The organism is Vulcanisaeta distributa JCM 11216, from assembly GCF_001315985.1.
GTDB classification, from domain to species: domain Archaea; phylum Thermoproteota; class Thermoprotei; order Thermoproteales; family Thermocladiaceae; genus Vulcanisaeta; species Vulcanisaeta distributa_E.
Genome location: NZ_BBBI01000004.1, coordinates 110,867 through 165,391, shown reverse-complemented (window position 1 = coordinate 165,391; position 54,525 = coordinate 110,867). Strand labels below are relative to the sequence as shown.

Below are 54,525 nucleotides of genomic sequence, written 5' to 3'. Positions count from 1 at the left end.
GCCGTTAAGGTGCTTGGTGGTTTATACAGGTCGTTCGTAACCTCAACCCTCTCGCCCACGCAATCCCTAAGTGCGGAGGTGCTTATTGGTAAGTCGGCCAACGCGAGGATTGAGCCATTGCCCAGTAGGTACATTGATATCGTCCTTGGGGGGGTCTTGGTGAGGAGTATCGGTGAGTTTGGGGATATTATTACCGTGCCCACTGCCTTAATCACCCTGCCCAGGGCACTGTAGGCATAGACATCACTAATGCCCAATGCACTACCGTACCTATTGTGCAGGTCCAACACAAGCCCTATGAACCTTGAGGAATCCATTAACCGAGTAAGGCTTAATGCACCGTTATTTTTAACTTAACCCCCCCGATAATTACCCTAGGCTAGGTTTATTAGTTATGGAACCAAACCGGCTTTTCCCTAGGTATATACGCCGATATATTGCCAAATGCCGGGTATCCGCATTGTGGGTAATACTCAAAATTCGTGATTAAAACGGCGACGGCAGGCCTTAACAATTTTACAGTTAATATCTTACCCGTCTGATTTGTACCGTATACCGCAATTACGAATGCGTATGCCCCAGGCCCTAACGTTACGTTAAGCCATGTTGGTCCATTACCCGTTACGCACTTTATATAGCCGTAGCCATTCTTAGGGATGAAGTTCTCATTTGTGGCGCCGAGAAATAATATATCGGCCGCGGCCCTGGGGGGGGCTATGCACACGTATATGCCGGGTTCAAGGTAAAACTCACTGGTTACATAGTAAGTACCGTTGAGGACAAATACACTCATGTCAGAAATACCGAGACCAGCCACACTGCGGGATAACCAATCCTCATTACCCGGTATTGGGTAAAAGGTAATACTTTCTGGAAGTGATGGAGCCTTACAAGGCATATAACCAAGCATCTTCACTATATCATCCATGTAGTACGTATTCACAACATAAATTAGTAGGCCGGCAATAATAAGGACGCCAAATAAAACGACGAGAAAGAGATCAAGACTAACTTCGATTTTAATCGTACGTGGCATGATCACTCACCCCCCCTAACCATTGCAGGCTGAGTCTCAAAGGCGTATGCTGGCCCCCCCTGACCGCCTGCCTTAGATATCGTGTATATATAACCTGGCTCCAATGTGTAGGTCCAGGCATTTGTTGTGGTTGTCTGTATTGTGGCAGAACCGCTACTGCTATAGCCATTTATCGAAACACCCACGCCAGTGGTTAGTAACGTTGTTGATGTACTCGAAACAAACAAAGTCATAAGCGTATTAGCGCTGCACATATCGTATGTCCCCACTAAATTATTGCTAAAGCCATTATTAAAGGTTACGGAGTAGTAACCAGTCCCATTGTAAATCGTTGCATACACTTGATTAGGTTCGTTTTGGTCCGTGGTCGTCCCCCCCGGTGGTAATATCTGTATGACCTTATAATACGGTGCGTTGTTCACCAACGCTGGACCTAGATCTTGGGCCACGTATGACTGAGTGCACGGCTCATAGGCCGGGTAAGGAACTGCGACCATCTCTGTGCTGTAAATCGCCCAAACATCGAGCCTAAAGAGACCGACTGCCTGACCGTTGTTTGCATAGATAGTTTGAGATAACTGTGTTGAGACCTGGCTTGTCAAAGTGACCGGGCCTGAAGTGAACGTGTAAGTTGCCGTGTAAGTGAGACCCTGGGTGGCACTCGCATTTCCAGCATATGGAGAATTGAGTAGTATTATCGGTGTCCATAAAACGCCCTCAGCAACCATGGGTCCCTGCTCACATACCCACCCAAAATCAGTGGGCTGTATTGCAAAGGCGTAATTCACATGGGCTAGTGTTAGTATGGTAATAACTAGTATTGCTATGGGTAACAATCGATGCATTTCTATCAATTTCATACGTTAACAAGTCTCTGTTCTAGGCTTTTTTACTTCGAATGTTCTTAATAATGCGACGAGCAGAATTGATCATGGTTGTCTACTAATTTTATTTTTCTTGATACTATCTTGAAAAATATTAATCAATAACCCCCCCAAAAAATGTTTTATGCCCTTAATTTCATTACTTAAATTACTTAATAACGCAAGGTGAGTTTTTTATTTGACCGCATAGAACTTAACCTGTGGAGGATTCGATTGAGGATTTGTTGGTTGGTGTTGAGGATGGTGATGTGGAGTCTTTCATGAAGTTGATTAGGTTTGTTGAGGATAATTATAGGAAGGCTCTCTACACAATGGGTTATGTAGAGCTTGGTGATTACATACTCATTAAGTCCTGCACATACGTGCTATTGAGCAGTGATGGCGTGGCTTACGCATTGCTTGGTGGTGATAAGCCTGAGGTTATTGACTTTGAGACTAATGGTGACATTAATGAGGTGATTGATGAGATCTGTGGTTCGGAGGAGGATTGATATGTTGGTTTTCGTATTACGAATTTAATATTACGAAAAATTTATATTATAGTATTCGGTATTACATACGTGGGCTCTACCGTGATTCTCACCGTTAGGGTTAGGAGGGAGTTGAAGGAGAGGGCTGAGAGACTTGGTATAAATATTAGGGAAGTTGTCGAGAGGGCGCTCGAGGAGGCGATTGAGGAGAAGGAGAGGGAGAGGTTGAGGAGGATGGCTGATGAGCTTAGGGAACTGCTTAGTGGTGTTAGTGAGGAGGAGGTTGTTAGGTTAATAAGGGAGGATAGGGATGCAAGGTAAGTACCTACTCGATGCCTCAGCCCTATTCCTATTGGTTCAACGGGGCGATATTATTTCTCAGGGAAGGATCATTAAGAACATTCACATACTGCACCTAACAATATATGAAATAGGTAATGTGTTATGGAAGGAGGCATATATATTCAAGCGTATTAAGGACCTTGACAGAGCCGCCGAGTTGATTCAGGAGATTTTAAGGCAGATTAACATACTCGCTGACCCGCCTATTGCCGAGGTGTTAAGGTTGTCGGTAAGTAGGGGGGGTTTGACTTTTTACGATGCGAGTTATGTATATGCCGCGGAGAGCATGGGCTTCGTGTTGGTGACTGAGGATAGGCAAATGCTCAAGTCAACGAGTAACGCCATTAGCTTTGGGGGGGAATTCGTTGATGCCATAATACGTGGTAACGCGTGATCCCAGCTAGAAATGGATATAAATGCTGCGGTGCTATATGCCGTGTGAAGATGACCGCCATGACTGATGGCGAGTGATGAGGAACTTGGGTTCTTGATGCCTCACCCATTGAGCGATTTCGTGAATTCCGCGTAAAGGCTTTCTAGGGCCCTTACAGTGTCATCATTTAGGTAATTGCCGTCGGCGGCGCCCACGTACTTCGTCAATTCCTCAATGCTTGTTGCTGTAATCATTACCGTGCTTACTGGGTAGGAAAGCACGTACTTAATAGCTAGGGTCTCCAGGTCCATACCCAGGGACTGGGCTATGGGCTTAATCCTCGTATTCGTGAAATCCAAGGCCTTAATTAACCAATCCCTATCCCTTAGGTTCCTGTGGTCATTTGGCCTAAAGTTTATGTCCTGCCTACTCGTTAATACGTTTGAGGCATGCGGAACCCTGGTTATCAAGCCAATAGACCTCTCAGCACCACGCCTCATCAATGTCCTGCCGGGTTCCTGCTCTAGAATGTTGAATACGAACATTATTGATTCGTAACCCTCATCAATAGCTGCCAAGCCTTCATTGAGTATGTTCGTTTCAGGGCCGAGGGCGACGCCCACGTGCTCAACGTACCCATCCTCCACAAGCTTTAGCAAAGCCCTATGCAACTCCCTGTCCCTAATTACGTTGATCGGTGGGTTATGGAGTTGAAGGAGTGTTATCCTCCTACCCAGCCTATTGAAGGATTCCCTGGCGGCATTAATGATGTGATTAACGCTGAAGTTCTGGATATGCCTACCATTAATTATTTTACCAACCTCATAACCAACCTTTGTGAATACATTAACGTCATAACCCCCCCTAAGAGCCTCACCAAGTATCTTCTCGCTAAGTCCATCACCGTACATGTCCGCGGTATCAAAGGTATTGATGCCGAGGTCTAAGGCCATCCTTATTAGGGCCATGTCATGATCGCGGTCATGCACTCCATACATGCCCGTACCAATAACCCAAGCGCCAAAGCTAACCTCCGAAACCTTAATGCCGGTACTACCCAGGACTCTATAGTGCATTACTCACGGCTTCTACGGACCTGGTTATAAACACGGATTGAGTGATCAGACACTATAACTGGTGCTAGCTATTGCCGGCATTGCATAGAGTTTATTAGCTCATGAAGCCAATTAATGCCTAGCCATGGAGCTTCCAAAGCCCTGGTTTGACATTGATGGTTATAGGAGGACGAGACTTCTTGAGGCTAGGTACGAGGCTGAGCTGGCTAGGAGGTTCCTGGATGAGGGGGGGTTGACTAGAAACGCCGCCGGTAAGGCATTTCAAGCATGGAAATCATTCCTCGCGGCAATATCCGCAGGCGAAATTAATGAATTGAGCAAGGTGTATAGGCGTAGGGTTAAGGTTAGGGGGGGATTGAGGGAAAGGATTAATGAGGCGCTGTATATTATTGCCTTCATGCCAGTGACTAGGATGTTTGAGGTATCAAAGATACTCAGTGCCCTCAATCCCATGATGCCGTACCTAACCCTGGCGTCCCTTGAATTACATAGGTATCAGTATAATGGGCCTGATAGGGAGGGCGTATTCAGCGTATTTAGAAGCGATGATGATGCCGAGGAATTCATCTGTAAATTTCTAAGTGACATGGCAACCATATACCGGGAACTAGTTAAGGAGGAATTCATAGACCTAACACAGTGCAAATCGAATGCTTAGGCCTAAGGATTCATAATTACCAAGTTTATTGACCTTACTTACCCTGCCGCCAATGCCCTTAACACCTCTCTCCTTCTCAAGTCTCGCTGCCCAGCCAATCCAAGCTACTGCGTACCAGTAAATCTTCCACACGTCAGGAAATCTATACCTATACTCCCTGACCAATTTCCAAGCAAGCTCCTTAAACCTATACGCCTCCTCAAGCGTCAACTCCTCCTTCTGAATATACTTCCTAATCTCCTCGAGCTCCTCCTTAGTCAAGGGATTACCACCAATCCTACTGACCAGAGACTCAAAGAGCCTACCCAACTCACCCCTAATGACAGAAGCAGCTTCAGGCCTCAACGTGCCCTCGTAAGTCAGCATCTCTATCACGAACTCCTGGGAATTACGTATGGTTGTTGCAAAGTCAAGAATGGACCTCCTAAGCCGTGAAACCTTACCCTCAACCCTATCCAACCTAGCCTCAACATCACTTAATTCAGCCTTTATACCACTCAACTCAGGCTCAATACCACCTAATCTCCTCCATAACTCATTAAGCCTATCTTCAATGCCCCCCCTGAATTTACCGCCCAACCAATACGCCGTAGATACTGCCGATACCACTACCGTAATCACCACACCGACAAACCCAATTAGCACCTCATCCATACCTAAGCACTTGCATAGTTAACAAAAATAAAACCATATAAGCCTTCCCAAGAAGTTAAATACGTGAGTCAGAAATACGGACTATATAGAACATAAAATCACGTTTCAGGCTCTTGAGCAATTAATTAATAAATAAATTATTTATTTAATCAATATTTATAAATATAGTATTTATGCCATAGCCCAATGCGCGCGCCCGCACCTACTCACACAGGTCTTTATTTCAATTACATATAGATGGGACTACGCGCAATCTCGATTAGGCATAGCTATTATTGTCATATTTTAATTACTTAGCATTTCATGTATTTTTAGCCCTTATCAATATATGATTAGTGCATTGCTTAAATAATGGCTTAAATAATGGCTTGCTGCATCATTATTAGCCATGGACTTGGGTAGTGCCAGGGTTATGACAGGAGTTGGCGCAATACTCGCTGGTGTTGGTTTTCTTGGCTATGGCGTGTTGGGTGTTGTTGGTATGGTTATATTCCTGATGGGAATTATTGAGATCGCCAATAATCTTCATGATAATTCATTGAGGAACGATGCGATTACCTGGTTCATATTAACCGTTGTGGCATTCGCCATATTCATAATTAGCTTTTTCCTGCTCTTCCTCATTCATAACCCCCCCACCTTCTCCATGCTTGTTATGATTATAACCCACGCCATTGGCATGCCTGGCGTGTATTATGGGCGTAATGGCGTGTCCGGGTTTGTGTATACTCCGTTCACCGAGCTTCTACAGTTTATGGAGTTGATAATGGCCGCGGGCATCTTCGCGTCTATACCACTAATCGCCTCGTCAGTATTCATGTACCGCATTGCCAGGAGGACCTATACATATACGGGTAGTGATTACGTTAGGATTGGCGGTTTACTCTATATAGTGGGTTCCGTACTGACGCCGATAATCATTGGGCTAGTACTGCTACTAATTGCCTGGTTAATGATTGGCATCGCCTTATTAACCACCGAGGTTAAACACCCGTGATTACTGCCCCCCCTGCCCTGCCATGCCCTCGGGCGTTATTACCTTTATCCCCCCCATCCTCTCTGCCATGACCCTTACGTAGTCGGGGGTTCTTATCGCCTATGTATGGCGTTATCGCCAGTACCTTATCAACTGTTCTGCCTGTAGCCTTCATGTAGAGCTCGGCCTTGCGCTTAATGATGATTAAGTCGCTCCTCCTTATTGCTGATGATATTTCCACAATCATGGTGATATGATCCTTAATGATTACGTCTAGCTCTATTTCGCTTGGGTATCCGTAGACGTAGCCGTCCGCGTCGTAGTACAGCCACTTCTCAACTGTGTAACCTGCGTCCTTAAGGATCTCCCTCACGCCATTTCTAAAGGCATCTTCATTAACCACGCCCCAACGGGCACCAAGGGCATCAAGTTTAATGGATAATAACTTAATCTGATTATCAACATACCTCCTTAGTTCCTCGACATCCCTTTTAGTAGCCATCGTGTCCCTAATCATCTGTATCTCCTTCCTTAATTCTTCGAATTTATCATCTACGTACTTCCTCAGTTCCCCCCCTACATCGTGCTTCGTGGCTAGGTTTTGCCATGGCGTTAATTTAGCGAGGGCTTGGTAAATAATCTCGGGCCTGGAAACGAGAACCTCAACTAGGATATTTGGGTTCTCCAGTAAAACCCTCTTGATCTCCTCGGCCAGTGACACTTACGGGTTATGCTTCACATCCTTAAATTTAAATCTATGGTTTCACCTAGCCGTGATGCGATTAGGAATTGCATTTAATACTTATTAGTTCCACGTTACCCAGTCCATTAATCATTATTGCGGTGTTCGTGGAGCTTATGAACCTGTCTATCCACGAACCTGTGTTGGCTATGCGTAGTCCATTATTTATGTTGGGTACATGCGTGTGCCCAATCACGACCCAATCATCCCTCCCAGCCCTCAGTATGAACCTAATTAACCTGTCGTATGAACCATTAAGTAATTTATTCATTAGTGATGCAATTAATCCGTTCTTAACAACGTAATCACCATGCAGGAACCAGAAGGTCCTACCGCCTATGACCAGCTTCATTACTCCACGAATAACCCTAACGCTAACACCATTAATACTGTACCTAGCCTCCTCATGATCAACCCTTGGATCATGATCATACATAGCCATCACGTAGATCACCTCCCTCAACCCATTGATGCCCGCCAGGTTTAGGCGGTGTATTAATTCATGAATATGGTTCTGGCTCAGTACTTGCCCGTGCGCCTTATCAAATAGGTCCCCCCCATTAATAACCAGGTAAATGCCATCCTTACCTAAGCTCCTTAGATAATTACCAATGCAGCCCAGGTCTCTCCTATTTGATTCTAGGTGTAGGTCTGATATGGCGATTATTAATGGGTCATCACCTAACTCCATCGTTGCCACATAAGCATTGCTGTACGTGAATGGCATTTCGTAAATCATCAATGCAATGATTAGTCCCAGCGTTAGTAATGCCGTAATTGCCACTTGGTTCATGATGCATTGATTTAACGTGCATTATTTAATATTTAATGGTCAGTACTCCGCCGTTTATCCTCATCGCTCGTGGCCCTTGAACCTCATCACCAATAATTGTTTAAAGTGGGTTTTGGTTTTAAGGCTTTAGTGATGAGATCCTAGCCGTTGGATGCGATGACGTGGATCACCGGGCTGATCAATCTATATTATCTATAATCCACGTAATGCTTATAAATAGGTGATTCATTGCAATGCGTTGGGTGGTTTTATTGCCAGGTACGCAATAATCGGGCTTGGTAAAATAGGGACTGCCATAGCCAAGTCCCTAATAAGTCTGGCGTTGATCCTGCTAATATAAGCGGTAGTGTTAGGAGGGTTGAGAGCGTTAGTAGGGTTAGGCGTGAATTACCCGGCGTGTTTGTGACCACGAATAACGTGGAGGTTGTTAAGGATGCAGACATGGTGATACTGGCCGTTAAGCGTATCAAGTCCCTGATGCCTTGATGCCAATACGTGATGTCCTTAGTAGTGATCAGTTACTCATTTCCGTGGTTGCAGGGGGGGTTACCACCAGCGTTATTGAGGGTATTGTGCCTTCTAAGGTGATTAGGGCCATGCCTAATATAGGCATTGTTATTGAGAGGGGGGGTGTGACTGCCATTGCGCCTGGCTCGAGAACGTCCAATGATGATGTTAAGAGGGCATGCGACATATTTGGTTCCATGGGTAGGTGCATTGTCGTTAATGAGCGTTATATGGATGCGATAACCGCCATTAGTGGCTCGGGGGGGCCTGCCTTCATGGCGTTGATACTCGAGGCTCTCTGGGAGGCTGGGCTACTGCTTGGCGTACCGACCGACATCTCCTGGGAGTTAGCCGTGGGTACCCTGGAAACCAGTACCGAGTTACTTAAGTTTAGAAGACCGTGGGAGGTTGTTGAGGAGGTTACGACACCCGGCGGCGTCACCATTAGGGGTATCAGGGTTGCCGAGGAGGGTGGTCTTAGGGGGGGCTTGATTATGAGGATGATTGAGGAGACCGCGAGGAGGGGCGTGAGATTAGTCAGGAGATTGAAATTAACATTAGGTCAAAAATCAGTGATTAGGTACGCAATACTTAATACCTCTGTCAAAATCGTGAATTTCGTGGGCAAGGGTACAAAGAGCGTGCGTGGAGGTGTAAGGCATGTTAATGATGATGTTGGCTCCATTATTGAACCCATTTACCAAACCTCACTCTTCGATTATAGGGAGCCCGAGCAAAGGCCGTCCTTACACGGCGTGGTACCGCTTAAGTATAGTAGGGAGGATAATCCGACGGTTCATGCCGTGGAGAGTAAGATGGCTGAGCTTGAGCACGGCGTGGATGCCCTCGGCACATCCAGCGGTATGGCCGCAATAACCACGTTAATGATGGCACTACTCTCAAGGGACTCCACCGTGCTCATGCCCCCCCTTGACGTCTATGGCTCAACACTTGTCCTTATGGAGAGGCTGGGCAGGTTTGGCGTTAAGACGGTAATTACAGACCCGGGTACTAACAACGTCATTAACTCCTTAAGGAATGGCGTCAATGTGGTATTTATTGAGTCCGTATCAAACCCACTCCTTAGGGTTTACGATATCCCCGAGATAGTTAAGGCATCCCACGAGGTTGGCGCCGTAGTCATTGTCGACAATACTCTAGCCACGCCAATGGGCAGCACGCCGATTAGTCACGGTGCGGATTTCGTGATTCACAGCGCCACCAAGTACCTCAGTGGGCATAATGATGCTGTGGCTGGGTTCATAATTGGGAGTGATGATAGGATTAAGGGCGTTTGGGAGTGGAGGAGATTCCTCGGTACGATTATGGAGCCCTTCACTGCATTTCTAGTTGATAGAGGGTTAAAGACACTCCATATCAGGATGAGGACTCACGAGGAGAACGCTAAAGCCGTAGCCGAATTCCTAATGGACCACCCAAAGGTCGAGAGGGTTTACTACCCATGCCTCGATAGTCACGAAACCTACGAAATAGCCAAGAAATTACTCAGTAACTGCGGTGGTATTGTAAGTTTTGAGGTAAAGGGTGGCCTGAGGGAGGCAATGGCCGTCTATAAGCACGTGAAGATGATAATACCGAGCGTAAGCTTCGGGGGGGCACTGAGAGCATAATAACGCACCCAGCGAGCACAACACACGCACACTGGAGCTCCGAGGATAGGGCCAGGGCAGGCATTAAGGACAACCTACTTAGACTAAGCGTAGGTCTCGAGGACCCCCCCGAGGACATAATTAACGACCTTAACCAGGCACTTAATTATGCATAAAAATTTGTTTATTAATAAACCATAAATATTAAAAATAATATACTATATATTTAGAAATAAATGGAAATAAAATTAAAAGAGAAAATCATGTAAAATGAAAAGAAAAGGATTTTTAATGTTAAAGAATTTATTTTATCGTGAATTTTCATGATTAAGACAATAAGTAAAAAACACAGTATAATAATTATGATTTATTTACTATCGTTTTTAAGTAGGTTTTTGTTTACGTACGTGTTTCTATGGGCGTTGTTCACCTCAGGTACTAGTGGGTTTAGGTTATTTCTGGTTACCATTGCCTACTCACTATCGAGTCTCGCCACCTTCGTGTTGGTTAGGGTCAAGATTACCAGGGCTCTTTATTCCTTTACGTCCCTATTCCTTCTCATTAACCTTCTTGATATACGCCTATTCATTGCCGCGCTACTCATGGGCATGTTAAGCGTCCACGTATCCTCAATACTGCCAAGCTTAGTCGGTAAGGAGGGACTTGGTCGTGTGAACTCGGAGAGGGTTATCATGGGTTCGCTGGGTGACTTAGTGGGTGTTGCAATGGCTCTATTTGTTAAGCCTACCTGGCTCTACCTAGCAATACCCCCCCTTTACCTGCTGGCATTATTACTTCCACGGTTTGAGTATAAAGGGGGGGCGAGAGGCTGATCTTTTCCGAGGCCAGGCTGATTTACCTTAACTCGTTCCTGCTGGGCATAGCCTATAGCTTAACCCCAACACTGATGGTCATGTGGTCCAGGGGGGGTAGCACTTACGAATTAGCCCTAGTATATTCAGCACCACCCTTAAGTAGTGTAATCAGTGGCTTCCTTGGCCGTAGGTTATTAAGACTAGGGCGTGAGTTGGTAATCGCCATTATCTCCGTGGCTGTTATGGCCGTGGCCACCGGCCTAATGGGTGTCGTTGGTAGTCCCGTAATTGCCTGGACCCTTGCCTTAACCCGCTGGCTCTTCATGGCTCTGTTTGGGATAGCCATAACGACTTTCGTACAACTCAAGTGGAGAAGTGATGTACTGCCTGGAGTATTTTCCACAAGCACCGTTGTGGGAGAGACTGGGAGACTTACAGGAGCCTTTCTAGTATTGCCTATAACGTCGATGACCGTGCAGTGGGCCTTCACAACCGCAGCCCTAATAACCTTAACAGCGGCATTCGTATTACTGCCATATAAACGTAAATATTACTAAATTAAACTATTGCACTAAGTTGTTATATTCAGGGGGGGCCAATTTTACTTTACACTTTAATGATTACAAATCTTATACCTTTGGCGAAACTTGATATTCAATATTAAGTTAATAAGTTATAAATAAATGATTACGTCTATGGATATACCGAATTACTTAAAAGCTAATTAATGTATTATCAATAATGCAGGCACAGAGATTGCAGAAGCTTTCAGACAATGTGTATGTGGTGCTTGGTAGGACTAATGCCGGCGTGCTTGTGATTGATAATAGTGAGTGCGTGATAGTTGATACGGGGATTGATGAGGACTCAGGGCGTAGAATACTCAACGCAATTAAGCCCCCCCTAAACCTGAGGGTTCGAGCCATAATCAATACACACCACCACGCAGACCACATTGGCGGTAATGCATTAATCGTTAAGAGGAGCGGCGCCGCGGTCTACGCAACGCCTGAGGATAAACCATTCATAGAGAGGCCCGTGCTTGAGCCGCTCTACCTCTTCGGTTCGTTCCCACCCAAGTTACTTAGGACCAAGCTCCTCGAGGCTGAGGGTGTGCCGGTTAGGGATTTGGATGACCTACGTAGGGAGGTGGGGGGGTTTGAGGCAATACCGCTGCCTGGACATACGATGGGTATGGTCGGTATATCCTATGGTAATGTATTGTTCACGGCCGACTCCTTCTTTCCAGTAGACATTATTCGAAAGTATGGAGCGCCATATCACTTAAATGCGGGGCTTGCGCTTGAAAGCCTTAGGAAGCTCTCCGAGGATGTGAGTAGGTATAGGTACGTCGTGCCTGCCCACGGCGATGTACTAAAACCTCCTGATGCCATTAACGTTATTAACGAGAATGTAAACGCAATAAATAGGCTGAGGGGGGCTCGTCCTAAATAGCATTAATGATTCTGTGGTGCTTGAGGACCTAATTGTGAAGGTATTCTCGTTGTTAGGCATAAGCATTGATTCACCGCATAATTACCTACTCAACCGCTCCGCGCTGCTATCTTTCATTTCCTGGCTTATTGACGATGGCTTACTAACCATTGATGCCGTGGATAATAAACTGATTGTGTCAAGACTGAGGAAGTGATATTTTAACTGAACTGGGTATTCCTTCCTAAATACCATTGACTTAGGGCGTTGTTTTATATTCACGTGGCTTAACCAAGCCCTGATGGGTATGTCCCGTAAAAAGGTAGTCATTGTCGGTGGTGGGATTGCTGGGTTAACAATCGCAAACACGCTGATTGAAAAGGCCAAGGACCTGGTTGAGGTCACCGTGATAACTAGGGATAGGCACTACATGGGTGGACCCACGAGACCATTACTACTAACTAATGAGGAGGAGTATGGAAGGATTATCAGGGGGGGTTATGAGGAGGTTGGTTTGAGGGGCGTTAATGTGGTTACTGGTGACGTGGTTAGTATTGACCCGGGTAATAGGGTTGTTAATTACACCGAGACACTACTCGGTAATAAAGTAAGAAGCCTAGGCTATGACTACCTGGTGCTGGCGCCTGGCGTGGTTTTTGATGGCTCGTCAATAAACGGCTATGAGAAGTACTGGTACATGAATGCGAATGTTTACGACCCAGGTAGGGTTCATGTGCTTAAGAATAGGGTGTGGAGCATGAATGAGGGCACTGTGATTGTGTACGCACCAAAGGCACCTTATAGATGCGCCCCCCCTGCACCAACCGAGACGGCACTGCTCATTCACACAATCCTTAAGTATAGGGGGGGTGTTAGGGATAAGGTCAGGATAATACACATTGATGCGAATGATAAGACGCAGCCGCCCGTAATCGCTGATGTTGTTAAGACGATTTATGATAAGGCGGGCATTGAGTTAGTCACTAACCAGGAAGTAATTGAGATGAGCGATAGGGAAGTCGTGACGAAGAGTGGCGAGAGGTATAGGTATGACCTACTGGCGATGCTTGAACCTAACAGGGTCCCGTCATTCGTAAGGGATGCTGGCCTTGGCACTGATTGGGTTGAGGTTAGGTCACCAACAGACCTGAGAAGTCCTAGGTTTGATGATGTGCTGGCTGCTGGCGATGCGGCGAAACTGCCATATCCAAAGAATCAGGAGATTGCGTTTGAAAGTGCATTATTCGCCACTAATAAGATCCTAGAGGACCTGGGCAGCAATGAGAGGGTGTCCGTGCAGTACGCATTCGTTGGTTGGGCCTATGTCGGCAATATTGAGGGTAGGTTGGAGACTATAAGTGTTCAATTCGGCTTTGACTACACGCAACAGCCACCAAAGCCGAGTAAGGACTGAGCCTAAGAGGGACTACACGGTACAGAAGGATCGTTGGATGCAGACGTACCTAAGGAGGCTGTTTGGCTACTGAGCAGCATTTACTTATTAATGCCTCAAACTTATCATCCTCAAGTATCATTAGGTACGCATCCTCACCATCATTGTAGTAACTCCTTAATACACCATTCACATCGAAGCCAAGCTTTCTGTAAAGTGTTATGGCTGGCGTGTTTGACACCCTAACCTCAAGTATCACGTGGTCAATTCCCCCCCTCTCGGCCATTGAGCATATTGACCTGCACATGAGTGCACCGCCAATGCCCATCCTCCTATAGTCCCTAAGGACCCCCCCGATGGATATCACGTGACCCCTGCCAAGGCCCTCTATGCATGATATTATGTAGCCCACGGGCTTACCACCCATGAACGCTATGTAGGAGTAATTAGTGCAGTTTCTACATAACCAATTAATGAAGCCTAGGGTGTACTGCTCACTTGGCTTGAATATCTCCCTCTCGAGACCCACTACTATGTCCATATCACTGTCTGGGTCGCACCTTCGTAATTCAAAGCCGCTATTCATTTACCATAGACCCAAAAAAGTAATTTAATAATATGCTTTATCACTTATTAAATGGTCGCTAGGATACTCGCCACGGCAGACATTCACTCGCCAAAGTACTTCCCAAGGTTTAGGGAGGCTGTTAAGGGCCTTGGTAGGTTCGATGCCATATTCATAGCTGGTGACCTAATGAAGGAGGGGAAGATTGAGGGATTGAAAATACTAATCAACGAACTAAAGAAACTAAGTGACACAATAATTGCTGTACCAGGCAATGAGGAATACGATGAGGTCATGCCAAGGGCCAGGGAACTCGATGTCATTAAGTGGCTTGATGACGATGTGATTAAATTAACGATAAATGACGTGACACTCAGGATAATCGGTTCAAAGGGATCCCTGGAGAGACCAACAACGTGGCAATTAAAGCACATACCTCACATAACTGATACGTATAGACGCAGGGTTGAGTGGCTTAAGAAAACCATTAACTCCTCGAGGGAATTAACAATCCTGCTAATGCACTATACACCAACGTTTAAGACCCTCCAGGGTGAGGACCAAGGATTTGGCCGAGTCTTGGGGGGGTTAGGGATTTAGAGGATGTAATCTTTAGTAATAATGTTATCGCAATACATGGTCACGCCCATAACTCGGTGGTTAGGTGCGTTAAGTCTGGTAATTCCTACATAATCAATGCCGCCTTCACAAATATTTGGAAGCCAATAATACTTGAAGTCGGTAGTGAGGGGGGGTTAAGGTCAATAAGCATTAATTGCCAGGAAATTAAGCATGAGAGGAGCGGTGGGCCATCAATACTGGACTTTATGAGGTAATTACTTAATAATTCCTTAACCATGTCCTCAGTGAATGCGGAGACTAGTTAGTGCTAGTGGTCTGGTGGTTTACCTCGGTGTTGCAGCATATATTGTGCTAATGTCATACTATACATTATTGAAATACCTAACCTTCCACACCCACGCCGCGGACCTCGGAATCTTTGCCCAGGCATTGGCGTCGACACTGTATTACCATAGGCTGCTTTATGAGAGTGTGGATGTGGCGATAATACCCAAGCCAGGGCCTATAGGCTATAGCTTCCTGGATGTTCACTTCTCACCAACGCTATTCCTATTCCTGCCTATATACGCTGTGTACCCAAGCCCAGCCACGCTGCTTGTGGTTCAGACAGTACTCATAGCCCTTGGGGGGGCATTACCGATTTATTGGTTGGGTAAGTACCTGGGCAGGGATTGGTTAGGGGGGGCGTTCTTCGCGATTATTTACCTCATGAACCCGCTGGTCCAGGGCGTTAACTCCTTTGACTTCCACATGGAGCTATATTCATGCCCCCCCTAGCCCTATATTCAACGTACTTCCTAATAACGAGGAGGTGGAGGATTTACTACCCAACACTGCTACTTACACTTGGCACCATTGAGTTCGCACCAATACCCATGGCACTACTTGGCCTGTACTACGTTATTACAAACACCAGGAGGAAGCGTGAACTAACGCATGGTGTATTAACAATGGTGATATCAATAGCTGTTCTCCTGATTGCCCTATGGGTTAAGTCCTTACTTAATCCGCTGGGCCCAACAACCGCTTCGCCATTATCGGGCTTGCCTGAGCAGTACGCATCATCATTTGGCTTCGGCATATTAATATCGGTTATCAAGGACCCATTACTAATACCGAGGCTATACTCCGTATATGGCACGGAGAAATTCCTATACTTCCTCGAGCTCTACGCGCCCACGGCATTCACAGCCTTCCTAGACCCACTGGTCCTCCCATCGCTTGCATGGCCCCCCCTTGCATCCTTCCTGACCAGCGACGTCATTTACTATAGCCCATTCTTTCAGTATAGTTCATTCTCGATACCGTTCATAGTAATGGCATCGCTAATTGCCGCGTCAAAAATACCCACCGAGCAACAGAAGAAATTTGCTGTGCTGGTCCTAATATCAACACTGATAGTGTTCCTCGGCGTTAGCCCGCTAATTCACTTCCAGTATCAATTGGTTAAGTCTGATTACGAGGTTTGGACTGCACTAAAGTTAATACCAAATAACGCCACAGTGCTTGTCCAGAACAACCTATACCCACCATTCTCAAACAACATAAACGCCTACACGCAGTGGTACCCATGGTTAAGGCCCGAGTACATAGTGGCTCAGCCGGATAGTCCCTGGTTCACCTGGTGGGGGGGTACGCCGTATAATGAGTATGTTAATGCGGCATTAATGGAGGGCTATGGTGTCTACATGGTGATTGGAAATACATTATTGGTCTTAAAGGCTAATTACACGGGTAAGCCAATAATATGTGAACCAATAATTCTAAATATAACGCCAAGCGTGGTTTCCATAATCAATGGGCAGGTAATGAACGGGGGGGAAATAGCTCACACGCCCAATGAAGCATCGGGGGGGTTTGGTTCACGGTAAATGCAACGTTATTGCCAGGGCAATACAACATGACAATAACATACTCGTGGGTAGGTCCCGAATACCTAAGGCAACTAAATGCCACATTGGCATATCTACAAATTAATGGACACACGATAGACCTAACAACGAACAAGGACCAGGTATCAATTACTATGTATAACAGGTATTACGGGAACGTTTTTATAACGATGTATGCCAATTATGTCGTAAACACGACAGTATTAATTAGACAATTCATAATAAACGGGCCGCTCTGTGGTTAGGAGAACTTGAAGGGCTTTATGTCTATTATCTCAACCTCATCACCAGGCCTTATGCCATAGGCCTCCCTGACGTCCCTCGGTATTGTGAACTGCCTGGAGTCCGTGTGCTTAGTCCTCAGTAACTTAACGCCCTTAATCGTGATTGGTACGCCATTGTAGGAAATGGTGACGACCGCGTACTTAAGCCCAGAAATACCCAGAACTCTAACCAAACTTGCAGGGATCAAGACCTGATTATTCAGGTAAACCTTAACCCTGTACGGCAACCTGGTCACACGGTAGCCCGGCGAGCCCCGTCTCTGCCTCAATCCCTGCGCATTCATCACAGTAAAAATCAACATTAGGAAATATAAAAAGTTATTGTTTAATTGAAAAAGAGACCAAGAACCATTTAACAAAGAACACATGATATCTTGAATAAATGACTATGCATCGTAACGTACCGCAAGGAAATGAAGATACAAGTCAATAAAACTCAAAGAAGAGTATGTGATACAAGGACCTCTCATTTTTGCCAGGTAACCCTAGAATTATTTTTACAGAACATATGAAGGAATTGGAAAAATAACTGGAGCCCCCCCGGCCGGGATTCGAACCCGGGACCTCTCGCTTACCAAGCGACGCTCCACCAGGCTGAGCTACCGGGGCATGGTCTCTGTTTATTGTGGGGGTTTTAAGTTTTTAGTGGTTTTTGTTTTCAGTTATTGTGACCACTGATTCATTAGTTCTGCGGCGAAGGCCAGGGCCCAGATTAGGTTTGGGTATACTATCATTCTTTCCATTCCGCCTGGGCCTAGGCCTAGGTACATGTGCATTATGTATAGTATTAGGCGATTAGGCCATGGTGCCTAGTATTGGCCATAGTACTGCCTGGGGGGGTTTTGAGAGTTTTATTGTTGGGTATGATGATACTGATGCGAATAGGAAGGCTATTAGTGCGAAGATTAGGTGGAATGGGTGTACGGTCTCTGGGGCGAAGCTACCCCCCCCGCGGCTCCAATGCCCGTTAGGGCTATTGTTATTGCGAATACCTTATTGAACCTATAGAGGAGTACCGCGGCTATTATTAGTAGGAGTCCCATTACTATTATTGATGTGTTGAATATTATTGCGGTAGGGCCTACACCCAAGTCGCTTATGTAGTTCCGCGATACTGAGTACCCTGGGTAAATGGCTTCAGCAGCTAGCATTGATAGTAGGAACTCTGCAATACCTATGTCTATTAGTAAACCCGCTATTTTCACTTGGTTTATCTTGTTGTTCATCAAGTTTTCGTAGCTATTTTTAATTAATAATGACTATCTCTATGTAAATTCTATATATTACCTCACTAACGTTTATTAAGGGGGGGATACTTTTATTGATGCTGGTCGTTAACGTGATTAGGGCACCTCATGTACCGACTAGTGAGGAGTTGTGGAATGCCGTGGTTGGTGTATACTTTAGCCTTCAGGCCAGGAACCCAAGCATTGAACCTGGCATTGATAGGTTGAGGAGGCTTGAGTTGAGGAGGGTTAGGGAGGTTAGGAAGTACCTGAGCGATGCCTTTCGCGATGTAGCCCTCGGGATGCCCTTTCTCGACTCCCTGCACCCATTCTATAGGGAGTTGATTGAGTTGATGATTGATAGGGCCATGTACAAGCACTCCCTGGCAAAGGTTGGCCATGCCACGAAGGCCCTCTCATCGATTTATAAGGATGCCGTGATTGCCATTAGGTCCGCCACGACAGGTAACGACATCGTTAGGGCTAGGAGGAACTTCCTGGCCAGGATTAAGGACCTACTCACGGACTTAAAGCCGGAGCTTGACTTCCTAAAGGCTGCTGCGGCTAAGCTCGATAAGTTACCGAACATAGACCCAAGCCTGTTCACGATCGTGGTCTCTGGAATGCCCAATGTTGGGAAGAGTAGCTTCGTTAGGTGCGTGAGTAGCGGTAGGCCTAAGGTTGCTGAGTACCCATTCACAACTAAGGAGCTCCATGTTGGCCACTTCACTGTTCTCAATGACGTGAAGGTCCAGGTAATAGATACGCCTGGCCTCCTTGATAGGCCGTTAAGTGAGCGCAATAAGATCGAGCTCCAGGCAATACTTGCGTTGAAGTACTTGGCGAGGGTTATAATCTTCATACTAGACCCAACAAGCCACAGTGGTTACTCATTAACAGAGCAGTTAAACTTGTTGAGGGAGGTGCGAAACAGCTTTGGCGGTACGCCGCTGCTCCTGCTTGTGAATAAGGTTGATATTGCCACGGAGGATGAAGTAAATACGGCATTAAGTGGTGTGGCGGTTATTGATGGGTCAATACCCACGTTTAGGGTGTCAACCATTAATTGTAATGGTTGTAGGGAAGTGATTAACTACATAGTTGATAATTACGTAATACCAATGCTCAGGGAGTCATTAAATAGTCGATGAGGATTAAGCATTATAAGTGCCTAGTTCAGCGTAACAGCGATGCAGATTGCCATAGCGGCCCATTCAAGCCCCGTGGATCCTAAGACCGAGACCATGGCCAGGGAATTCCTCAAGGAACTTCATTCCCAATGCCCAACAGCCACACTACTACTTGGTGGTTATTGGGGGGGATTCATGAAGACCATAGTTGATGAGGCACTGAAGCTTGGCTTTAGGATTGTCATGATTTTACCAATCGAGAGAAGCGTTGAGCCACCAAGTGGTGTTATTAGGATTGATAGCGGGTGTGAGTTTAGGTGTAGGTCTGTCATAATGGTTAGGTCGAGTGACGCCCTCGTGGCGTTGGGCGGCGGCGCTGGGACTATGATTGAGGTATTACTGGCTTACGCCATGGGTAAGCCCGCGTATGTATTAGTTGGTACCAACCTAAGCAGTGATGCTTTGCCTAAGGCATTTCCTGAGTATGTTGATGATAGGAAAGTCGTCAGGATTAGGTACTTTGACGACCCGATTAAGTTGGCGAGGGAGGTTTGCCACGAGAGGATTACACCCGTGAGAACAGCGTTTGGTTAGTCATGAGTAAGGATTTAAAAACCCATTAATTAATCATGAACCGATGTCGTCATTACTGGACAAGATTAAGCCCATGAGCATTGGGCAGGAGAGACTCCTAAACGCACTCAAGGACTCAAGGAACGAGATAGTGGGTGTCTTTGGGCCGACGGGTACTGGCAAGAGCTTAATATCGGCTGTATACGGCATATCCTCAGTACTGGCTGGGACCTATAAGCGATTCATAATTGCTAGGCCCGTGGTTGACGTGAGCACGGGTAAGTCATTAACGCCCGAGGAACTTGGTGACCTATACTATAAAGTTGCCTCTGCCTATCTTGAGGATATTCTCGAGGGTTTAATGGATAGGGAGGAGATAACTAAGCTCCTCCAGGAGGGTAAGGTAATGGTTACCGATGTATCCTACTTAAGGGGGGGTAGGACTTTTGATGACTCATTGATATTCCTGGATGATGCCCAAAACACGCAACCAGAGAACGCAGCCGAGATACTCATGAGGATTGGTAGGAATTCGCGATTGATAATTGCAGGTGATCCAGTGCTTCAGAGACCGCTCGGTGTTGAGAAGGATGGCGCAACACTGCTCAGGGAGGTGCTTCTTAATGAGGAGAATGCAGTGGTTGTGGACCTGGGCCTTAAGGACATTGTTAGGCCAGGCGCCAAGAGGGGTGTTAAGGTTTCCTTTGAGTTAAGGATGAGAAGGAGGGAACTAAGCAATATGGAGAGGCAGATATTGGACTTGATAAGGGTTCACGCGCCGGATGCCGATGTGGTTACGGTGATTGAGTTTAAGCAGGAGAAGGAGAACCTAGGCATTAAGAGCGAGGGCGTGCCTGACGCATTAATAATAGCCAAGGAGGGCCACCTCGGCAGGGTGGTTGGTAAGGGTGGTGAGAGGATTAAGGCTATTGAGGGTGAGAGTAACCTGAGGGTTAGGACCGTGGAGATGAACCTAAACTTCAAGGAGTGGATTAGGGCGCTTCACCCAGTGGGTTGGATTGGTAAGCACATCGTTGATGTGGATTTTGCAGGCCCTGAACTTATGATCACAGTTAGGAAGAATGCCTTTGGGGGGCCTTTGTGGGGGGGCAGAAGGGCGTTTACGTTAGGCTTATTGATAGGGTATTTAAGCGTCTCATAAACGTTGGTATCAGGGCGATGGAAAGCGAGGAATAAGGCCTAGGGTACTTCTATATTTGCATGTCTCGTCTTTATCTCATCCTCGGTCTTATTAAGCCTATGCATTAACTCCGCAATTACCGCGTCTAAGAGGACCATTGCAGTATCCTCGAAGAGAGTCCCCCCCAGGGGGGGTGCTAATGGCTCATGAAGACCGAGTATCTGTCTCGCGAAATAATCATCCATCTTGGCCACCTTAGTCCTACCTGGGACTTGGACAATTAAGTCGGCATAGCTGGCCAGTGGCGAGTCCTTATAACTCGTTATTGCCACCACCATGGCCTTCATCTTCTTAGCTGCCTCCGCAGCGGCCACTACCATAGTCGTCGTACCACTACCCGAAATGCCACAACCAAATCACCCTCGCCAACACTGGGCGTTATGGTTTCGCCAAGTACGTAGGACCTAAAACCAAGGTGCATAAGCCTCATCGCGAATGCCCTACCCACAAGACCTGACCTACCCGCGCCAACAACGAGGACCTTCCTTTCACTCTTATAAACATTTATTAAAGAATCTATGAATAGCTCGATATCATTAATATCAATAACATTGAGGGCATTCAAAATAAAATTTCCAATCTCCACATACGCACTCTTAAAATAATTAAGCTTCTCCATTCCAACAAAAGAATGCACCTAAAAGTATTTAACACTTATCCCCCCCGCCGATTCTGCACCATGCATGTTATTATTTATTCAAGGTATTACCGCTAGTTTTCAAGGGGGGGATATGTTTATATATGGGTTGGGTACGCATTACTCAAAAAACGTCCAATATTGGGGGAAAATGACGACCCAAACCCTAATAGAACTGGGGGGGGCAGGGAGAGGAATGCATTAGTGTATGGGGTACACGTATATGGAAATTTGTATGGTTGCAGCAGGGAATTACTTAAGGATGAGGTATATCTATTAAAGGTTGTTAAGGAGGCGGCAGATGTTGCTGGCGCGTTGGTTGTTTCAACGTTTTATTACAAGTTTGGGGGTTAATGGTGGGATATCCGTAGTTGCCATAGTCGCCGAGAGCCACATATCAATCCACACCTGGCCCGAGCATGAGTATGCCACGGTAGACGTATACACCTGCGGTAGCCATACAAACCCAATGGCTGCCTTCGAGTACATAGCCAAGAGCTTAAATGCCAAGAAGGTCGAGGTCTTCATGTCAGATCGGTCATACTACACCGATATTAAGGTTAGCAATGAAGATAAAGGTGATAACGTGAGTTGAATACTACTTATTGGCATTTCCCCTCAAAATTATTCATCGTTTTTCCATTATTAACTCCCTAGGAACAAAGAGTTGAAATAATTTAATCGGCCTAGGTAATCCTTGGCGTAGAACCAAGGCCCTATACTGCCCACTCAATAACCACATTACGTCATCATCATCCATGCCACTAATACTCGATGCAACATGAGACGCATATTGCGAATTCCCAGACAGTATAATCGTTGTACCCACATTCCCCCCCAGGATACCCTCATTAAGGGCAGTAAGTGGTGGTTGCATCAATGCGAATAAAGCCACACCGAACTTCCTCAATTCCCTGAACACCCTCTCCACCGGATCATCAATACCAAATACCTTGTATTCACCCTGTAGTTTAAGTACGTTGTGCGCCTCATCAATAATCACTAAGTACCTCAATGGACACGGTAGATTACGGCATTCGGATATTGCCTTCTTAGCAATAGATAGCAATATGAGCATCGATAAATACCTAATTAATTCATCACTGAGTATTGACCTCATGACGAAGACAACATCATCATTAAGTAAATCATACACATTAAACATTACATTGCTTGTTAAGCCACCGTAGTAGTTGATTATGGGCGTAAGTATATTATACAGGTTATAATACGCCTCCTTTAATATTAAATTATTCGAAAGCCCCCCCTCAAGTCGCTTTATTAAATCATCGATGCTTGAAACACTATTAACGCCAATACTCGCCATACGCAGTAAAGCACCTTCAGTACCTAGTAATAGTAGTGGATTAATCATTTGTATCGCCTCAATTAACATGGGCAGTTCTCTCGTTATGACCTTGACCTTGCTTAAGTCGACAACCCTCACATTAATTAATCTACTGAGGAGCTCGGTATGCCCATGTGGATCAATCACCACCAACTTAACGTTGCTACCCAACCTCCGCTTAACCTGATAGGCAATACTCATGGCCAGTGTAGTCTTCCCCCCCGCGCCCGTCGGCCCTATTACCAATACATGAGGACTCAACCCACCAAATGACCAGTAAATCTCCCTATTATTAACATCCTTTCCTATTACGGCAAGGCCACGTCTTTCATACACTGATGGGTATGTAAACGGCGTAAACACCACCAAGTTTAACTCCATAGACCACGCAGGGCCATCATCACCATTTAACAACTTCGATATGGGTAATGCCGGTGCCCATCCCCCCCACTTGAATGAGGAATCGAACTTAGCCGTACTGGCGAGGTAAAGTGAGTATATGTCCTCACCCTGCTGAATCCTCTTTAATACGGCTTCAAAATCCTTATAATTAAGGAAGTACTTAATATGCCTGAGCATCAGGAATTTACCATAAACCCTACTGGCGGTACCCTTAACCCAATCCCTCAACCTATCACTACTAGATATCACCACCAATACACTTGCACGTGACTGAGCAATCCTACTCCTAAGGCTTAATGCGTCGGCCCTAACCATAGTATTATCCATAATTACGGTAGTCCTCAAATCGTAAATGACCTCATTATTAAACCCCACATTAACCACGAACCTCCTCCTCGAGAAATCACTAACAGAGTAAGCAATGTATAGTATAGGAGGCACTAGTAATGCGTAGGCTGAGACCGTGACCAATGCAGGAATTACTAACAGAAGTAATGGGAGCCTGCTTAATGACCTTCGTCTAATACGCATCCTAAGAGCATTAGCTAATTCAAAGCCACTAATCCTAGTAGCCCTAATACCAAGTCTCTCAAGCTCGGATGTGAACTCATGGTAAGAATCCCTATCAACGCCAATCACGTATTCATCCGCCGACATCAAGACAATAACCCTATACCTAGAGAATAGCTTAATCAATGCGCGCGCCTGGTCAGGGCCTCCTCAAACGAGGAATCAAATGTATACGGCGTACTTAATACCCTAAGACCCACAATCTCCCTACCATTTACTTCAATACCCTCCAACCCAACCCTCACAGACTCCACAGGGTCTCCATTATTAATGAACAACCTAACCCGTTCCCTAAGGCCGATTAAGTCCTTAATCAAAATGAGGGGTATTAGAGTATTGATAACGATTAAGTAAGCCCTATGGTCAATGACGTAGGTAGCAATTGCAATAACAATAGCGATAATTAACCTAATCCTCACCAATAACCACCCTCGAAAGCAACCTGTAATACTCAGGATCCTTCCTCGCAGCCAATTGAATAATGGACCTAACATCATAACCCAACTTCCTACCCAACTCAATTACCTGAGGAACAAGTACAGGGTTCAACGAACGCCCAAACCTCCTAATCATGGCACCAACGTAGTCCCGATCATCGATCCTCTCGAGCATTTTCCTATAAATAATGTCCGAAGTGATTGGGTAGTTACCTCCTTGATTACCCATTATGTACGCCTTAACGGTAATGCCATCACCATGATAGTAAAACTCAAGTGGCCTCAACCTAATGATACCCTCCTCATCAACACCAAGCAAATCCGCAGCCTCAATAGCCGACCTACCATTAAGCTTAAAGATAGCGTAGTGACCAACAATGTCAAGCACATTCCTCTTAACATCGAGTGGGTCCTGAGTCACGAGGATAAGCGTAGCACCGTCATGCCTACCCTCCTAATCAACCTCTCAATAATCGACTCACCAACCACATACCTATTGAGAATTCTATGAGCCTCATCAACAATAATGAGGGAGTTACTCAACAAACCACTAAGCACCTCAAGAAACGTTAGTGTGAATATCACAGCGGCGAGTTGGGATACGTAGTATAACGGTGCCATGTTTATGACCAATAACCTAGACCGAACAGCACTATTACTTAGTGTATTCCTCATGAGCGCTGTTATCATCAACTTCCTCAACCTACGCCTCACCGCGGAAATAGCGTTTAAGTAATCATTCCTCCTCATCTCCTGCTCAAGACTATTTAACACCACGTACAGATCCCTCAGGGTATTCCTATCGCCTAATCGATCAAGAGCCTTCTCAAGGACTTCAAGTTGAATGAATGAGAAACCACCATTATCGCTCTCGCCATACATGAGAGCTGCAGCTTGAATCGCCATTGAGAGTAATTCACTGGCTCTATGCCTGGGCAACGTTAGTGGGTTTACGGCGATGTCTACCCCGGGTATAGCCACGTAGCCGCGACCTGCCAGGTATAACGAGTATTCACCCGTTGGGTCGAAGATTACGATTCTGTTAAGCGTATTTCTTTGGAGCACATCGTTTATTAGCAACCTCACGAGCGTGGTCTTTCCAGAGCCCGTGGCGCCAAGTATTATTAAGTGTCTCGCTAGGTCTATGTCTATTGGGTAGTAATTGCTCATGAACATGCGGCCCGGCCTTGGCGATGGTTTAAGGGTTAGGTCCATGTTATCCCTGAGTCGTGGTAGAAATGCCTTATTGCTGCATGTGAGTATGTCGGTTTTTCCGTGGGTGCTTCCTCTTAGGAATAATGAGTACCTCACTTGATCATCGCCTAGCTTACACATTGTTACTATAGTGGGTGTGGAGACCTGGACCTCTGGTATTGCCTTTACCTTAACTTCCGAGAAATTCATTGATACATTATCGATTATGCTAAGCGTTATTCCTGATGGTAGTGGTTCCACGTAATCAACCCACTTATTGAGTAAGTGCCTTATCCTATCCCTATGTATGGCTGTGAATAGCGGGATGTGGGCCGGTGTATGCAGTATTATGAGCCCCCCCACTTCATCCCTTATAACCGTGATCCTCAGCCCATCAAGGGCTTGAGCCAGGTCCCAAGCATTTACTTCCTTCTTTATGCGGAGTCCAATGATTAGTTTACTGCCCATCTTCAGTAGGCTCGAGTTCAAGTTCGACATTTATTACCACCTCTTCCATACTTTGTTTTAATGTTCTTACGTTGGTAATCGTTGTGTTACTTCTTTCATTATTACTAATACTTAGTAGTAATAACCAGTTTAGGACCTTAATGCCCATGGTATTTACCTCATTTATACCATTATTTTTACTAAATTATTCGTGCCGGCGGTGATGCACTTAATCTGGTGCTTTGATGTGGGTATTGCTAGTCGTAAAAATGGTCGTGTCTTTCAACGTGGCGTAGCTATAATGTTGGTTGAAATTTAGGGAAGCTATTAAATTCGAGGGTTTTTTCTAGGGAAGTGAGGGGGGGGTTGGGTGAGGAGGCCTTGTACTTAGTTGATGAGCAGTATGAGATTCAGAGTACCGTGGATAGGAAGGGTACTTCGTCGTATTACACTAGTCGTGATGGCTTAGCCGTAATTAGGAGTTTCCTTAAGGGGGGGTTGGGTGAGGAGTATAGGAGGGATGTGGTGGTTATGGATCCATTTGCGGGTCGGGGGTTACATTATCGGCCGTAAATGACCTTGTTAGGCCTAGGAGGGTGATAGCGATAGAGATTAATGAGGGACCTTGCGAGCTAGCCCGTAGAATTCTGTCCTCATTATATAGTGATGTTGAGGTGATATGCGGCGATGCCTTTAGGGTTGCATGGAGTTATAGGGCTGACCTCGTTATTACAAACCCGCCCTTCGTTAGGTGGCACTTAGTTCGTAATAGGGGGGGTGAATTGTTAAGTTTGGTGGAATCGATGGGTTATGGGAGGTTCATAGTAAGGAGGGACCTGGTCTTCATGTTCTCTCGTTTTTCCTAATAGACCACATACTCAGGGATGGTGCTATGCCATTCTCGTGATGCCAGCGTCCACGTTTTACACGGAGCAGGGTGAGGGTGTGAAGAGGTTATTGAAGTTGAGGTATGACGTGATTGGGCTTGTTGAGAATAGGGTTGGTCCGTCGTTTAGTGATGGTAGTGGTTTTAAGGAGTTGATAATCTTCGCCAGGAAGAGGGGGGGTGGTTCGGCAGGTTTTGTTGGTGGTTTAGATACGGAGACGGGGGGGGATTTACTACTATGAGGGTGATTTAAGGAGGGTTGGGGGGGCAATAAACCTACGGAGATTACCTGCCTTCGCGGATAGGAATTGGCTTAGTCTATTTGATTATGAGAGGGCGAGTAAGCTCATTTCGGTGGTTGAGGAGGCCCTGGATAATGGTTTACTACGTTACCTGAGTAGGGATGAGATTGTTAGGGGGGGTGTTGAGATGTATGGTCCTGACTTCTTCTTCATACCCAATGCTCACTGGTTCATTGTGAGGGAGGACGAAGCGACAATTACCATAGGTAATAGGGGGGGTAATGGCATGAGACTTGTAATACCCAGGAAGTACCTGGTCAAGTGCCTGAGGAAGCCTGAGTACTACGGCGATGGGATATACGTAAGTGACCCGAGGTACTACGTCCTCTCGATAGGCGAGGAGCCGGAGGGTGACCTTAGGAAGTACATTGAGTGGGGCGTGAGTATGGGCATCCCAGCCTGAAGTTTGGGGATAGGTGGTACCAGCACGTGTGGAGGCAGCTGCGGGTTAAGAGGCCGTATGGTTACGTATTTATTCACGATAAGGTGGACTTAAGGAGTCATGAAGTCATTGCTAATTATAGTGACAAGCCGTTGTGCGCTTCGAAGGATTTCTACATAGTTAGGACGAATAACCCATTAATTGCCGCTTGGTACAACTCATCGATATTTAGGGAGTTATTGGCTGTATTCGGGAGGAAGATTTCGCAGACATGGACGAGGTTGCTCGAAAATGATTACTTGGCAATCCCCCCCGTCCCATCGAGGGTCATGAGTGTGGATTTACAAGACATGGGTGATGTTGATCGTGTAATAAATGAATACTTGGGATTATCTATTCTTTAGGTTCATTGCATGCCTTAGGTGCCCTGGAAATCCTGGTGTGGGTGTTAATTCCCTTCGCTACACGTATTTTGTGGTGATTATTATTAATCATCGTAGTAATGAGCGTAACCTCGCCATGCATCTTTGGCAGTATCCTGGGCCCTTTCTGTCTGTGTCCTCTATCGTATTGCTGAAGTACATGACGCATTTGGGGTCTGTACAGTGGTCTAGCCCGAAGGAGTGCCCTAATTCGTGGAGTACCTCCTTGAGTATCCTTAGGTGGTAAAGTGATTGTTCCCCCCCGCGTAGTCTCTTCGTGAATACCAAGGCCAGTGCACCACCTATCTTTGCGACTCCGAATACGAAGTTTAGCCCCCCCTCAACATAACCATCATCGTTGATCACGAGCACTATCTTGTCGAATCCCTCGTAACCCCCCCTCACCCTGGGCTCCAGGTAATCAAGGAGCGCGTCAGCCCTTATTTGGCCCCCCCTCCTGACGTCCCTGAACTGGGACTTCAGTCCCTCGAAGTCTGTCATCCTCATCTCAACCCTGGCTAGATCACCTAGGTAATGCTCAATCTGCCCCCCCGGGAAGTCGCTTGGTAGCTCTACCTCCGTTAATACTAGGATCCTCTTCATGGCTTGAATTAACTTCCCTAACCAGGGCTTTAATGCATAACCTGGGTCAGCATGGGCGCAAGCTCGTCACGTCATCCGCCACGCTCGTGCCTCATCACCCGTGATTTATTCATAGTACCTTTTATTAAGCATCAATTTCGAAGTTTATCCCCGCAATTTTCATAGCCTTTAATCCCTCACGTACGACATCCCCAACCACTATCACGGAGGGATTCTCCACACTTACCTCCCCAGTGGCTAACTTACCCACCGTTGTTATTGTGACCCTGCTATTCCCCATGTACACCCTCGTTATTATCGCCACGTATGTCCCTGGGTCGAGACCGCCCTCAATCAATTCCCTAGCTATCTCGCCTATCCTCGATGCGCCCATTAGTATTATGATTGTATTAACGGCCCTAGCCAATTCCCTGAAGTTCACGAACGCCCTGCCCTTCCTCGGATCCTCCATGCCTGTCACTATGGCCACCGAGCTAGAGACGCCGCGTAAAACCGGCGGTATTAAGTAGGCCTCCGGCGCGGCTATGGCTGAGGTCACCCCTGGAATGACCTCACAGGGTATCCCCCGCATTGAGCACTGCGATGCACTCCTCAAAACCCCTGCCAAATAGGAATGCATCACCGCCATGTAGCCTAACCACGGTCTTGCCACTGCCTGCCTCGCTTATCATTATCCTTATTATCTCGTCCTCCTCCATCGTGTGCCTACCCGGCTCCTTACCTACATAGATTAATTGCGACCCCCCCTGATGCACATAATTCAGGGCTGACCTGGGTATTAACCTGTCGTAAATCACCACGTCAGCGTTCCTCAGGGCCTCGATACATCTCAGCGTCAGTAATCCCTCGTCACCAGGTCCTCCTCCTGCAATGATGACCTTGCCAACCATCCCCCCATTAATCTATGGGAAATGCATTTTTATGCGTATTATTGTAAGTATTCGTGGTTGAGTCTACCTGCCTATCCATGAAGTTCATGTTCTCTGGAGCCCATAGGGTTAGGTTTAGTGATGTTTATGGTGGTGTTCATGGGCATAATTATGACATCACAATAAGGCTCTGTGTCAGGGGGGGTAGGAGGATGCTCGTGACCGACATTGATGGGGTTAGGCGTGAGGTCCAGGGTATCATTAATGCCTTCGATGGTAAGTACATAAAGTCGAGCATGGAAAGTGCCCAGGGATTAATGCCCAGCGAGTTTGTTGAGGTACCCTGCATACCTGAGGGAGCTACCGGTGAGTGCGTTGCTTGGTACTTCATGGATAGGTTGATGGAGATCTTGAGGAAATTGGGTATTAATGATGTTACTGAGGCTCAGGTAATTGTCTGTGATTCACCGATTAATTGCTTTGAGGCTAAATCTTCTTAATTGTGCGGGACAGGCTCTCGCTGGTTAGTTCCTGAATCTTTATCGTATCCACATTCTCCTCAATAATACCATTTTCACCACCGACAAGTAGTGCCTTGACGGACCTAAATACAGACTTAGCCTTGTTAAATACCGTTGGATCCACATTGTCGTCCTCACCGTCGGTTATTATTACCAGTTTATAATCCTCAGTGATGGTTTCTCCAGGGCATCCTGTACCGCAGCCCTCACGGCATTTGTTATGTCCGTACCGCCCAGTGGTATTAATGAGAGGAGCATCTTTATGACATCGTTCTTATTCGTTAGCATTGGGTATACCTGCTGGTCGAAGAACCTCACGGCTAGGTTCCCGCCCTTCATGGAGAGTATTACGGCCAGGGCTGTGGCCCACGTGATCTTACTAATGGCCCCCCCACCTCGAATATGTTTATATTAACCGTGTAGAACATCGAGCCGCTCTTGTCAATTAGCATGTAGATCTTTGGCTTCTTGACCGCCCTCCTCTCCCTAACTAGTACGTTGCCCATGGCTAATTTATACGCGAATACTGGCTTGGCGAATTTCATGAGCATCCTCTCGCTTGGTATCATGTCCCTGAGCTCTGACGCCTTTGTCATGCGTTTAACCCCGCCAATTGTACCAACCTGCTCGGCATCCCTATCCTCCACCACATCCACCGTGTACCTGGTGTCCACGATCAACCTAATCAGTGAGTTTAGCATTGAGATTAACCTTAGCCTGTATGGGTCAATGTCCGTGCTTAGTAATATATCCGCTATTTCATGGCCCACGGAGTCCCCAAAGAGCATCTTAACCTTGTTAACCGTCTCGCTTACCTTCTTCATACTGCCAACGTAGAAGTTTATTAATGACCTAACCTCCCGCTCTAGGTTCATCCTACTCTCCCTGGATGATGCGTTCTTCTGGTCCATGGCGGACTCAACCATCTGCCTAAAGGAGTCATTCCTATCCATCTTGCTCAGGATACTATTATACACCTTGAGCAGTTTAATCGCCATTACCCTGGACAACCTACCGTTCAACCTGGTTATCCTGGATACGTCACCGTAGGCCTCGCTCCTGATGTACGTGAATACCACGAATCTCCATAACGACGTCTCCAAATCCTCATTGCCAGCGGGTATTCTGAGTATTGGTTGTCTATAGTGTACGTAGAATGAGTCAGCCAGTACTTCGTGTTTCATCTTATCTACATAACTTATTGACCGCTTACGTGCCTCAATGAGGACCTCCCTTATCCTGTACCTGGTAAGCGGCTCCTCATAATCAACGTTAGCTAAGATGCCGGGCACTATTTATTATGTGGCTGGGTCATTAATAAAGCTTATTAATTAACTTATTAATTGTGATCACCTATATATTGTATAGATTCAACACCAACTGCTCAAGCAAACCACGTAATGCATTGAAAACAATCTCATAACCCGCATCAAGCAGTAGATAAGCCGTATTATTAAGCATTATTAATGAGTAAATGTAGGAAACCCAATTGAGCAGCTTAATACCTCTGGTCAACACCTGAAGACTTAATAATCTATTTCCTCTGTAAATAATCTTAGCAGTCATATCGGCGTCGCTCGAGTGATAGGCCACCTTAGATGATGATAAGTCCCTAAATACCGCCTTTAATTCATTCCGTGTAAGCCCTATTGATAGGAATGCCCAGTTACGGGAGAAGCCTACCTCAAGACGCGGCATTAATGGTAGCGAATCAATAACGCCCAAGTCCCTTAGTGCCAGTAACTTTCCCATCATTATTAATTGATAGTCCCTATTAACCACATACTCAATGCCACTTAACGAATCCCTTAATTTGAAACCCCCCTACCGATGGTTAAATTACCTTCACCGAGTGTACCCACCATTGGCTTAATCACCTCATAGTCAGTGGATAGGCACCCCCCCCAGTCTCCGCACTACCATTTATTGGTAGGGATTTGAGGACGTCATCGTCGATTGCCATTGACGAACCCGTAATAGCGGACCCACCAAGATCTGTTATAAGCAGTAGTGACTCGGTATTCTTACCTGCATCATTCCCATTAATCACATAATGACCCGGGAATAGGGTGGCCCTATAAATACTTATGCAATCACCCGAGTCTCTTGGCAACATCTCGGAGCCCACCACGATCCTATCATACCTACCCTAATGCCATGTTCATTCACTGAATCCACCACTAATACCTTGCCTTCATTAATCATTACCGAGCTCAACCTCACACCCAATATACTAATCCCAAGTATGTCCTCGAGGTACTCCCTAGTGAATAACTTAATGGACTCCCTGTTTATGATATTAAGCGATGCATGCGGTATTAGGTCCGTCACTATTACATCACTCTGGCTCTCCGTGAGTATTGTAACCTCGTGACCATCCTTAGCCAGGTACTGTGCGTAAATGGCCGTCCCCCCCGGGTTTAATCCTATAATCGCTATTCTCATCGAATAAAGCATTAATTTAATTACTTAAACTTCATTTTCCTCGAATGCGTAGGTTAAGTATTAAGTCAGCAATCGCGTTGGTCGACCAGGAGTTGCGGCCCATTAGGGATACCGTTATTGATATCTCCGATGATGAGATAACCGGTATTGGGAGGATCCCAGGCAGTAATAACGTAGTCGACTTGGGAAATACATTACTAATGCCGCAGTTAACCAATGCGCACGTACATGTACTTGATTACTTCCTAATGGGCGTATTCAATAAGTACTACATTGATGACGTGGTTGGTGCACCGTACGGCCTAAAGTACTATTACCTACGTAGAGTTAACCCTGAATCGTTAAGAAATGGGTTGGCCATGGTTTTCCGTAGAATTAGGAATTACGGCATTGGTTGTTTATTGGCTATCATTGAGTATGGCAGGTTATTTACGGACGTAGTAATTAACGAAGCTAGAAGGGCAGGTTTATGCATAATACCGCTGGCTGAACCTAGTGCATTTAGAGTTTATGTTAAACCTGGCGAGGAGGAGGACGTGGATGAGGGATTTGAGGATGATGTTAGGTACTTCGTTGATAATGGGCTTGGTGTATCACTTATATCGCCACTTAACTACACAATGGCTGAGTTAAGGCTTGTCTCTAGGTTGAGTGGTTCACGTGGACTACCAATTAGTACGCATGTGTCTGAGACCGAGGATACGTACCTTGATAACGACCTAGGTAGGGCATTAACCACCCTAGTGACTGGTAACACCGTATTCGTACATTTAACGCAGTTAAGTGAGGAGGACTTGGCAAAAATACCCACACTACCCGTGGTCACGTGCCCAAGGTCTAATATTGAGTTTGTTGGTAGGTTGGCGAGGGTAGGTGCAATGTTGAGGAGGGGGGGGTTGAAACCATTAATTGGCACTGACAATGTCGCGTTAATAGAACCTGATCTTTGGGATGAAATGAAGGTAATGAAGCTTCTAATGAATGGTGAATTGAATTCACACACAATACTTAACATGGCCACCTCCTGGGCTTGGTCTTGGGGGGGCTTCGGCTACATCATAAGGGAGGGGGGGAAACCATGAGGGGTGTAGCTCTACGCATTGGGTATGAGAACATAAGCCTGGACTATGTGTATGAATACCTAACGACCCGCATATCCAGTGGGGGGGATATTGTGTACTTAATCGATGGCTCAAGCATTACCAGGATCACGTAGCCCCGCGCACTATCTTAATGGCCTTCCTAATCCGATACCTTGTTTTTGGCGTCAGTAATGATATGACCATGTTGTTGAAACCATTAATCCTAATGTACTCGGAGGAACCCGCCTGGACCTTAATGCCGTATTCCATGTATGTTTCAGGCGTCTCAACGCCTAGTATTAGGCTTGCGTCTTTAATCCAGTTATTACTTATGATGACCTCCATTTGACCATCCCTTAAACCAAATCCCATCCTCAATGAATTAAGCGCATCCTCAACCCTACTTACCACGTGGTATGCCCACTCACCAACGTGATTAACGTTTACGAACTCTGCCCAATAATAATCACTATCAAGCACCATCGCCAGGGACATCCTCAACTCCTCATCTTCGCCAAAGACCTCCTCGTAGATTCTCCACTTGCCTATTGCCACCTGAGCCATAGACCAAAGCCTTGACTGAACATCAGCCCTCTCGCTGACCCACTTGGCTGGTGAGCCTAGCCATGATGTTGTTGGTATTTCTTTGATCTCATCATGAAACTCCTTAATGGTTGATGGCCTAATGGGTGTTATGTAACCATCAGACCTAGCCTGTGATAAGTACATCATTATTTTCTCAAGCAGGAGTGCGGCGTATGGATTTGGTGTTGGTAATATCATCCAGTTCTCACCATCTAATGCCACCGTCACCACCCCCCATCCCCCCCAACATAGTTAGATCTCATCATTAGTTCAATGATTAGTCTCCTTGCATTGACATCGGCTTCCTGGGCATTACTGGCCTTGTTCAGTTGAAAACTCAGTAAGTCACTGAGTGCTGTATCCCTGAACAGTATTATTAGGCAGTCGTGCCTATAAACCTTGTATATGGAACTCCTGTCCTTAATGACCTCGCTCATGTGATACACACTATCGAGTACTGTAAACCTAATACCCTCATCACATAGTATGCCCTTTAATTTCTCAGAGAAGTAGAGCTCCGGCAGCCACATACCCACCGCATCCACGCCCAGCACCTTCTTAGTGACCTCCTTACCCCTGCTTAACTCCCACCGTAGTAAGTCGTCAATACCAAACCGCTCAACCAAGTAACCAGCTATGGGGGGGTGCGCTATGAAGCTCGTTAGTACCTCTATGACACCATCACTTGCTAATTTCGAATACGTGCTAATCGCCTCCCTAATTAGGGCCGTCCGTGGGTCCCAAGGACCAATATACTCGCTAGGTCATCATCCTCAATAAACACACCATTACTTAGTAAGTCATTCCATTGCCACAGCAGGCTTGGGCTTAGGTTATAAGTTATAGAGACCCTATACTTATTCACTAACCTGGCATGCAGTAGGTAGGGACCACGTCATAAATTGGGTAGAACTCTGGGGACCAAGTGTGTTGGAACGCCCAGGGTCCGTGATAAACGCCGCTTGGGTATTTATGGATTGGTTGATGATTGTGGAAGACCATGATAAATCTTAATGGAGTCTCCGGCTTATTAATGACCATTAGCGGTACCCTGGCCTCCGACCCACAGCACTTGGCGTTAATTTCGTAAATACCAACATTGGCTATCCTTATGTAATCCACAACCTCTGACTCGGGAGGTATTACACGCAATACCCGCCTAGTTACTTCCTGGGAATCCTTAATCACCGTTAGTTCAACATCCTCCCCCCCACTGGTTAATCCCTTCACCACTACATTGATTGCTATGTCCTCACCTGGTTCGTATAGCGCCTTATTCGTTATTAATTCTATGGACACCATCTTCACTACGGATTGGGTAATTATATAAGTGCTTCTTGCTGTTTTCAATTCCTAATCCACGGACCAAGAATAGAGAAATTTATTAATATGGAAATTGACCAATGATTTTTGTGGAGGTTGGTTATGAGTCGAAGATAAGGACGATAATGCAGGCATTACATTCATTGGCCGCCATTGACAAAGAGCGGGCAATAAGACTTGAGGATTTGGCCAGGATTGTTGGACTAAGGGTTGATGAGGTTCGGAGCATTGTCGACAGACTTAAGGTGCTTGGTTACGTTAATACAATTAATGATTCCGTACACCTAACATCAACTGCAATAATTAAATTAAGCAGCATCTACTGTTGAGCCTGTGGTTAAGGTTTTACATATATCGACCGAGTACCCACCGCACAGGGTCATTGGTTCACTTGCCTTCCAAGTCAGGGACTTAGTTATGAGCCTATCCAGTAAATACGATATATACCTAATACATCCAGCTAATTTTGATGGTAATTACATGGATGGCAATGCGCATGTATATGCAGTGAGCGATAGGTGGTTTAGTGACGTGGTTACGTACATGCACTACCTACTGGTTGAGATACTGTCTAGGTCGCCCTACGTAATACCCAGGGATGTGGATTTCGTGCATGCCCATGACTGGATTGCGGCGGTTATTGCCAAGGTCATTTCGCAAAGGCTTAAGATACCATACATAGTCAGTGTGTACTCCACGGAACCCCCCCTCAGATCTGGCGATGGCATAAGCCTATTAAGCCTAGCAATAAGGGATTGGGAAAAGCACGCCTTCTCTTCGGCGTTCCGTGTAATTGCTCATAATAAGTCAGCGTATGAATCCCTCAGGGTTCATTACGGAATAAACGCGGTTGAAATCAGGTCTATTAATGACGTTAGGGCTATTTACGAAGAGATCAGTCACCAACGCGCTCATCAGTGACTTCAGTCCGTCGTCAGTTCATCACAACTAAGTAATTTTGCCACACCCTTAATAAATCCCATTGCTTCGCTAGGATTAATACTTAATAACTTATTAGTAGTTATGTCCACTGTTTATTATGGGCGAAAAACAATGCAATATTGAGGATATTAAGAAGGCCGCCGAGATCCTGATCAACGCACACCACGCAATAGCCTTCACGGGCGCCGGCATATCCACAGAATCAGGTATACCTGACTTCAGGGGTCCACAGGGGGGGTTATGGAAACAATATAGCCCTGAACTGGCAAGCATTGATTACTTCCTACAGCATCCAAAGGAATTCTGGTTATTTTATAGGATGAGGATGAGTACATTATTCGCGGCTAAGCCAAACAGGGCGCACCATGCCGTGGCCGAGCTCGAGAAGTTGGGTATTATCAAGGCGGTCATTACGCAGAATGTTGATGGGTTACACCAGGCAGCTGGGTCCAGGAACGTGATTGAACTTCATGGCACAATGAGGAGGGCGGTGTGCCTTGCCTGTGGCCGTACGTACCCGATGGATGTCGTTATCAAGAAGATAGATAGTGGGCAAATACCGCCACTTTGCGATGAGTGCGGCGGTATTCTCAAGCCAGACACGGTGTTATTTGGTGAACCTGTTAAGGATTTTGACAGGGCCAGAGAACTAGCCTTAATGAGCGATGCAGTCCTAGTCATTGGTTCCTCACTATCTGTTTATCCTGCTGCCTACGTGCCAATATTTGTTAAGGAGATGGGTGGTAAAGTAATTATCATTAATATGGAACCCACGGAGCTTGATTACATCGCCGATGTTATCATACAATGCAAGGCCGGCGACGCAATGACCCTACTACTTAAGGAGATTAAGGATAGATTGGGGATACAGTAATACCCTAATAATATGATAGCTTGTAATGCGTATACGTAATGTTTACGTATACTGAAATATGTAAATATTATGAGGGTATTATTTCAGACCATACTCCAGTAGTTATTAGATTCTTCAGGGGATCTCTAAAATGCTCTCTAAGTCCCTCATTGAATTTAGTAACATCGTGATTTCCAAGTTTCAACTCCATATAGCTCATGGACTCGGCAATCTGAACAGGCTACGTAAATAATCACTTAATAAGTATTTAAGATAATTCATTCGCTTACTTAAATAGTACTCATCTCTGAATAAATTATCAATACTTAATAATGCATTAATCAACTCCTCCTTTACAGATTCAATTCCCCCCCTCATCAACCGCCGATATGACTAACTGGTAGTAATAAGTACCTGGTAGGTAATCTCTATCCATATCTATTGTATACGTTAGCCCCCCCTTATTCCTGAACCTCGACATTAGGTATGAACTAAGCCCACTCACCAGGTGGAATTCCAGAAGTGATGACCTTATCGAGAGTAGGAATGGGTCCTCATTGTTTACGTTGTACTGCCAGGAATACGACAAATAAGCAGACTCAACGGGTTTCTTAATGATTATGGGCTCTCCCTTACCAATTGTTGGTTCCTTTTTGCGGCTTGCCTTACCATCCCACTTATTGAAAATTTCCATTATTTCATTAATCGCCATGTTTATAGGACCCACCATGCTTATCACGATGTTATCCGGCGTATAGTACGACTCAAGGAAATCCACAATATCCCTTACGCTCATTGATGAGATACTTTCCTCAGTACCAATAATCGGGGGGGCTCCATAATCACTATCTCCAAACAATGCCCTGGGCCCTAGGTCGTAAATCAGCGTACCTGGGTCATCATTCCTCATCTTTATCTCTGAAAGTATGACCTTCCTCTCCCTCTCAAAATCCTCCTCGCTCACTCTCCTGTTACTGAGCATCTTATGAATAAGTCTCAGTAAATTCCTCAATTCACTTGGTATTACCTCGAATAGGTACATGGTGAGTGTTCGCTCAGTATACGCATCAGACACACCTCCAAGGCCCTCTATCTCCAGGTCAATGTTTGGGTATGCCCTATAAACAATATGCTCAGCGAAGTGGCTTATACCCCCCTCATATCCTTATCTTCGTAAATTGATCCTATGCCCACCCCCCCAATGGCTATTCCCACAGTTGGAGCCTCAATCCTACTCAGTAATAGCCTGAGTCCATTATTTAGAACGTATTGTTCTATCTCCACCGTCATCGATTTTAAAAGGGGGGGAATTTAAAGCAATACACCTTTCAACAAACCCTCTTGCCCACTTGTTCATCCTGTGGCTTATCAATCGTTATTATCGTAGGGTTCTTCTCATCGCAAGAAGCCAGTATCATTCCCTGACTCTCATAGCCAAAGATCTTCCTACTCTCCAAATTCGTGACCACGACCACGTACTTATTAATTAGATCCTCAGGCCTGTAAAACTCCGCAAGCCCCCGTAATTATTTGCCTCCTCTCGTCACCAACATCGACAATAAGTCTCAATAATTTCTTTGAACCCTGAACCCTCTCCGCATGTATTACCTTACCAACCTTAAGCACTACCTTTTCAAATTCAGCCCTTGTTATAGTTTCCGTCGACACAATAACAAAGGCTAAATACCCACTATTAAATATTGAGTTACGTACTAAATACTTATTAATGAGCCCTGTAGATACTACCTGTGGTTAAGAGATACTTCCTTAGCAATAAGGACATTAAGGAATTAAGCAACGCAGTTGGTGAACTAGGCCCAATATTCAGGAACGCCAAGAAGGTTGAGGTTTATGAACTCAACGAAGCAACAACTGTATACATAATTGATGATAAACCATTGGTGGCGAAATTAACCGTAAAAGTTGACGCAAACCAGAGGGAATACGTAATACCACTACTAATGTACTTCTACCTGAACCCAACGTACATGCCCAACTACCCAATGATTACCGTCGACGACGGCGCAGTGCCGCACATAGTCAATGGAGCAGACGTAATGAGACCAGGCATTAAGGACATAAGCGGCAACTTTGGTGCCGGTGATGTATTACTAATTAGGGATCTTAAGGGCAGGTACATAGCCATTGGGATATCGCTCATGACAGCAGACGAAATAAGAAACGCAAGCAAAGGCAAAGTCATTAAGGTAATACACCACCTAAATGATAAATTATGGAACCTCGCAAAGGAATTGCTCAAGACACAAAGCTGATACATCACTAAGTGCTCTTATCCTTACCTACCCTTATCCTATCAATCAGAGAACTTTATATCGCATACATTCTATTCTCTTTAGAGAATATCGAGAATGGGAAATTGAAGATAACAAACAAGGTCACCCTACACCCCCCCTAACCCCCCCAAGGCAAGTTTTTACATATGTAATAAACACCAGTGAGGCACTTGGGGTTAGGGAGCTTGCGAGGATGGCTAGGGCTAGGAGGGCTAGGAAGGCTGGGGGGAGGGCTTCTCCAGTCCTTGCACTCCCTGCTTGGTTCAGGAGTTGATTGATTACTTGAGGAGTACTGGTGAATTGTGTCATGAGGGTAGGAGGGCTGTTGTTACTTGGGTTCTTTGGATTGAGGTTGTGAATAAGAGGAGGGCTTTGATGGAGGTTGTTCAGGAATTGAATGAGTTATTCAGGAAGTATGCAAGGGACTATAGGGAGAGGATTACAATGTACCAGATAATGCATGCCTGGAACCACTGGGTTAGCAGGGGGGGTAATCTACCCCCCCTGTCCTGTAGGCATGTGAGGGAGGCATGTGGTACTCATGATGCCCCCACCCCTAGATTGTTAGGGAGTATTGGTAATGGTTTTTGATGGGGGGGAGTAGTTATTTAAACCCTGCCACTGCAGGTTAAAAACAGGGTGTTTAGTATGGGTTGGGGGGGGAGGAGGTTGGGTATTGCCCTTGGCATCATTGCCCTACTGGGCTTGGTGGTTTGGATCCTCATGCCTGGCCTAATCTACCAACTCCTTGGGATTATCTATACTAGTACTACCCCCCCAAATGGGTATAGTGTCAAGGGTAATACTATTATTGTCACTAACCTTGGGGGCTATTAACATGCCAGTTAGGAATGATACTACTTATGTCTTTTATTGGACTTTAACATATACCCCCCCACTCTTGAATACCACAACCTTCCCAGACAGTGACTTGATTGTACTCCAATTCATCCAAAACACTACCCTACTCAACACTGGTGTGACTACTAGTTTTGTTAGTGGTGTTGTGAGTATGGGAATGCCAACACCAACTAAGGAGGCTTTAGTGCCATTAAGCAATTACCCAATGCCTGAGTGCATGGGTAATTGGACTATTGTAGTACTCCCACTGAGGATTATTCATCAGCCAGATTGGAAGTACTATGACTTCTTCCTAATGATTTATCATGATAATGAATTAGTGTATGAGGGGTATGGTGTTTATAAGTTTGACCTGAGTTTATCATTAATCCCAAGCAGTATTGCTGCTGTTGAGACCCCCCAGCAAATGATGCTCTACCTAGTACCCCCCCACCACCAGAGACTGTTAATAACTGCTGGCATTTAATGAGGGTGCCCCCACCAGGTATTCCAGTTAGGCTTCCAAATGGGACTGAGATAAATGGCCCATCACTAGTGAACACCACGTATGACTGGATTGCATTTTCAAATGCATGGGAGGGTGGTAAAGTAGTATTCCAACTCTATGAGCCTGGCACAGCAATGTATGATTGGGCAATGAGCCAGTGGGTTGACTTCAAGCAGTCAGCAGCCTATGAGGAGTTCGTGGCCTGGGCTATTAGGCAGTATAATGCTGGGGAATTATTCAATGAAGTCACCAGTGCGGACATTGGAACACCACCAACAAATACAACACAGGTAGTGGTAACACTGTCATTCTATAATTGGACTAATCCATACACTGGTTGGAGTTGGGAATTATACAATGTTACTTCCCCATTCACAGGGGGGGCAATGGTTGAGGAGACCCTCAAGGCAATGAACATAACACCAACCCCCCCAAGTCAAGTAATGATCAATGGGAATAATGCCACACTAGTCTTTAATAACATACCATTTGGCACTACAATAAACATTACATTGCCAGGTGGTAGTTATGAGGGAACATCCAACTGCTGGGCTTCAATACTTAGGAATGTGGCTGGGTATTACATACTCACTGGTATTCCAAACCCAATTTCAATCCAGGCTTATACTAACTTGAATGTTGATTACATTGTAGTGTATGCTCCAGAATACACTGCAGGAGTCTGCACCTTCACTCCATGATTCAAGCCTTAATTATTAAAATCCTATAAAATCCCCCCCAAATTCTTGTTCTTTCTCTTTCTCATTCCTTGAATGCTAATTAGTCCTGTTCTTTAAAAAAGGCTTCACTAACATGAGGCTTTCACTGCCCCCCTACTGGCCCTTGGATTGCTAGGCCTACTACTCATTATGGTAATTACTGCAGTGCCAACCCATGCGATGATTATTCAGTGGGTTGATTTTTACCAGCAAATAAACTTACAACCACAGTTTCAGGGTTGGAATATTACCATTCCAAGCCAATATGCCTATAGGCTTGTGTGGATGTCCTACTCACTAAATACTTATGCCAGGCATAATTGGGATTACATATCTGCAATTTATACGTATGATACATGGGTTTGCCTAACATACACTGGTAATCAAATAACATCAAGTCAGATTTATTTTCAAGCGGAGATTGTGGAAGTACTTTTTACCCATTGATTGTGATAGGGCCTTCATCACTACCTGTTGTTAATGTATTCTACCCAGCAGGCGGGAGTAGTTATCCAAATAACCAGAATGGAGAGGGAAAATCTCCAGAACCAGTGCCTTATTCCTCAAGTGGGCTTATGTATTACGGAATGTTCCAAAGTTCTGCTTATTTAATTAATTACTTATTAGGTACTGGTACTTTTTACTTAACACCAGCTAGTCTTGCCTTATATGCTACTGAGCATGTAGTAACATATGACTATTTCCTTACTAGAGCGTTTGGTTATTACTTTTACAGTGATTACCCATTAAATCCTGTTGCTAGTTTGTCTACTTCTAATCATTTTGTAAATATATATGTATTTGCACAACGTGCTTATAGGGAGGTTGCTGACGCTGCATTAAATGTAACAATTGATGGGTACTCTTTGAATGCAGCAACTGGGGGGGACAGTATTGGGCGTTCTGAAAATTACATTGCAAACCAGCCAATTCAGCAAGCATCATTATTTTCATTTTCTCAAGGATCAATAGATTTATTACAATCACTTGGTAAGTTCAATTGGGTAAGTTATAATGTATCATTTTCATGGTCAGCAACAGTGTATGCCACTGACTTTGTCATTGTCCAGGCAGTCACTACCCTGCCCAATGGGCAGTCAACCTCAATCCCAGTCCAGTACTGGAACCCAACAATAAGCATTAGCTTAAATAAAGTCCCAAGCCAGTGGAAGTCACTACCATTCTATTCTAACTTTGCTAGAGGCACTGTTGTTAGTAATGGGCAGGTTGTTAGCCAAGTGGCTTGGCTTGACCAGAATGACCAGCCTTTGGCATTGCCTACGTTGCACCATACAGCACTGTGCAGGTCAAAGCACCCTCCTACATCCTTTGGGAGGGAATGAACTGCACATTTAATGGGGGGGCCACTGGAGGTGCCTCATACACCATCAGTGGTAATACTGTTACAGTCACTGACCAGATAACCAGTGATACTGTCATTAAGTTGAATTATAATTGTATTGGTGGTTTGATTAAGTTCACCAGCAACCAGACTAACCCAAGTACTGGTACCATGGTTGGGAAGGTGAATGTTCAGATTGTAAATGGTAGTAGTGGTTCAATTCTTTATGAGGGTACCTACTCACTGCCTCAGGAATTCCCACTCACTGTTCAGGACATTATCCAATTCCAATTCCAAAACGTGACTGCCCCATACAATAGCACTTGTGTTGCCAAGTACTACCCAGTGGGTGTTAATATTACCACACAGGGTGTTGAGGTTGCCTACACACCAAGTGGTAGTCCATTAACATTTATTGTCAATGGGCAGTTTAATATATTAAACCATAATGGTGGGTCAATAACAGTACTAAAGACCACAGGGAGTTCCACATATACTGTGATTGTTGAGGGCCTCTTCAATGAGACTATTGTATGTAATACTGCAAACCTTACTATTCAGGCATATGGTTCAAGCATTGGTTATTTGAATAATTGCGTGCCAATTAGTTATGATGTTATTAATGGTACATATACAGTAGCTAATGGTACAAATTATGCCCCATTTAATTTAACCATTCCCATTGGTAGTAATGTAACACTACAAGCCCCCCAGTCAGTGACTTGTGGGCAGTACACTTGTACCTTTGCTGATTGGAGTGGTTTAGCAAGCTCTGGGAGTACTAATATTACATTCAATGTCACAAAACCTGGTAATGAGACTGCTATTTACCAGTGTACTTCTTCATCATCAATATTACCTAATACTTGTCCAGACTTTATGAATATTTTACCAAGTAATGTATTCTATACTCAGTGGAGTTGGAGTAGTAGCAGTACCCACACTGGCAGTGTAAGTGCTTGCTATACATACACTGAAACATGTACTCAAACATGCTATGTTGTGAATGCTACTACTGGGTCTTATAAATGCTTTACATCATGTTATCATAAAATTACATGTAATAATCCTGGGCCTAACACAATTAGTGGTAATGACACTGCTCCATCAGGCACTGAGTACACTACTTACTTAATTGAGGTGGGTACACTGCTTAATCCGCAAATGGGGGGGGAGGGCTCAATGCCCTACTGTGGTGCCCTTGTCCAGCCTGGCACATTGAGTATTCAGTATAGTGGTTACTTGAGTACTAATAATCCAATGAATGAGGGTGCCTATGCAAGTGCGAGTGTTAGCCTTCTATTCTCTTTAGAGAATATCATGGTAAGCTTAGGTTTTCGTTGAGTCGTAGGACTGAGAATGGTTTTGAGACCTTCTATTCTCTTTAGAGATTATCTCGGGCATGCGCCATCACCCTTGTAGGATCTTCCTTACTTCCTCCACCTTCTATTCTCTTTAGAGATTATCGTAGTCCTGCGAATGGGTTCGTAAACGTTAATGGCGTAGCCTTCTATTCTCTTTAGAGATTATCAGCATGGGTTTACATTACAATCCTTAGTACCATAACAGTAATAATCCTTCTATTCTCTTTAGAGATTATCTTGGGTTTGTTATTGGGAGGGATAAGATGGAGAATTACTACCCACCTTCTATTCTCTTTAGAGATTATCCACAAATAACAAAACATCTTCTTCATCCGCTAAATCATTCTTAAGACCTTCTATTCTCTTTAGAGATTATCACATTCTTTCTCTCTTGGATACAGGAGCCATGGTTTTTGTAGCTCCTTCTATTCTCTTTAGAGATTATCACTAATGTTAGTGAATACGACTTACACACTAGTAGTATGTAAAGGCCTTCTATTCTCTTTAGAGATTATCATTTAATCGATAGAATTCTAGTGGTAACCAACGTGGGTTAAGCACGCCTTCTATTCTCTTTAGAGATTATCCGCATCGGCATCACTATCAACGATGGTTACATTGACGGATACGTCCTTCTATTCTCTTTAGAGATTATCTTGAGTACGCCACCGCCCGCCCCCCCAAGCAACGAAAGAGCCGCCCTTCTATTCTCTTTAGAGATTATCGGAGGGGCGTCAGGGTCCTGGACATCGGCTGTGGTGACTGCCTCTACCTTCTATTCTCTTTAGAGATTATCAAAACCAACATCACCTAATACATGCTTTATTATCTCCCACGGACTTCCTTCTATTCTCTTTAGAGATTATCTGAGACGTTACTTTATAAGCTTTCTTATAAGCCTTTCTTCGCATGGGTTTGCCCATCATTGGAAGAGGTATGCCCACGGACATCCATGGTGCGTGCTTGTTCCCACGAACTGCCCAACGACGGTAATTCACGTTCTAACAATTACAATCAATCCCACATGAACATACCTGTTCCCACGACCCAACCACACCACCAATAACCACCTCCCACACCACAATCAATCCCACATAAACGCGGGTGTTCCTACGTTTTAGGGGTTTTCATTTATGTAGATTTTTCGTAGTCTGGTTCTCTGGGTTTATTTGTTGTGCTGTGAATTACTTGTGGTTGTTTAGGAGGTTTAGTATCCTGAGTATCTGCATGAAGTCTGTATCGTTTCTCGTGGATTTGTATCTCTTGATTGTATTTCGTAGTTCTTCGAGGTTTATGCTTGTTCCTATGGCTAATTTAACGTGGTGTTGGATGAATCCCTTGCCCATTATTAGGGCGTTTAGTAATTGGGCTACATTACTAACCCTACTGTTTAGGCTGGCGCTTTCGAAATCGATTATAAAAGCCTTGTTGCTGCTAATGATTATGTGGTCCTGCGGCCTACTTAATTCATTATGCGCCAGGCCTATGGAATCTAACCTACGGCATTGCCAAAGGAGGTCTGTGAGGATGGCCCTTATTTCCGCCGGGCCCGCGGTGGTTATGTACTTCTGTATGGGTATGCCATTTATCAACTCTATAACTAGTACGTTGTCTGTGTACCCGAATAGCCTTGGCCCAACACCTACGGAATTCGCAAGCCTTAGGTAATAGCCCTCATTTAGCAGGTTTGGCCTGGGTGAATCAAAGCGCCTAACCTTGCAGGCATAATAATTATTATTAATTCGGCATTTAAATACGAGACTATTCTGGCCCTTACCCAGTAGCCTAAAGCCCATGAACTCGACAGCCCCCCATCACTAAGGACTTCAGCCACGCCTAGTCTCGATAGTTCCCCCCCGAGTACAAGATCTACGTAGCCCCCTCGGGCAGTTAATGCGTTCACATATCCCAGTGAATACCTCGTAATTAGCCATTGAAGTAACTTAATTAATGGCATTAATATTAAGTAAACTAATTGATGAGGAAGACAGGCCTCTGAGGTTTAATGGTGATGAGGAACTCGGGTTTTACTGATGAAGCCCATCTTTAATATGGGCATCATTATAGGACATTGTGGACTTGGTGCTTTACGTACCGAGGATTGAAGCATCAATGCCCATACTAAGGAATATACTATTGATGACTGCTAAGCGATATAAGGCATTGGCATTACCATTGCCCAAGGAATTCTGCAGATTGGCTATTATGAATCCAGGCGAGTCCTTTGGGCTCCTTACGGGACTTGGGAATTCATTCGTTAGGCTCTGGGGGGGTTGGGTGCCGGCATTCCTTAGGGATATCATGGTTATCGAGCCTTTAACTACCCTTGATTGCTATGATAGTATTGATAGGCTTAGGAGATTTGTGGATTTAGGCGTTGAGATTGCTAGGTTGGTAATTAGGTTTAGGCTTAGTGGTAGGGTTGATTATGACGAGTGGTTAAGGCTTTTTAGAAGGAATATGATTTCCTTGGTACCGCCGGATCGGCCTGTTGTTGTGATCGATGATTATGCGTATTTCATAGAGAATTATACCAGGGTTAGTAATGTTATTTTGCTAGGGCCGTTGATACCGACGCCCATTGATCTGGTGGCGCTTATAACAAGTGGTAAATTAAGCATTGATTACCTGGCAGGGGGGGCCGTTAATTATGCCATTAGTTACATAGGGGGGGATTACGTGGTTGTGAGTAGGGATTTAACGGAGGCGTTTTTACGGTTGATCAATAACCGTGAATACATGAGCTTCGTTAGGTCGGCAGGATTACCAATAATTACTTAGTACTGCGTGGGTATAACCCTGATTGCCGAGTATGGGCAGTTACTTTGGCAGGAGAAACACCCTGAGCATAGTGAGTCATTCAGTACCCGTGCCTTATCCCTTAACCTGCCTGTTAATACACCCTTTGGGCACACGGTCCAGCATATCCCACATCCAATGCAATTACTCAGTACTTCAATCCTTAGTCTAAAATTCATTAGTGAGGACAATTACGCATTGCTTAAATAGTTACTGCCCAGTTTCAGGGGCACAATGCTTTTAAGACCTCACTTACTCAATCGGCGAGGTGATCTTTATTGCCAAGCTACAACTCATCAAGCTGGGGGAGAAGAGACCTAGGGAGAAGTGGAGGAACTTCACTGACTGGTTCAACTGGGTTATAATGGAGACGGAGGTTTATGACTATAGGTACCCAGTGAAGGGCGCGTATGTCTGGAGACCGTATGGTGTGAAGATTAGGAGACTCGTTGAGTCATACGTCAGGTTTGTTCATGATGAGACAGGGCATCAGGAGGTGCTGTTCCCCCCCGTTTTCATACCCTATGAATTCTTCTCGAAGGAGAGCGAGCACATTAGGGGGGTTTGAGAATGAGGTCTTCTGGGTAAGTAAGGGTGGTACTGGTGAGGAGAGGCTTGTGTTAAGGCCTACCAGCGAAACGGCGATGATGCCCATGTTCAAGCTGTGGATTAAGGACCACACAGACCTGCCATTTAGGGTTTACCAAATAGTTAGTGTGTTTAGGGCTGAGACTAAGGCCACGAGCCCATGATCAGGCTTAGGGAGATATCGATGTTTAAGGAGGCCCATACGGCACATGCGGATAGGGAGGATGCGGAGAGGCAGGTTAGGGAGGCCGTGGAAATTTACAAGAAGATATTTGATTACTTGGGAGTACCCTACCTAATCAGTCAAAGGCCTGAGTGGGATAAGTTCGCGGGTGCCGTGTACACGATAGCCTTTGACACGGTAATGCCCGATGGAAAAACAATGCAGATTGGTACCGTTCATTACCTGGGCACGAACTTCTCAAGGGTCTTCGATGTTAAGTACTTAACGCCGAATGGTGATTGGGAGTACGTGCATACCACGAGTTATGGTATTTCAGAGAGGGTTATTGCGGCGATGATTGCGATACACGGTGATGATAAGGGCCTGGCATTACCGCCCAACGTGGCGCCGATACAGGTCGTGATAGTTCCAATAATGTATAAGGGCACGGAGGAGGCGATAATGAGGGAGGTTAGGTCAATAACGGAGGAGCTAACCAACGCTGGTGTTAGGGTTAGGGTTGATGATAGGACCGATAGGACGCCTGGTTGGAAGTATAATTATTGGGAGATGATGGGTGCGCCACTCAGGATAGAGGTTGGCCCTAAGGATGTTGAGAGTAGGCAGGTTGTCCTGGCCAGGAGGGATACCATGGAGAAGTACGTTGCGCCGCGTGAGGGAATTGCCGACACAGTTAGGGAATTGCTTAATGCAATAAATGATAACATGAGGAATATGGCATGGGAGTTCCTGAGGTCCATGACGGCTAAGGTAACTACGGTGGACGAGGCCAGGAAGCATCTTGACAGTGGCGGTGTCGTTGAGGTTCCCTGGAGTGGCGATAATGATTGCGGAATGAGGATACAGCAATTGCTCGATGCCGATGCATTGGGCGTGCCTATGGATGAGGATGCGAGTAAGGACATTGGCGGCTTAAAAGACCTGGCATGCAGTGATAAGCAGGCGAGTTACTGGTTAAGGGTTGCGAGGAGGTATTGAGTCAAAAACCTTATAATAACTTGACATGCTTGGTTGTTTTGATGAAGACCTCATTACTAATTGCGGTAATACTAGTGGTAGTGGTGGTTGCCGGTGCCGTTGCGTACCTCGCCATATCAATGAATGAGGGGGGGCCCCAATCAGCTCTCCTAAATGCTAAGAGGTTGCTTTCGAGGAATGTCACGGTGACTTATGACTTCGTGATTGGTTCAACATTTATGATAAATAATATAGTTCAGGGTGTACCTAATGTTCCATTTCCGCCAGGACCGTTGATGGGCATTATTACGATTTCTAGAACACCGGTAGATGATGCGATGGTGATAAACGGCACATTGGCAATTAGGCACTATATAGGGTCGGTATTAACTTTGGCCTGGCGCTTTGGAGGTATGGCAATGAGTATTGCTACGCAATAGCATTTAATTTCATGGGTCAACAAACAGAGGCTCATTGTGTACCTTACATAAATCTCACTAAGTACGTAGTACTCACCCTAAATGAAAGCAAGTACATAGGGGGGGAGGGTAGCTGGAATGGTAAGACCACGTACTGTTTCACGGCGTCAATGTCATTAAAGCAAACCAGGGTGAGCTACAGGGAGTGCCTATGGTGATTAATGTGACGGAGATATGCCTATTAAGTAATGGCGTACCAACGAACATAACGATGTACATATACCCAGCGCGCCAGGGTATGGTTAGTAATGTACTCATGAACATAAATATGACACTAATTAACTACTCATTCACGTTTAATCAGAACGAATTCTCACAAATAACGAGGGGGGGCTTGTTCCATGATCCACTAGGACCTTAGGAATCACCGCACCAATCTAGTGGCTTTTTAATCCTCCTTAAAGCGTTATTTATTTCGGGGGGGTATTGGTACGTCATTATGAATAAGAAGTATTCCTTAACGCCATAGTTAATCCTAATCACAAATCCACCGGGGGGCCGTAGGTGGGCGGCATAAAGGTTGGGGGGGGTGGAGGTGGTATTGGCGGTGGTGGAGAAGGTGATGATTGTGTAGGCGGTATATACTCAATAATGCACGGATTAAAGTCCTCAACACTCATTTTATGCTCGTCACCATCATATGTGAGGAATGATACGTAGTCGTCATATATCGTGAGCTCTGTAATTAGGGATCTACGCCATTTAATTAACTTCATCGTTCTACGTAGACTACCCACGAATATTACTAGGAAGAACAATTGAAGTATGAAAATAATTATTAGCCAGGTAACCTGGCTCAGCATCATGCTTAATAGGGTTCTTGGTATTAACATAAAGGTCATAACATCAAATAAAACCCAAAATAGGACTATGATGAATAGGACCGCCATGAAGCCGGTAATGCTAAGGGGGGGTGCGGATTTAATCCTAAGTATTGGCTCACCCATGTGAGGGTCATTAAATAAGTCCTTTAAATAATTTGCATTGGGCTATAGTGATTAGGGTAATGAACTGCCTTGACCGAACTTATTACTTACGGCCTTGAGTATCTTTGTCGTACTACAAAGTGGGCAGTCCACGTAATCATTGAACCTAAGGACCTCGATATTACCCAAACCCCCCCTCTTTTTTAATTCCTCCCTTAATGAATCCTCATTAAACGGCTGATTAGGCCCGAGCAGTATTATGTTTGGCCTCTCCTCCTCAACAACCCTAAACATGTCACCCTCATAGCCAAGCCTGGCCTTATGAACATAAACAATATTACTAACAACCTCCAACCTCTGGTTTTCAGGTATGACCACGTCCCTACCCTTGATCTTCTTAACCGTGGAGTCACGGGCAATAACCGCGACGACACGGCCGAGGGTCCAGGCATGCCTTAGGTAGGCTATGTGCCTGGGTGTATTATCTCAAACGTGCCTGCCACGAACACCTTATTCTGAGCCCTCTTGATCAGGTCATCGGTCCTACTCCAATTAAAATGGGCCATTCCAAGGAGCCTCAATGCATCGAGTAAGCCCTCGGCGTAGGCTATTGCCGCCAGTGCGGTAAATTGGTCACCCCCCCTTGATAAGTAATAGATTGAGTCCTTTAGGTATGCCCTGGCTATCTCGATTACTTCATTCTTAATGCCCTCCCTTTCTATTTGATCAAGTGCGTTGGCCACATTCCTTATGTATGCATCAATCCTTATTTCAGGATTGACGGCCTCCATGGTATTACGTAATGCCTAATCCCTATATGGTTAATAAACCTTCCAGCGTAATGATAAGGAGATTACCGCCGTAATGTTTAATCAGTATGTGATTAAGTGATGCCATTATTCTCTGAGTGTTTCCAGGGATATGAAGGTCTTTGTATCCTCAATACCCTCCATCATACTGAGTACACGTAGTATATCGTTAACGTTGACCTCCCTGGTTATTAGTATTAAGTCATAATCGCCTGAAACCCTGTAGGCCTTCTCGATGGGTAACTCCTTAATCTTTTCGTAAATTATTGTCCTATATCGAGGCTGGACCTTAACGAGTATTATCGCTTCATTGGAGCTCATCCTCAATACCCTAAGTGCCTTGTCAGTGACGTCAACGAATTCACGGCCAGTCCTTATCAACCCAAAGTCCTTAAGTTTCTTAAGGTGTACACTGAGTGCCTGCCTAGTCATCCCCCCCAGCTCCCTCGCCAGTTCATCCTGGTCAGCATATACTGTGTATACCTTAAGTGGGACGGCCTTTTTAAGCAGGTATTGAAGCACTTGCAGCTGTCTTTCTGTTAGTTGTCTCTCAATCTCGGCCGGTGTTGTCTCTCCACTTGATGTGGTTATGGAAGCCATAGTAATCTACCAAAATGAGTATGTAGCTCTAGTATAAAAAGGTTATTCCTAAATATTATATGTGACCTATCACACACTCCGCCGTAAAAAATAAAGGCTATTAATTACATACTGGTAATAATTTAATTATCCATTATGTTGAAATTCTCCACTAAATAAATAATGGTATAAAGAACACTCTAAGGATTAAAGACGCTGAAATAATTATTAACGTGATAATAACCGCGAAGTCGAATAATTTAATTGCCAATCTTAACTTAGCTGCGTCAGGCACCATTATGCCTCCATTAATTCTATACACGCCAACCTTCTCTAGCATGATCTCCAGGGCACCAGCAAAGGATGCCATGGGCCAACCCGAATTAATACTTTTCGCGTTATCGTGTTCGTGAATAGCCACTTTGATACTGTTTCTCCAGTTCAACCCCATTAGTGCGGATGCCACCGCAATTATTGCTGAGGACAGCCTTGCGGGTACATAGTTCAGCACTGTATCAACCCTGGCGGAAAACCAACCAACATCCTCATACGGCCACCCCCCCTTATAACCAACCACCGAGTCCATGGTATTGGAAAGCCTCTGTAGCAAGGCTCCTGGTAGTCCAAGCAATGCGAAGTAAAATAGTGGTGAGAGGATACCATCGACGAAGGACTCAGCGAGACTTTCAATAACAGCGGATATTAGGTGGGGGGGCGTATCCAAATCCCATACGTTCCTCCTGACTATTTCCTGGGTCAGCATGCGGGCCTTATCTAGATTCCCTGCCTCAATATTCCTTAATATTCTCTTGGCATAATTTCTCATTAATTTTATGGAAAATGTCAATTTCAGGATATAGGCATAAACTATGATCCCCACCACGACATTAACCATTATTAAGATGCGCGGTATTAAGTAGTAAATGATCATTGTTGGGATAACGGAAATAAACCATAAGAATACGCCAAAGAGCTTATTGCCTGGCTTAAATAATTTGAATGCAATATTGCCACTAATAACCACGGGATGTGTTTTTATGAATATGCCCCTGGGCTCGCCGAGCACGGTATCAAGTATTACCGAGGTCATTAGTATCGTAACGTAGTATAGCATTAATACCTCGAGCATGGTTGCCTCACAAAACTACCCTATTGGCCTTGTGTTTTGTATGAGCCATGGTAATAAATCTCTGAAATACGTTATAAATGTCTCGAGTTCAAACAAAGGTCTCAACACCTCAGCTTTTCGACAAGTCTCACTTACTGTAGTTAAAATTTCCCTATAAATCACGCCCTCAGTAAAAACCACAGGCACTACCTTACCTGGGCAATGATGCATTAAGTAATTCCTGATCGTAGGCTCAATCTTGAGGAAGGCAATATCACGGATATTCAGCCTACTTACATCATTGAGGAACCTTGGATCATTATCACCGTGAAGCACATATAAGCCAGGTCCAAGGCTCAGTAGAAAATCCCTCACACGTGGCCACCTAAGTAGTGGTGGTGTCTCGAAACTTGTCATTGTAACTGCCAGGTCATAATCCTTACCATAACCAATGAACAATGGTATGTATACATCACCACTCACCTCATTTATTAAGGGTTTAGAAAATGAGGTAAATGCATAGTCAATGCCGACCCTATCTGCAAAATGCTTTACACTATTTATGTAACCGGGGTCCCGCGATCCATGAAGCACAATAACAATCCTCACATGGCGTCGATAACCCACTTAATGTAATGCATATTAAAAACTTAATACCTCATGAACCAGGAATGAGAATGAGAATCAAGGTCTCGACACTTGTACTCTATTATCCGGCCGTACTAATGATCGCGGCATTAAGCACGTTAATTGCAGTGCTAGTGCCAAGTTACTACGCCCTACTCCCGGAGTTTATATTATCCATGTTGTTTATTTACGTGTTGGCTAGGTTACGTAGAGGACTAGGCATTAGCTACGCCTATGTGGTAGTTGTAGCAATAATAGTACTGATTAGCTACGCGTCAGTTTTCCTGATAAGGCCTGGTCTTGTTTTGAATAAGGCATTTATGGAAATGAGGCAGAGTATGGTTAAGGGCTTTCTCTACGTTATTATTTACTTACTCGTATCATTATTGCCCGATAGCGTTGCGGATCTAGTCGGTACATTGCCCATTTTTATTTTTATAACCGCCATTGCCGTGCTAGAGCTCAGATTGAAGTATTACCTACTGACCAGTGTTCTGACTGGTATGGTTGGTATTGGTTTTTCTACGGTAATTCTAACCCTAATATACAACAGGGTTATTGTGACTTATGGATTATCAGCAATGACCATGGGGGGGTTACTGGGTGCTGTTTTAATGGCGTCATTAATAAACATTGTAAGGGGACCAATTAGGCTTATGCATGCCTTCAATTTTCTAATAATGCTATACACGGCGTATGAAACGCTGTGGTTATTAATACCAATACCGCCCGTGCTTGTGATAGGTAATATTGGTATTAATAGGCTTGGTCACTTCATAAGTTTTCTCGCTGGGGGGGTTATTGTTGCAATATTTATAACCCAAGGATAGGGATACCACTTAATGAGTAGGGTGCAGGGAGTTAAGGCATGGCACATTTTATATGGGATAAGCCTACTACTGTACCTAATCAATGCGAGCCTAACTATTTACATTC

74 protein-coding genes, 1 tRNA gene, 9 pseudogenes and 1 CRISPR repeat array (2 of these 85 only partly in view) are annotated in these 54,525 nt (G+C 45.1%); of the genes and pseudogenes, 45 read left to right on the top strand and 39 right to left on the bottom strand.

The genetic code is table 11. The annotated features are described in order from the left end of the window. The 3 genes from JCM11216_RS05135 to JCM11216_RS05125 form a co-directional block, all read right to left on the bottom strand. Nucleotides 1-317, bottom strand: partial view of a hypothetical protein gene (locus tag JCM11216_RS05135; RefSeq protein ID WP_054853511.1) — the 5' portion only. 262 nt of this gene lie to the left of the window's left edge; the window shows 317 of its 579 coding nt (coding positions 1-317); the start codon lies at nt 315-317; its stop codon lies off the left edge, out of view. A 71-nt stretch (nt 318-388) separates the two neighbouring features. Next, nucleotides 389-1,042 (bottom strand): hypothetical protein, encoded by a 654-nt coding sequence (locus tag JCM11216_RS05130; protein ID WP_243675239.1) that lies wholly within the window; start codon nt 1,040-1,042, stop codon nt 389-391. Then, the gene (locus JCM11216_RS05125) at nt 1,039-1,890 is read right to left on the bottom strand and encodes a hypothetical protein (protein ID WP_243675238.1); all 852 of its coding nucleotides are present in this window, start codon (nt 1,888-1,890) and stop codon (nt 1,039-1,041) included. The genes JCM11216_RS05130 and JCM11216_RS05125 overlap by 4 nt, the downstream gene beginning before the upstream one ends. A 230-nt stretch (nt 1,891-2,120) precedes the next feature. Here JCM11216_RS05125 and JCM11216_RS05120 point away from each other — a divergent pair, with 230 nt between their 5' ends. The 3 genes from JCM11216_RS05120 to JCM11216_RS05110 all read left to right on the top strand — a co-directional run bounded on the left by JCM11216_RS05120 (nt 2,121) and on the right by JCM11216_RS05110 (nt 3,126). Then, entirely contained in the window at nt 2,121-2,411 is a 291-nt protein-coding gene (locus tag JCM11216_RS05120; protein WP_054853508.1) for a hypothetical protein, read from the top strand. Between the two features lie 69 nt (nt 2,412-2,480). Then, a complete protein-coding gene (locus JCM11216_RS05115; protein WP_054853507.1) occupies nt 2,481-2,711 on the top strand; it encodes a type II toxin-antitoxin system CcdA family antitoxin in 231 nt (76 codons plus the stop codon). Then, nucleotides 2,701-3,126, top strand: coding sequence for a type II toxin-antitoxin system VapC family toxin (locus JCM11216_RS05110; protein ID WP_054853506.1), 426 nt, complete (start codon nt 2,701-2,703; stop codon nt 3,124-3,126). Before JCM11216_RS05115 ends, JCM11216_RS05110 begins: the two co-directional genes overlap by 11 nt. A gap of 101 nt (nt 3,127-3,227) precedes the next feature. On the opposite strand, the gene JCM11216_RS05105 is transcribed toward JCM11216_RS05110, so the two are convergent. After that, nucleotides 3,228-4,181 carry an aldo/keto reductase gene (locus tag JCM11216_RS05105; protein ID WP_054853505.1) on the bottom strand — a complete coding sequence of 318 codons (954 nt, stop codon included), beginning with the start codon at nt 4,179-4,181 and terminating at the stop codon, nt 3,228-3,230. 124 nt (nt 4,182-4,305) lie between these two features. On the opposite strand from JCM11216_RS05105, the gene JCM11216_RS05100 reads away from it, so the two are divergent. Next, nucleotides 4,306-4,839, top strand: a complete 534-nt coding sequence (locus JCM11216_RS05100) for a PaREP1 family protein (RefSeq protein WP_054853504.1) — start codon at nt 4,306-4,308, stop codon at nt 4,837-4,839. Here JCM11216_RS05100 and JCM11216_RS05095 read toward each other — a convergent pair. Further along, entirely contained in the window at nt 4,813-5,493 is a 681-nt protein-coding gene (locus JCM11216_RS05095) for a hypothetical protein (protein WP_054853503.1), read from the bottom strand. The two genes, JCM11216_RS05100 and JCM11216_RS05095, sit on opposite strands and share 27 nt — an antisense overlap. A gap of 388 nt (nt 5,494-5,881) precedes the next feature. Here JCM11216_RS05095 and JCM11216_RS05090 point away from each other — a divergent pair, with 388 nt between their 5' ends. Beyond that, entirely contained in the window at nt 5,882-6,490 is a 609-nt protein-coding gene (locus JCM11216_RS05090) for a DUF996 domain-containing protein (protein WP_054853502.1), read from the top strand. Here JCM11216_RS05090 and JCM11216_RS05085 read toward each other — a convergent pair. Both JCM11216_RS05085 and JCM11216_RS05080 read right to left on the bottom strand, forming a co-directional pair. Continuing rightward, nucleotides 6,491-7,190 (bottom strand): annotated as a pseudogene (locus JCM11216_RS05085) (PD-(D/E)XK nuclease family protein). Between the two features lie 61 nt (nt 7,191-7,251). Continuing rightward, nucleotides 7,252-8,004: a metallophosphoesterase family protein gene (locus JCM11216_RS05080; protein WP_054853501.1), complete on the bottom strand. Its 753-nt coding sequence runs from the start codon at nt 8,002-8,004 to the stop codon at nt 7,252-7,254. A gap of 336 nt (nt 8,005-8,340) precedes the next feature. On the opposite strand from JCM11216_RS05080, the gene JCM11216_RS16550 reads away from it, so the two are divergent. From JCM11216_RS16550 to JCM11216_RS05050, 8 genes and pseudogenes are all read left to right on the top strand, one after another. Beyond that, nucleotides 8,341-8,490, top strand: coding sequence for a hypothetical protein (locus tag JCM11216_RS16550; RefSeq protein WP_243675248.1), 150 nt, complete (start codon nt 8,341-8,343; stop codon nt 8,488-8,490). Next, nucleotides 8,490-10,142: a PLP-dependent transferase gene (locus tag JCM11216_RS16545; protein ID WP_243675237.1), complete on the top strand. Its 1,653-nt coding sequence runs from the start codon at nt 8,490-8,492 to the stop codon at nt 10,140-10,142. The genes JCM11216_RS16550 and JCM11216_RS16545 overlap by 1 nt, the downstream gene beginning before the upstream one ends. Next, a complete protein-coding gene (locus tag JCM11216_RS16540; protein ID WP_243675247.1) occupies nt 10,142-10,297 on the top strand; it encodes a PLP-dependent transferase in 156 nt (51 codons plus the stop codon). The genes JCM11216_RS16545 and JCM11216_RS16540 overlap by 1 nt, the downstream gene beginning before the upstream one ends. A 147-nt stretch (nt 10,298-10,444) precedes the next feature. Further along, nucleotides 10,445-10,954, top strand: a complete 510-nt coding sequence (locus JCM11216_RS05065) for a hypothetical protein (RefSeq protein ID WP_054853499.1) — start codon at nt 10,445-10,447, stop codon at nt 10,952-10,954. A gap of 74 nt (nt 10,955-11,028) precedes the next feature. Beyond that, nucleotides 11,029-11,493 (top strand): hypothetical protein, encoded by a 465-nt coding sequence (locus tag JCM11216_RS05060; protein WP_054853498.1) that lies wholly within the window; start codon nt 11,029-11,031, stop codon nt 11,491-11,493. Between the two features lie 184 nt (nt 11,494-11,677). Beyond that, complete coding sequence (locus JCM11216_RS05055) at nt 11,678-12,391, top strand: MBL fold metallo-hydrolase (RefSeq protein ID WP_243675236.1); 714 nt, start codon at nt 11,678-11,680, stop codon at nt 12,389-12,391. A gap of 16 nt (nt 12,392-12,407) precedes the next feature. Then, nucleotides 12,408-12,587, top strand: a complete 180-nt coding sequence (locus tag JCM11216_RS16535) for a hypothetical protein (protein ID WP_243675235.1) — start codon at nt 12,408-12,410, stop codon at nt 12,585-12,587. An 84-nt stretch (nt 12,588-12,671) separates the two neighbouring features. Next, nucleotides 12,672-13,857 (top strand): annotated as a pseudogene (locus tag JCM11216_RS05050) (NAD(P)/FAD-dependent oxidoreductase). On the opposite strand, the gene JCM11216_RS05045 reads toward JCM11216_RS05050, so the two are convergent. Beyond that, nucleotides 13,834-14,349 carry a GNAT family N-acetyltransferase gene (locus JCM11216_RS05045; protein ID WP_054853497.1) on the bottom strand — a complete coding sequence of 172 codons (516 nt, stop codon included), beginning with the start codon at nt 14,347-14,349 and terminating at the stop codon, nt 13,834-13,836. The pseudogene JCM11216_RS05050 and the gene JCM11216_RS05045 overlap by 24 nt on opposite strands. Before the next feature lie 51 nt (nt 14,350-14,400). Here JCM11216_RS05045 and JCM11216_RS05040 point away from each other — a divergent pair, with 51 nt between their 5' ends. The 4 genes and pseudogenes from JCM11216_RS05040 to JCM11216_RS16525 all read left to right on the top strand — a co-directional run bounded on the left by JCM11216_RS05040 (nt 14,401) and on the right by JCM11216_RS16525 (nt 17,047). Then, a complete protein-coding gene (locus tag JCM11216_RS05040) occupies nt 14,401-14,928 on the top strand; it encodes a metallophosphoesterase (RefSeq protein WP_243675234.1) in 528 nt (175 codons plus the stop codon). Nucleotides 14,929-14,984: 56 nt separating this feature from the next. After that, entirely contained in the window at nt 14,985-15,164 is a 180-nt protein-coding gene (locus JCM11216_RS16530) for a hypothetical protein (RefSeq protein ID WP_243675233.1), read from the top strand. Between the two features lie 100 nt (nt 15,165-15,264). Next, nucleotides 15,265-16,781, top strand: a pseudogene (locus JCM11216_RS05035) (DUF2079 domain-containing protein). Between the two features lie 29 nt (nt 16,782-16,810). Next, on the top strand, nt 16,811-17,047 hold the full coding sequence (locus JCM11216_RS16525; protein ID WP_243675232.1) for a hypothetical protein: 237 nt from the start codon (nt 16,811-16,813) through the stop codon (nt 17,045-17,047). On the opposite strand, the gene JCM11216_RS05030 is transcribed toward JCM11216_RS16525, so the two are convergent. From JCM11216_RS05030 to JCM11216_RS16520, 3 genes are all read right to left on the bottom strand, one after another. After that, nucleotides 17,044-17,370 carry an AbrB/MazE/SpoVT family DNA-binding domain-containing protein gene (locus JCM11216_RS05030; protein WP_054853496.1) on the bottom strand — a complete coding sequence of 109 codons (327 nt, stop codon included), beginning with the start codon at nt 17,368-17,370 and terminating at the stop codon, nt 17,044-17,046. The two genes, JCM11216_RS16525 and JCM11216_RS05030, sit on opposite strands and share 4 nt — an antisense overlap. A gap of 246 nt (nt 17,371-17,616) precedes the next feature. Next, nucleotides 17,617-17,695, bottom strand: a tRNA-Thr gene (locus tag JCM11216_RS05025). Between the two features lie 296 nt (nt 17,696-17,991). Then, complete coding sequence (locus JCM11216_RS16520; protein WP_243675231.1) at nt 17,992-18,312, bottom strand: DUF998 domain-containing protein; 321 nt, start codon at nt 18,310-18,312, stop codon at nt 17,992-17,994. Nucleotides 18,313-18,410: 98 nt separating this feature from the next. Here JCM11216_RS16520 and JCM11216_RS05015 point away from each other — a divergent pair, with 98 nt between their 5' ends. From JCM11216_RS05015 to JCM11216_RS05005, 3 genes and pseudogenes are all read left to right on the top strand, one after another. Next, nucleotides 18,411-19,463 (top strand): GTPase, encoded by a 1,053-nt coding sequence (locus JCM11216_RS05015; protein ID WP_054853495.1) that lies wholly within the window; start codon nt 18,411-18,413, stop codon nt 19,461-19,463. 39 nt (nt 19,464-19,502) lie between these two features. Then, the gene (locus JCM11216_RS05010; RefSeq protein ID WP_054853494.1) at nt 19,503-20,036 is read left to right on the top strand and encodes an LOG family protein; all 534 of its coding nucleotides are present in this window, start codon (nt 19,503-19,505) and stop codon (nt 20,034-20,036) included. Between the two features lie 43 nt (nt 20,037-20,079). Beyond that, nucleotides 20,080-21,212: pseudogene (locus tag JCM11216_RS05005) on the top strand (PhoH family protein). Nucleotides 21,213-21,215: 3 nt separating this feature from the next. Here the strand turns inward: JCM11216_RS05005 and hxlB are convergent. Further along, nucleotides 21,216-21,835 (bottom strand): annotated as a pseudogene (gene hxlB, locus JCM11216_RS05000) (6-phospho-3-hexuloisomerase). A gap of 159 nt (nt 21,836-21,994) precedes the next feature. Between hxlB and speD the strand changes: the two are divergent. Then, nucleotides 21,995-22,448, top strand: a pseudogene (gene speD, locus JCM11216_RS04995) (adenosylmethionine decarboxylase). A 33-nt stretch (nt 22,449-22,481) separates the two neighbouring features. Here the strand turns inward: speD and JCM11216_RS04990 are convergent. From JCM11216_RS04990 to JCM11216_RS04985, 4 genes are read right to left on the bottom strand one after another with little or no spacing between them, the layout of a single operon-like run. Continuing rightward, nucleotides 22,482-24,299: an AAA family ATPase gene (locus JCM11216_RS04990; RefSeq protein ID WP_243675230.1), complete on the bottom strand. Its 1,818-nt coding sequence runs from the start codon at nt 24,297-24,299 to the stop codon at nt 22,482-22,484. Beyond that, nucleotides 24,296-24,592 (bottom strand): hypothetical protein, encoded by a 297-nt coding sequence (locus JCM11216_RS16515; protein WP_243675229.1) that lies wholly within the window; start codon nt 24,590-24,592, stop codon nt 24,296-24,298. Before JCM11216_RS16515 ends, JCM11216_RS04990 begins: the two co-directional genes overlap by 4 nt. After that, the gene (locus tag JCM11216_RS16510; protein WP_243675228.1) at nt 24,582-25,031 is read right to left on the bottom strand and encodes a hypothetical protein; all 450 of its coding nucleotides are present in this window, start codon (nt 25,029-25,031) and stop codon (nt 24,582-24,584) included. The genes JCM11216_RS16515 and JCM11216_RS16510 overlap by 11 nt, the downstream gene beginning before the upstream one ends. Continuing rightward, the gene (locus JCM11216_RS04985) at nt 25,028-26,302 is read right to left on the bottom strand and encodes a DUF87 domain-containing protein (protein WP_243675227.1); all 1,275 of its coding nucleotides are present in this window, start codon (nt 26,300-26,302) and stop codon (nt 25,028-25,030) included. Before JCM11216_RS04985 ends, JCM11216_RS16510 begins: the two co-directional genes overlap by 4 nt. A 303-nt stretch (nt 26,303-26,605) precedes the next feature. On the opposite strand from JCM11216_RS04985, the gene JCM11216_RS16505 reads away from it, so the two are divergent. From JCM11216_RS16505 to JCM11216_RS16485, 5 genes are all read left to right on the top strand, one after another. Beyond that, nucleotides 26,606-26,824, top strand: a complete 219-nt coding sequence (locus tag JCM11216_RS16505; RefSeq protein ID WP_243675226.1) for a hypothetical protein — start codon at nt 26,606-26,608, stop codon at nt 26,822-26,824. 23 nt (nt 26,825-26,847) lie between these two features. Further along, nucleotides 26,848-27,117, top strand: a complete 270-nt coding sequence (locus tag JCM11216_RS16500) for a hypothetical protein (protein ID WP_243675225.1) — start codon at nt 26,848-26,850, stop codon at nt 27,115-27,117. Between the two features lie 37 nt (nt 27,118-27,154). Continuing rightward, nucleotides 27,155-27,379 (top strand): hypothetical protein, encoded by a 225-nt coding sequence (locus tag JCM11216_RS16495; RefSeq protein ID WP_243675224.1) that lies wholly within the window; start codon nt 27,155-27,157, stop codon nt 27,377-27,379. A gap of 112 nt (nt 27,380-27,491) precedes the next feature. Further along, a complete protein-coding gene (locus tag JCM11216_RS16490) occupies nt 27,492-27,842 on the top strand; it encodes a hypothetical protein (RefSeq protein WP_243675223.1) in 351 nt (116 codons plus the stop codon). 26 nt (nt 27,843-27,868) lie between these two features. Next, entirely contained in the window at nt 27,869-28,225 is a 357-nt protein-coding gene (locus tag JCM11216_RS16485) for a hypothetical protein (RefSeq protein ID WP_243675222.1), read from the top strand. 87 nt (nt 28,226-28,312) lie between these two features. Here the strand turns inward: JCM11216_RS16485 and JCM11216_RS04975 are convergent, their stop codons facing one another. Together JCM11216_RS04975 and cobA are read right to left on the bottom strand one after the other, a co-directional pair. Beyond that, nucleotides 28,313-28,846, bottom strand: a complete 534-nt coding sequence (locus tag JCM11216_RS04975; RefSeq protein ID WP_054853493.1) for an archaemetzincin family Zn-dependent metalloprotease — start codon at nt 28,844-28,846, stop codon at nt 28,313-28,315. 124 nt (nt 28,847-28,970) lie between these two features. Then, nucleotides 28,971-29,736 (bottom strand): annotated as a pseudogene (cobA, locus tag JCM11216_RS04970) (uroporphyrinogen-III C-methyltransferase). Nucleotides 29,737-29,789: 53 nt separating this feature from the next. Here cobA and JCM11216_RS04965 point away from each other — a divergent pair. Continuing rightward, nucleotides 29,790-30,215, top strand: coding sequence for a 6-carboxytetrahydropterin synthase (locus tag JCM11216_RS04965; protein WP_243675221.1), 426 nt, complete (start codon nt 29,790-29,792; stop codon nt 30,213-30,215). Here the strand turns inward: JCM11216_RS04965 and JCM11216_RS16480 are convergent. From JCM11216_RS16480 to JCM11216_RS04945, 6 genes are all read right to left on the bottom strand, one after another. Next, nucleotides 30,202-30,360 carry a hypothetical protein gene (locus tag JCM11216_RS16480; protein ID WP_243675220.1) on the bottom strand — a complete coding sequence of 53 codons (159 nt, stop codon included), beginning with the start codon at nt 30,358-30,360 and terminating at the stop codon, nt 30,202-30,204. The two genes, JCM11216_RS04965 and JCM11216_RS16480, sit on opposite strands and share 14 nt — an antisense overlap. Nucleotides 30,361-30,386: 26 nt before the next feature. Then, complete coding sequence (locus JCM11216_RS16475) at nt 30,387-30,575, bottom strand: hypothetical protein (RefSeq protein ID WP_243675219.1); 189 nt, start codon at nt 30,573-30,575, stop codon at nt 30,387-30,389. A gap of 8 nt (nt 30,576-30,583) precedes the next feature. After that, nucleotides 30,584-31,528 (bottom strand): hypothetical protein, encoded by a 945-nt coding sequence (locus JCM11216_RS04960; protein ID WP_243675218.1) that lies wholly within the window; start codon nt 31,526-31,528, stop codon nt 30,584-30,586. Between the two features lie 61 nt (nt 31,529-31,589). Further along, a complete protein-coding gene (locus JCM11216_RS04955) occupies nt 31,590-32,018 on the bottom strand; it encodes a hypothetical protein (protein ID WP_054853491.1) in 429 nt (142 codons plus the stop codon). Between the two features lie 91 nt (nt 32,019-32,109). Further along, nucleotides 32,110-32,286 carry a hypothetical protein gene (locus tag JCM11216_RS04950; RefSeq protein WP_243675217.1) on the bottom strand — a complete coding sequence of 59 codons (177 nt, stop codon included), beginning with the start codon at nt 32,284-32,286 and terminating at the stop codon, nt 32,110-32,112. Nucleotides 32,287-32,321: 35 nt separating this feature from the next. Next, nucleotides 32,322-32,681, bottom strand: a complete 360-nt coding sequence (locus JCM11216_RS04945) for a hypothetical protein (protein ID WP_054853489.1) — start codon at nt 32,679-32,681, stop codon at nt 32,322-32,324. 44 nt (nt 32,682-32,725) lie between these two features. Between JCM11216_RS04945 and JCM11216_RS04940 the strand changes: the two genes are divergently transcribed. Next, the gene (locus JCM11216_RS04940) at nt 32,726-33,763 is read left to right on the top strand and encodes an amidohydrolase family protein (RefSeq protein ID WP_243675216.1); all 1,038 of its coding nucleotides are present in this window, start codon (nt 32,726-32,728) and stop codon (nt 33,761-33,763) included. Then, nucleotides 33,760-33,897, top strand: coding sequence for a hypothetical protein (locus JCM11216_RS16470; RefSeq protein WP_243675215.1), 138 nt, complete (start codon nt 33,760-33,762; stop codon nt 33,895-33,897). Before JCM11216_RS04940 ends, JCM11216_RS16470 begins: the two co-directional genes overlap by 4 nt. On the opposite strand, the gene JCM11216_RS04935 is transcribed toward JCM11216_RS16470, so the two are convergent. Genes JCM11216_RS04935 through JCM11216_RS04925 form a run of 4 tightly spaced genes read right to left on the bottom strand, consistent with a single transcriptional unit; the run spans nt 33,890 to nt 35,650 of the window. Beyond that, nucleotides 33,890-34,576, bottom strand: coding sequence for a hypothetical protein (locus JCM11216_RS04935; RefSeq protein WP_243675214.1), 687 nt, complete (start codon nt 34,574-34,576; stop codon nt 33,890-33,892). The genes JCM11216_RS16470 and JCM11216_RS04935 overlap by 8 nt on opposite strands. After that, nucleotides 34,573-35,022, bottom strand: a complete 450-nt coding sequence (locus JCM11216_RS04930; RefSeq protein ID WP_243675246.1) for a hypothetical protein — start codon at nt 35,020-35,022, stop codon at nt 34,573-34,575. Before JCM11216_RS04930 ends, JCM11216_RS04935 begins: the two co-directional genes overlap by 4 nt. A gap of 47 nt (nt 35,023-35,069) precedes the next feature. Further along, nucleotides 35,070-35,213 carry a hypothetical protein gene (locus tag JCM11216_RS16465; RefSeq protein WP_243675213.1) on the bottom strand — a complete coding sequence of 48 codons (144 nt, stop codon included), beginning with the start codon at nt 35,211-35,213 and terminating at the stop codon, nt 35,070-35,072. After that, nucleotides 35,213-35,650 (bottom strand): hypothetical protein, encoded by a 438-nt coding sequence (locus JCM11216_RS04925; RefSeq protein ID WP_054853486.1) that lies wholly within the window; start codon nt 35,648-35,650, stop codon nt 35,213-35,215. The genes JCM11216_RS16465 and JCM11216_RS04925 overlap by 1 nt, the downstream gene beginning before the upstream one ends. A 101-nt stretch (nt 35,651-35,751) precedes the next feature. Between JCM11216_RS04925 and JCM11216_RS04920 the strand changes: the two genes are divergently transcribed. The 3 genes from JCM11216_RS04920 to JCM11216_RS04910 all read left to right on the top strand — a co-directional run bounded on the left by JCM11216_RS04920 (nt 35,752) and on the right by JCM11216_RS04910 (nt 37,487). After that, nucleotides 35,752-36,000, top strand: coding sequence for a hypothetical protein (locus tag JCM11216_RS04920; RefSeq protein ID WP_243675212.1), 249 nt, complete (start codon nt 35,752-35,754; stop codon nt 35,998-36,000). A gap of 4 nt (nt 36,001-36,004) precedes the next feature. Then, complete coding sequence (locus JCM11216_RS04915; protein ID WP_054853484.1) at nt 36,005-36,592, top strand: glycosyltransferase; 588 nt, start codon at nt 36,005-36,007, stop codon at nt 36,590-36,592. 139 nt (nt 36,593-36,731) lie between these two features. Continuing rightward, nucleotides 36,732-37,487, top strand: coding sequence for an NAD-dependent protein deacetylase (locus JCM11216_RS04910; RefSeq protein WP_243675245.1), 756 nt, complete (start codon nt 36,732-36,734; stop codon nt 37,485-37,487). A 340-nt stretch (nt 37,488-37,827) separates the two neighbouring features. On the opposite strand, the gene JCM11216_RS16460 is transcribed toward JCM11216_RS04910, so the two are convergent. The 3 genes and pseudogenes from JCM11216_RS16460 to metG all read right to left on the bottom strand — a co-directional run bounded on the left by JCM11216_RS16460 (nt 37,828) and on the right by metG (nt 39,134). Beyond that, nucleotides 37,828-38,565, bottom strand: coding sequence for a pitrilysin family protein (locus tag JCM11216_RS16460; RefSeq protein WP_243675244.1), 738 nt, complete (start codon nt 38,563-38,565; stop codon nt 37,828-37,830). A gap of 47 nt (nt 38,566-38,612) precedes the next feature. Beyond that, the gene (locus JCM11216_RS16455; protein ID WP_243675211.1) at nt 38,613-38,756 is read right to left on the bottom strand and encodes a hypothetical protein; all 144 of its coding nucleotides are present in this window, start codon (nt 38,754-38,756) and stop codon (nt 38,613-38,615) included. A gap of 38 nt (nt 38,757-38,794) precedes the next feature. Beyond that, nucleotides 38,795-39,134: pseudogene (gene metG, locus JCM11216_RS04900) on the bottom strand (methionine--tRNA ligase subunit beta). 80 nt (nt 39,135-39,214) lie between these two features. Between metG and JCM11216_RS04895 the strand changes: the two are divergent. The 6 genes from JCM11216_RS04895 (at nt 39,215) to JCM11216_RS04865 (ending at nt 43,170) form a co-directional block, all read left to right on the top strand. Next, nucleotides 39,215-39,739, top strand: a complete 525-nt coding sequence (locus JCM11216_RS04895; RefSeq protein WP_054853482.1) for a DUF1947 domain-containing protein — start codon at nt 39,215-39,217, stop codon at nt 39,737-39,739. Between the two features lie 291 nt (nt 39,740-40,030). Beyond that, nucleotides 40,031-40,351, top strand: a complete 321-nt coding sequence (locus tag JCM11216_RS04890) for a hypothetical protein (protein WP_054853481.1) — start codon at nt 40,031-40,033, stop codon at nt 40,349-40,351. A gap of 48 nt (nt 40,352-40,399) precedes the next feature. Further along, nucleotides 40,400-40,597 carry a hypothetical protein gene (locus JCM11216_RS04885; RefSeq protein WP_243675210.1) on the top strand — a complete coding sequence of 66 codons (198 nt, stop codon included), beginning with the start codon at nt 40,400-40,402 and terminating at the stop codon, nt 40,595-40,597. A 1-nt stretch (nt 40,598) separates the two neighbouring features. Next, nucleotides 40,599-41,087 (top strand): hypothetical protein, encoded by a 489-nt coding sequence (locus JCM11216_RS04880; RefSeq protein ID WP_054853479.1) that lies wholly within the window; start codon nt 40,599-40,601, stop codon nt 41,085-41,087. Next, nucleotides 41,087-41,809 carry a hypothetical protein gene (locus JCM11216_RS04875; protein ID WP_054853478.1) on the top strand — a complete coding sequence of 241 codons (723 nt, stop codon included), beginning with the start codon at nt 41,087-41,089 and terminating at the stop codon, nt 41,807-41,809. Before JCM11216_RS04880 ends, JCM11216_RS04875 begins: the two co-directional genes overlap by 1 nt. A gap of 461 nt (nt 41,810-42,270) precedes the next feature. Next, entirely contained in the window at nt 42,271-43,170 is a 900-nt protein-coding gene (locus tag JCM11216_RS04865) for a hypothetical protein (protein WP_054853476.1), read from the top strand. A 1,294-nt stretch (nt 43,171-44,464) separates the two neighbouring features. Further along, nucleotides 44,465-45,400: direct repeats of the CRISPR family, unit length 25 nt; unit sequence CCTTCTATTCTCTTTAGAGATTATC. A gap of 317 nt (nt 45,401-45,717) precedes the next feature. Here the strand turns inward: JCM11216_RS04865 and JCM11216_RS04860 are convergent. Beyond that, nucleotides 45,718-46,329, bottom strand: a complete 612-nt coding sequence (locus tag JCM11216_RS04860; protein WP_243675209.1) for a serine/threonine protein kinase — start codon at nt 46,327-46,329, stop codon at nt 45,718-45,720. Between the two features lie 277 nt (nt 46,330-46,606). Between JCM11216_RS04860 and JCM11216_RS04855 the strand changes: the two genes are divergently transcribed. Continuing rightward, the gene (locus tag JCM11216_RS04855) at nt 46,607-47,314 is read left to right on the top strand and encodes a hypothetical protein (protein WP_054853475.1); all 708 of its coding nucleotides are present in this window, start codon (nt 46,607-46,609) and stop codon (nt 47,312-47,314) included. Here JCM11216_RS04855 and JCM11216_RS16450 read toward each other — a convergent pair. After that, nucleotides 47,311-47,511: a 4Fe-4S binding protein gene (locus JCM11216_RS16450; protein ID WP_054857482.1), complete on the bottom strand. Its 201-nt coding sequence runs from the start codon at nt 47,509-47,511 to the stop codon at nt 47,311-47,313. The two genes, JCM11216_RS04855 and JCM11216_RS16450, sit on opposite strands and share 4 nt — an antisense overlap. 116 nt (nt 47,512-47,627) lie before the next feature. Between JCM11216_RS16450 and proS the strand changes: the two are divergent. From proS to JCM11216_RS04830, 4 genes and pseudogenes are all read left to right on the top strand, one after another. After that, nucleotides 47,628-49,082, top strand: a pseudogene (gene proS / locus JCM11216_RS04845) (proline--tRNA ligase). 41 nt (nt 49,083-49,123) lie between these two features. Continuing rightward, the gene (locus JCM11216_RS04840) at nt 49,124-49,501 is read left to right on the top strand and encodes a hypothetical protein (RefSeq protein ID WP_054853473.1); all 378 of its coding nucleotides are present in this window, start codon (nt 49,124-49,126) and stop codon (nt 49,499-49,501) included. Between the two features lie 11 nt (nt 49,502-49,512). Further along, nucleotides 49,513-49,698, top strand: a complete 186-nt coding sequence (locus JCM11216_RS04835; RefSeq protein ID WP_054853472.1) for a hypothetical protein — start codon at nt 49,513-49,515, stop codon at nt 49,696-49,698. Continuing rightward, complete coding sequence (locus JCM11216_RS04830) at nt 49,686-49,901, top strand: hypothetical protein (protein WP_243675208.1); 216 nt, start codon at nt 49,686-49,688, stop codon at nt 49,899-49,901. Before JCM11216_RS04835 ends, JCM11216_RS04830 begins: the two co-directional genes overlap by 13 nt. Before the next feature lie 118 nt (nt 49,902-50,019). Here the strand turns inward: JCM11216_RS04830 and JCM11216_RS04825 are convergent, their stop codons facing one another. The 6 genes from JCM11216_RS04825 to JCM11216_RS04805 form a co-directional block, all read right to left on the bottom strand. After that, nucleotides 50,020-50,487, bottom strand: a complete 468-nt coding sequence (locus tag JCM11216_RS04825; protein ID WP_054853470.1) for a hypothetical protein — start codon at nt 50,485-50,487, stop codon at nt 50,020-50,022. Nucleotides 50,488-50,538: 51 nt separating this feature from the next. Beyond that, complete coding sequence (locus JCM11216_RS16445) at nt 50,539-50,844, bottom strand: hypothetical protein (RefSeq protein WP_243675207.1); 306 nt, start codon at nt 50,842-50,844, stop codon at nt 50,539-50,541. Between the two features lie 86 nt (nt 50,845-50,930). Further along, nucleotides 50,931-51,257: a DUF357 domain-containing protein gene (locus JCM11216_RS16440; protein ID WP_243675206.1), complete on the bottom strand. Its 327-nt coding sequence runs from the start codon at nt 51,255-51,257 to the stop codon at nt 50,931-50,933. A 105-nt stretch (nt 51,258-51,362) separates the two neighbouring features. Beyond that, nucleotides 51,363-51,875: an Lrp/AsnC ligand binding domain-containing protein gene (locus JCM11216_RS04815; RefSeq protein ID WP_054853469.1), complete on the bottom strand. Its 513-nt coding sequence runs from the start codon at nt 51,873-51,875 to the stop codon at nt 51,363-51,365. A gap of 151 nt (nt 51,876-52,026) precedes the next feature. Continuing rightward, nucleotides 52,027-52,983 carry a cobalamin biosynthesis protein gene (locus JCM11216_RS04810; RefSeq protein ID WP_054853468.1) on the bottom strand — a complete coding sequence of 319 codons (957 nt, stop codon included), beginning with the start codon at nt 52,981-52,983 and terminating at the stop codon, nt 52,027-52,029. 15 nt (nt 52,984-52,998) lie between these two features. After that, complete coding sequence (locus tag JCM11216_RS04805) at nt 52,999-53,571, bottom strand: hypothetical protein (protein ID WP_054853467.1); 573 nt, start codon at nt 53,569-53,571, stop codon at nt 52,999-53,001. A 62-nt stretch (nt 53,572-53,633) separates the two neighbouring features. On the opposite strand from JCM11216_RS04805, the gene JCM11216_RS04800 reads away from it, so the two are divergent. Both JCM11216_RS04800 and JCM11216_RS04795 read left to right on the top strand, forming a co-directional pair. Further along, a complete protein-coding gene (locus tag JCM11216_RS04800; RefSeq protein ID WP_243675205.1) occupies nt 53,634-54,419 on the top strand; it encodes a hypothetical protein in 786 nt (261 codons plus the stop codon). A gap of 12 nt (nt 54,420-54,431) precedes the next feature. Then, nucleotides 54,432-54,525: the 5' end (the start) of a hypothetical protein gene (locus JCM11216_RS04795; RefSeq protein ID WP_054853465.1), read on the top strand. Its footprint extends 308 nt past the window's final position; the window shows 94 of its 402 coding nt (coding positions 1-94); the start codon lies at nt 54,432-54,434; its stop codon lies off the right edge, out of view.

Coding starts and splice junctions, on each gene's coding strand:
- JCM11216_RS05030 (WP_054853496.1), bottom strand. CDS start 17,370: ATGAATGCGCAGGGATTGAGGCAGAGACGGGGCTCGCCGGGCTACCGT.
- JCM11216_RS05045 (WP_054853497.1), bottom strand. CDS start 14,349: ATGAATAGCGGCTTTGAATTACGAAGGTGCGACCCAGACAGTGATATG.
- JCM11216_RS05100 (WP_054853504.1), top strand. CDS start 4,306: ATGGAGCTTCCAAAGCCCTGGTTTGACATTGATGGTTATAGGAGGACG.
- JCM11216_RS04975 (WP_054853493.1), bottom strand. CDS start 28,846: ATGAAGAGGATCCTAGTATTAACGGAGGTAGAGCTACCAAGCGACTTC.
- JCM11216_RS05080 (WP_054853501.1), bottom strand. CDS start 8,004: ATGAACCAAGTGGCAATTACGGCATTACTAACGCTGGGACTAATCATT.
- JCM11216_RS05090 (WP_054853502.1), top strand. CDS start 5,882: ATGGACTTGGGTAGTGCCAGGGTTATGACAGGAGTTGGCGCAATACTC.
- JCM11216_RS05040 (WP_243675234.1), top strand. CDS start 14,401: ATGGTCGCTAGGATACTCGCCACGGCAGACATTCACTCGCCAAAGTAC.
- JCM11216_RS05065 (WP_054853499.1), top strand. CDS start 10,445: ATGATTAAGACAATAAGTAAAAAACACAGTATAATAATTATGATTTAT.
- JCM11216_RS04925 (WP_054853486.1), bottom strand. CDS start 35,650: ATGGTGTCCATAGAATTAATAACGAATAAGGCGCTATACGAACCAGGT.
- JCM11216_RS05010 (WP_054853494.1), top strand. CDS start 19,503: ATGCAGATTGCCATAGCGGCCCATTCAAGCCCCGTGGATCCTAAGACC.
- JCM11216_RS05055 (WP_243675236.1), top strand. CDS start 11,678: ATGCAGGCACAGAGATTGCAGAAGCTTTCAGACAATGTGTATGTGGTG.
- JCM11216_RS05015 (WP_054853495.1), top strand. CDS start 18,411: ATGCTGGTCGTTAACGTGATTAGGGCACCTCATGTACCGACTAGTGAG.
- JCM11216_RS04860 (WP_243675209.1), bottom strand. CDS start 46,329: ATGGGCTTTAGGCTACTGGGTAAGGGCCAGAATAGTCTCGTATTTAAA.
- JCM11216_RS05105 (WP_054853505.1), bottom strand. CDS start 4,181: ATGCACTATAGAGTCCTGGGTAGTACCGGCATTAAGGTTTCGGAGGTT.
- JCM11216_RS04875 (WP_054853478.1), top strand. CDS start 41,087: ATGAGGGTGCCCCCACCAGGTATTCCAGTTAGGCTTCCAAATGGGACT.
- JCM11216_RS16475 (WP_243675219.1), bottom strand. CDS start 30,575: ATGAAGGGCGGGAACCTAGCCGTGAGGTTCTTCGACCAGCAGGTATAC.
- JCM11216_RS04815 (WP_054853469.1), bottom strand. CDS start 51,875: ATGGCTTCCATAACCACATCAAGTGGAGAGACAACACCGGCCGAGATT.
- JCM11216_RS04840 (WP_054853473.1), top strand. CDS start 49,124: ATGAAGACCTCATTACTAATTGCGGTAATACTAGTGGTAGTGGTGGTT.
- JCM11216_RS16520 (WP_243675231.1), bottom strand. CDS start 18,312: ATGAACAACAAGATAAACCAAGTGAAAATAGCGGGTTTACTAATAGAC.
- JCM11216_RS16470 (WP_243675215.1), top strand. CDS start 33,760: ATGAGGGGTGTAGCTCTACGCATTGGGTATGAGAACATAAGCCTGGAC.
- JCM11216_RS04825 (WP_054853470.1), bottom strand. CDS start 50,487: ATGGGTGAGCCAATACTTAGGATTAAATCCGCACCCCCCCTTAGCATT.
- JCM11216_RS04940 (WP_243675216.1), top strand. CDS start 32,726: ATGCGTAGGTTAAGTATTAAGTCAGCAATCGCGTTGGTCGACCAGGAG.
- JCM11216_RS04800 (WP_243675205.1), top strand. CDS start 53,634: ATGAGAATGAGAATCAAGGTCTCGACACTTGTACTCTATTATCCGGCC.
- JCM11216_RS04920 (WP_243675212.1), top strand. CDS start 35,752: ATGATTTTTGTGGAGGTTGGTTATGAGTCGAAGATAAGGACGATAATG.
- JCM11216_RS16545 (WP_243675237.1), top strand. CDS start 8,490: ATGCCAATACGTGATGTCCTTAGTAGTGATCAGTTACTCATTTCCGTG.
- JCM11216_RS04985 (WP_243675227.1), bottom strand. CDS start 26,302: ATGTCGAACTTGAACTCGAGCCTACTGAAGATGGGCAGTAAACTAATC.
- JCM11216_RS16450 (WP_054857482.1), bottom strand. CDS start 47,511: ATGAATTTTAGACTAAGGATTGAAGTACTGAGTAATTGCATTGGATGT.
- JCM11216_RS05060 (WP_054853498.1), top strand. CDS start 11,029: ATGGTCATGTGGTCCAGGGGGGGTAGCACTTACGAATTAGCCCTAGTA.
- JCM11216_RS04880 (WP_054853479.1), top strand. CDS start 40,599: ATGCCAGTTAGGAATGATACTACTTATGTCTTTTATTGGACTTTAACA.
- JCM11216_RS04810 (WP_054853468.1), bottom strand. CDS start 52,983: ATGCTCGAGGTATTAATGCTATACTACGTTACGATACTAATGACCTCG.
- JCM11216_RS04835 (WP_054853472.1), top strand. CDS start 49,513: ATGGGTCAACAAACAGAGGCTCATTGTGTACCTTACATAAATCTCACT.
- JCM11216_RS05110 (WP_054853506.1), top strand. CDS start 2,701: ATGCAAGGTAAGTACCTACTCGATGCCTCAGCCCTATTCCTATTGGTT.
- JCM11216_RS16525 (WP_243675232.1), top strand. CDS start 16,811: ATGACAATAACATACTCGTGGGTAGGTCCCGAATACCTAAGGCAACTA.
- JCM11216_RS16455 (WP_243675211.1), bottom strand. CDS start 38,756: ATGACGGTGGAGATAGAACAATACGTTCTAAATAATGGACTCAGGCTA.
- JCM11216_RS16440 (WP_243675206.1), bottom strand. CDS start 51,257: ATGGAGGCCGTCAATCCTGAAATAAGGATTGATGCATACATAAGGAAT.
- JCM11216_RS05095 (WP_054853503.1), bottom strand. CDS start 5,493: ATGGATGAGGTGCTAATTGGGTTTGTCGGTGTGGTGATTACGGTAGTG.
- JCM11216_RS04945 (WP_054853489.1), bottom strand. CDS start 32,681: ATGAGAATAGCGATTATAGGATTAAACCCGGGGGGGACGGCCATTTAC.